The sequence below is a fragment of the Streptomyces sp. NRRL F-5727 genome (assembly GCF_000719555.1).
In the GTDB taxonomy this organism is placed as follows: domain Bacteria; phylum Actinomycetota; class Actinomycetes; order Streptomycetales; family Streptomycetaceae; genus Streptomyces.
The window spans coordinates 1-43,644 of sequence record NZ_JOGX01000056.1 but is presented as its reverse complement, the minus strand read 5'-3'; the positions used below and the strand labels follow the sequence as shown (position 1 = coordinate 43,644).

The window sequence follows — 43,644 nt, the reverse complement described above, 5'->3', positions numbered from 1 at the left end:
AGCCCCGGCCCCCGCCCCCTCTCCTCCCCCGCGGGCATCACCCAACGACTCGCGTCCACCGGCCAGTTGCGCGCCATGGGCGTGCCCGCCGCGGAGGTCGCCGGACGGGTCGGGGCCGGCGGCGACTGGCAGCAGCTGCTGCCGGGCGTCTTCCTGCTCCGCCCCGGGGCGCCGACCAGCGACGACCGGCTGCGGGCCGCGCTGCTGTACGCCCGCCGGGACGGCGAGGCTCCGCTGCACGGCCCGGGCGCGATGATCACCGGGCTCGCCGCGCTCGCCCTGCACGGCTTCTCCTCCGCTCCCCCGCTGACCGCCCTGGACCGGATCGACGTCCTGGTGGGCCGCACCCGGCGGCTGCGCTCGACCGGTTTCGTGCGCGTGGTGCGGGCGCCGGAGTCGCCGGAGCCGGTGGAGCTGACCGGGCTGCCGGTGGCGCCGGTCGCGCGGGCGGTCACCGACGCCGTCTCGGGGCTGCACGACGCCGACACCGTCCGCCGGCTGCTGACCGAGGCGGTCCGCGGCGGCCACTGCGAACCCCCGGTGCTGGTCCGGGAGTTGAGCCGGGCTCGGCTGCTGACCCGGCCGCACGTGGTGGACGCGGTGGACTCGCTCCTGGTGGAGGGGCGGGCGCTGTCGGAGGAGCGGCTGTACGAGATGGTGCGGGACTTCGCGCTGCCGGACCCGCTGTGGAACGTGGACCTGCGGCTGCCGGGCGGCCCGCACCTGGGCGGGGTGGACGCCTACTGGCCGGACCAGGCGGTGGCGGTGGAGCTGGACACCCGGGCGCCGCGGCAGGACGAGGACGCGATGTGGTCCGAGTACACCCGCAAGCGGGAGCACCTGGAGCGGCTGGGCATCACGGTGCTCCATCTGACCCCGCGCAAGCTGCGGGAGTCGATGGAGCAGCAGGCCACCGTGGTCCGTACGGCGCTGATGGCCGCGTCGGACCGGCAGCCCGCCGCCTATGTCGTCGTCCTGCCGCGGTGAGCGCTACTTCTTCGGCGGGACCGTGCCGCAGAACTCGGCTTCGATGATCGCCTGGGTGTCGCCGGTCCAGTCGGCGTTGACGTTGGCGGCGAGGGTGTGCCGGCCGTCGCGGGTGGTGTACGCCTCCGACAGGGAGCCGTGGATGCCGCCGCCGTGGCCCCAGACCTCGGTGCCGCAGCTCAGCTTCTGCCAGGAGATGCCGAGGCCGTAGCGGTAGTCGGGGTACTGGGGGGAGACGGGCTCGGTGGTGGTGAGCTCGCGCATCTCGGCCTTCGGCAGGAGCCGGCCCTTGAGGAGGGCGCGGTAGAAGGTCTGGAGGTCGGCCGAGTCGGAGATCATCTCGCCGGCGGCGTGGGCGAGGGAGGGGTTGAGCGTGGTGACGTCGTGGACGGGGGCGGTCTTCGCGGGGTCGAGGGTGGAGTAGGCGGGGCTGCTCGGGCTCGGCATGTTCACCCGGGTGCCGGGGACGCTGGTGGCGCGGAGCTTGAGGGGCTTGATGATCCGGTTCTCGACGGCCTTGCCGTAGGGGCGGCCGGTGACCTTCTCGATGACCAGCCCGGCGAGGACGAAGTTGGTGTTGGAGTAGCGCCAGGAGGTGCCGGGGGCGAACTCGGGGGCGTGGCTCGTGGCGACGGCGACCAGGTCGCGCGGGTTCCAGGTGTCGTAGCGGTGCTCCAGGAAGCCGGCGCCGAAGACCTTCTGCTGGAAGTCGGGGTCCTCGGTGTAGCTGTAGACGCCGCTGGTGTGGTTGAGGAGCTGGCGGACGGTGATCTTCCGTCCGTCGTGGCCGTTGCCGCGGACGAGGCCGGGGAGCCACTTCTCGACCGGGTCGTCGAGGTCGATCCGGCCCTCGGCCTGGAGCTGGAGGAGGACGGTGGCGACGAAGGTCTTGGTGATGGAGCCGACGCGGTAGCGGTCGTCGCCGCCGCGCTCGCCGGCGGTGCCGGTCCAGGAGCGGCCGTCCACCCGGGCCTGGGCGACGGCGCCGGGCACGCCCGCGTCGACGTTGGCCTGGAGCGCGGCCCGGGTGGCGGCGTGGTCCTTCTTCGCGGGGGCCGCGGGTCCGGCGGCGAGGGCGGGGGCGGCGAGGGCGGTGACGGTGAGGCCGGCGGCGAGCGCCGCGGCGACGACGGTACGGGCGGTGCGGGTGCTGGTCATGTGGGTCCCCTGTGTCCCTGGTCCGGTACTGCGGTCGGCGGGGAGGACCGGGGGCGGGACGGGAGGGTTGAGCGGGGTGGTGACGGTTGAGCGCTTTTCGGCCGTTCCCCTCGGCCCGGTCGCGGCCTAGTTGCGGCGCGGGTCGCTGAGGGCGGAGCGGCCGAGGGGCGGGCGGCTGCGCCAGAGGTCGAGGCCGACGTCGACGAGGTGGACCCGGGGCAGGTCGGGCACGGCGTCGAGGGGGTGCCAGGCGGCGAGGTCGGTGGAGCCGCCGGTCTCGGGCCGGAGGGCGCCGCCGGCGATCCGGGCCTCATAGAGGAGACGGAGCCCGTGCCAGGAACCGCCGGCGCCGATCCGGGGCAGCCGGTCGCGGGTGACCGAGTCGACGCCGAGGAGGGCGAGCGGCTCGGAGACGTATCCGGTCTCCTCCTCGACCTCGCGGACGACGGTCGCGACGGGGTCCTCGCCGTGGTCCATGCCGCCGCCGGGCAGGGTCCAGCGTCTGGTTCCGTCCTTGGCGACCCAGCGGGCGAGGAGGACCTCGCCGTCACGGACGCACACGGCGTAGGCCGCCACCCTCAACTCCTGCTTCATGAGGCGAGGTTAGGCGATCGGGGTGACGGCCGGACCGGTCAGAACCAGTAGACGGGGTAGCGGCGGCGGGTGGCGCGGGCGGCGAGCAGACCGACCGCGACGAGCAGCGCGCAGGAGGCGAGCAGCAGCCCGGTGAAGGTCCAGAAGGGCGGGGAGCCGAGCGCGACGATCACCGCGGTGGCGGCGGCCGGGGAGTGCGGGGCGCGGGCGAGCGCCATCACGCCGAGGGCGAGTCCGCCGGCGACGGCGGCGCTCCACAGGCCCGGGCCGGCCACCGCGAGGACGGCGAAGCCGGCGAGGGCGGAGACGAGCTGTCCGCCGACGACCGAGCGGGGCTGGGAGAGCGGCAGGTCCGGGGAGGCGGCGACCAGCGCCATGCTCGCGGCCAGCGGCGGTATGAGCAGCGGGTGGTGCAGGACGGTGCCGAGGGCGACGAGCAGGAGCAGGGCGGCGGTGCTGACGGCGGTGGCGGTCAGCACCGCCGTCGGTCGCGGGCGGGGCGGCGGGCCGGGGCGTACGGGGGCGGGGACAGGGGCGGGGACGGGGGTGGGCGCGGACGGCGCGGGCACGGTGGCCTCGGGAGCCTGGGTGCTGGTGGTCACGGGTTCCTCGGGAACGTGGATCGGGAGTCCGCGTGCGGGCGGCAGGGGTGCGGTTCAGGGGGTGGTCGGGTTGGCCGGTGAGTACTCGGGCGCAGACCAGCGCAGGGGGCTGGCGGCCGGGGTCTCGACGACGCTGTCGACCCGGAAGCGGACGAACCGCTCATCGAAACGGTATACCGTTTCGGCCCGGCCGCTGAGCTGGAGGGTGGTGCCGTTCTCCCAGTCCAGGAAGAGGAGACCGGCCCTGTCGTCGGTCTCCAGGTTTCCGAGTGTGAGGAACATCGCGTTGCCCGGGTAGTCCCGCCAGACCAGTTCGCGGGGGCCCTCGGCGCGGACGAAGCCGGGGTTGCCGCCGCGGTGGCTGGCGTCGGCGCCGTCCGGTCCGACGGTGGCGACGAAGAAGGTGTCGGCCGCCCGGACGGCGGCCAGCTGGGCCTCGGTGAGGGCGTCGCCCCGGCGGACGGGCGGGGCGTCCGGGCCGGCGGGGCCGGAGCCGTACAGCTCGCGCTTCTGGAGGTACTTCGGGCAGTTGGCGAAGACCTGCTCGGCCTCGATCAGCAGGCCGCGGACGCTGGGGCGGGCGGTGCCGTTGAGGCGCATGCGGCGGCGGGTGCGGGGGTCGAGGGCGAGGGTGCCGACGGGGGTCCCGGCCGTCAGGGCCTCGGCGAGCGGGTCGCCGGGGCGGGGCGTGGCCGCGACCGAGACCGTGTGCGGGCCGGTCGCGCGGGCGAAGCCCGGGGTGCCGGTGAGCAGGGTCGCCCAGACGTGGCCGTCCGGGGCCGCCGCGGCGAGGACCAGCATGGGCTGGGCCTCCAGGAACGCGGCGGCGACGGGGCGGATGCCGGGGCGGATGCTGGGGGCGATGTGGGCGGCGGCGTGCTGGACGCCGAGGCGTTTCTGAACGGCGACCGAGCCTTCGTGGTAGGCGGTGGTGCGCATGGGGGCCTCCGGGGTGGGTGCGGGTCTCTGGGGGTGCGGGTGCGACCCCTGGGCGCGGGGGGCGCGTTCGGCGGTGTGCCCACCCGTTCCGCCCCTGGCGGAACGCCTGCCCACACCTTGCGTCTAGAAGAAGCCGCAGGTCGGGGCGGCCGTGTGGGGGGCCGGGGAGGCTTCGGCGCCCTTGGGGACGGAGATCTCGAGACGCGTGCCGTCGGGGTCGTGGAAGAAGATGCCGCCGGAGGCCGCGCCTTCGCGGTGGGCGACGACGCCGTCGTAGGCGAAGGTGACGCCCACCGCCTTGAGGGCCGCCTCGGCCTCGCGGACCCGCTCGATGGACTCGGCCTCGAAGGCCAGGTGGTGCAGGCCGGCCAGGCCCGCGTCGTAACCGCCCGCGGCCTGCTGCCAGAGGGTGAGCACGAGCGTGCCGCCCTGACCCAGGAAGGCGTAGCGGCGGCCGTCGGCGTCGCCGGAGCCGATCACCTCGAAGCCCAGGACGTCGCCGTAGAAGCGGAGCGAGCGGTCCAGGTCGGTGACGTTGATGCCGATGTGCGCCGTGTTCAGTGTGCCGATCGCGGACATGACGGTCCCCTCGTCGTCGGCCGCCCCCTACGGGCTAACCGCTTAATTCGACTTTAAGGGTTAGGCGTGGACGGGCGCAACCTGTCACGTACGCTTGAGGGGTTAGATCGTCCGGGGGGTCGAGGAGGATGCCCGCCATGCCCGTCACCGATCCACGGCCGCACACCGGCGAGCCGGTCTCCCTGGACCTGCTCAACACGCGCTGGATGCGGGAGGGCGAGCGCCAGGACCTCCTCACCGGCACCGAGGGGCTGGCGGTCTGGCTCGCGTCCAACGGGCTCGCCGACCGCTTCACCGCCGACGAGGCCACGCTCCGGCACACCCGCACCGCCCGCGAGGCACTGAAGGCGCTGGTCGACCGGCCGGGCGACCCCGACGCGGTGGCACGGGTCGACGCCGTCCTGGAGCACGGCCGGATCCGCGCGCTGCTCACCGCCGAAGGCCCCGGGGAGCGGGCCGAGTTCGCCGATCCGGCGTGGGGGCCGGGCTGGACCGCCGCCCGCGACTACCTGGACCTGCTGCGCACCGCCCCGGACCGGATCAGGACCTGCGCGCACGAGGCGTGCATCCTGCACTTCTTCGACACCTCACGGAACGGCACCCGGCGCTGGCACTCGATGGCCACCTGCGGCAACCGCGCCAAGGCGTCCCGGCACTACGCGCGCACGAAGGATCAGTGACGGCCGGGAACCACCCGTCGAATCGCCCTCATTGAGGGCGATTCGCGCTCTGTGGCGGAGGACGCGCGGTGGCGGATGTACGCCATGGACACAGCATGCCCTCCAGGAACTCTCCACAAAACCCTGTCACTTGCGAAAGGCTGAGCGGTCATCCGGTACCGGAATCCGGACCCTCTTCTTTCACAAACAGGGATGTAAATGACCACCCCCGAAACCCAGAGCTCCATACCCGGGCGCTCGACCGGGACCGGGCGGGCGGCCAGGATCGCCGCCGCCGCCGGCCTGGTGACCGCGCTCGTCGCGGCCGGTGCAGCACCGGTCCTCGCCGCCGACACCCCGGCGACGAACCCCCCGGTGAAGACCGCGGAGCCCGCCGACAAGCTCGGCGCCATCGACGCGCAGCGCCTCGCCGAGGCCGAGGCCGCCGGCGAGCCGCACGTCACCGTCCTGGTCGCCACCGCGCCCGGCGCGACCGAGCAGGTCGCGGGCCAGCTCGACGCCGTCCCCGGCGGCTCCGTCGGCAACCGCAACGACGAGCTCGGCTACGTCCGCGCGACCCTGCCGACCGGCAAGGCCGAGGCCGCGATCAAGGCCGCCGCCAAGCTCTCCTCCGTCCAGTCGCTCGACCTCCAGGCCGAGATCCAGCTGGACGACCCGCGCCCCGACGCGGGCGTCACGGGCTCCGTCGAGGGCACCACGGTGACCCGGACCTACCCGGCGCCGTCGAAGTACACCCCGGCGAAGAACCCGTACAACCCGTCCCACGAGACGGGCGCGGTCGAGTTCGTCGAGGACCACCCGAAGGCCGACGGCCGCGGGGTGACCATCGGCGTCCTCGACTCGGGCGTCGACCTGGGCCACCCGGCCCTGCAGAAGACCACCACCGGCGAGCGCAAGATCGTCGACTGGGTGACCGCCACCGACCCGCTCACCGAGGGCGACGGCACCTGGCGCGCCCAGATCACCCCGGTCGCGGGCCCGGTCTTCACCGCCGCCTCGCAGTCCTGGAAGGCGCCCGAGGGCTCCTACCAGTGGAGCCGCTTCAGCGAGTCCGTCACGGCGGGCGGCGACCCGGCCGGTGACATCAACCGCGACGGCGACACCACCGACGTCTTCGGCATGCTGTACGACGCCGCCGCCGGCACCGTCCGCGTCGACACCGACCAGGACTTCGACTTCACGGACAACGAGCCGATGAAGCCGTACAAGGACGGGTACCAGATCGGCTACTTCGGTACCGACAACCCGGCCACCGAGGTCGCCGAGCGCACCCCGTTCGTCGTGGAGATCCGCAAGGACGTCCCGATGGACCCGCTGGGCGGCTCCTGGGTCGGCCAGAAGCGCGACTTCGTCAACATCGGCCTCGTCGAGTCCTCGCACGGCACCCACGTCGCCGGCATCACCGCCGCCAAGGGCCTCTTCGGCGGCCGGATGAACGGTGCCGCGCCCGGCGCGAAGATCGTCTCCTCGCGCGCCTGCACCTGGACCGGCGGCTGCACCAACGTCGCCCTCACCGAGGGCATGGTCGACCTCGTCGTCAACCGCGGCGTCGACATCGTCAACATGTCGATCGGCGGCCTGCCCGCGCTCAACGACGGCGACAACGTCCGCGCCCGCCTCTACACCCGTCTCATCGACGAGTACGGCGTGCAGCTGGTCATCTCGGCCGGCAACTCCGGCCCGGGCACCAACACCATCGGCGACCCCGGCCTGGCCGACAAGGTCCTCTCGGTCGGCGCGGCCGTCTCCCGGTCGACCTGGGCGGCCAACTACGGCTCCGCCGTCGAGAAGTCGTACGCCATGTTCCCGTTCTCCTCGCGCGGTCCGCGCGAGGACGGCGGCGCCGCCCCGCTGGTCACCGGCCCGGGCTCGGCCGTGAACACCATCCCGACCTGGCAGGCCGGCGCCGGCGTCGCCGAGTCCGGCTACGCCCTGCCCGCCGGCTACGGCATGCTCAACGGCACCTCGATGTCGTCCCCGCAGGTCGCCGGCGCGAGCGCGCTGCTGCTCTCCGCCGCCAAGCAGCGCGGCATCGAGCTCTCCCCGCTGACCCTGCGCACCGCCCTCACCTCGACCGCCAAGCGGATCCCGGGTGTCGCGGCGCACGAGCAGGGCGCCGGCCTCGTCGACGTCGTCGAGGCGTGGGACTCCATCAAGGACGGGGCCACCGCCCACTCCTACAAGGTCGAGGCCCCGGTCGACACCGTGATCTTCCCGGCCCCGCACACCGGCACCGGTGTGTACGACCGCGAGGGCGGCCTCAAGGTCGGCCAGAAGAAGGTCTACGACGTCACCGTCACCCGCACCAGCGGCCCGGACCGTGCCGTCGAGCACGAGCTGGACCTGAAGTACAACGACGGCACCTTCCGGATCCTCGGCGACGACGAGGTCGACCTGCCGCTGAACAAGCCGGTCACCGTCAAGCTGGAGGCCCGTCCGACCACCGCCGGTGTGCACAGCGTGCTCCTGGAGGCCGACGACGAGCGCACCGAGGGCGTCGACAAGCAGATCATGGCCACCTCGGTCGTCGCGAGCGACCTGGTCGCCCCCGGCTACGGCTTCTCCGCCGCCGGCTCGGTGCAGCGCAACAGCACCAAGTCGTACTTCGTGACCGTGCCGCAGGGCGCGACCTCGCTGGAGGTGCGGATCGGCGGGCTGAAGGAGAAGAGCCAGACCCGGTTCATCGCCATCCACCCGTACGGCGTCCCGGTCGACCCGACCGCGACCACCGGCTGCTACCCGCACTACAACCCGGCGAACACCTGCCGCCCCGACCTGCGCTCGTACGCCGCCCCGCAGGCCGGCGTCTGGGAGATCGAGGTCGAGGCGCGCCGCACCTCGCCGGACCTGGACAACCCGTACAAGCTGGACGTCTCCGTGCTCGGCGCCTCCTTCGACCCGGCCGTCCAGACGGTCGCCGAGGCGAAGGTCGGCACCCCGGCGTCCGTCGAGTGGACCGTCAGCAACGGCTTCGCCGGCATCGACGGCAAGCTGAAGGGCGGCTCGCTCGGCTCGCAGAAGTCCGAGACGCCGACCATCCAGCACCACGAGCAGCAGACGAAGACCGTCACCATCGGTGAGGGCGTCGAGCGCCTCGACATCGCGATCGGCAACACCTCCGACAAGGCCGCCGACCTCGACCTGACCGTGCTGCTCGACGGCAAGCAGGTCGGCCAGTCGGCCGACGGCGACTCGGAGGAGGCCGTCTCCCTCGTCAAGCCGAAGGCCGGCACGTACACCGTCGTCGTCGACGGCTACGCGGTGCACGCCGAGGGCGGCACGACCTACGACTACAAGGACGTGTTCTTCTCCCCGTCGCTCGGCACCGTGAAGGTCGACGAGGCGAAGACCTACCCGCTGGCCAACGGCGCGACCACCAAGGTCGCGGCCGAGGTCGTCGTCGGCGGCGCGGCCCCCGAGGGACGCCAGTTCTTCGGCCAGGTCCAGCTGCTCAACGCGCGCGGCACCGTCGCGGGCACCGGCAGCGTCCTGATCGGCAGCGTCACCCCGTAACACCCGGGCGGTACGAGGAGGGGCGGGCACCCGTGCGGGTGTCCGCCCCTTCCGCGTTCAGCCCCGGCCGGGGCAGTCGCCGACCCCCTCCCGCAGCCCGTTCGTCACCCACGCGCGGCCGTACTCCAGCTCGTCACGGACGGGGCCGACGGGCTCGCCGAGCTCGCCGGGCGGCTCCATGTCCTCCCGGTAGGTGAGCACCCCCTCGTCGGGGAAGCGGGAGACGATCACGAGCATCCTCACGCCGGGCCGGTAGTACGACGGGTCCGCCGCCCAGCCGCGGAAGGCCAGCTCGCCGGAGCCCTCGCCCTCCGGCTTGTACCGGCGTTCGACCCGCAGCACCACGCGGAGCTCCCCCTCCTTCCCGAGCGGCTCGACCCGGGCGACCGTGCCCTCGGCGACGTCCGAGGCGCAGGCCACGATCCCGCCGGCGGAGAGCTTCGCGTCGCCCCCTGCGCTGTCGATGCCGCCGTCGGGGCGGGCGGCCAGCCACGCCCCGCCGGTCCCGAGCACGCCGAGCGCCCCGCAGGCGGCGAGCGCCCAGGCCACGATCCTGCCCCGGCGCCGGGGGCGTACGGCCGGCGCCGCCGGTACGGGCTCCGCCGTCAGGGCGCCCGCGAGGACGCCCAGCTGCTCGCGGATCAGGGCCACGTCCGCGAGGGCGCGGGCGACCTCGGGGTCGTCCCCGGCGCCCGGGGGCGCGTCCTCCGGGAAGAGCGCCGCCGCCAGCGGGTCCCGTGTGTCCTCGCTCACTCACACCACCTCGTCCGTGTGGAGCCGCTCCCGCATGGCGCGGACGGCGGCGTGCAGCCTGCTCTTGACGGTCCCCTCCGGGACGCCCAGCTCCTCGGCGATCCGGGCCACCGGAAGGTCCGCGTAGAAGCGCAGCACCAGGACCTGCCGCTGCCTCTCCGGCAGCGCCTCCAGGCCGTCCGCCACGGTCAGCGCGAGCAGCCGGTCCTCCTCGCCGCCGCCGCCCGGCGGGGCCGGCAGCGCGGTCAGCCGTTCGCCCAGCCGCTCGTCGCGGCGGCGGGCCCGGTGCCAGTCGGCGGCCACCCGGCTGGCGACCACCGCGCACCAGGCGGCCGGGGACCGGGGCGGGTCCCCCTTCGCCCGGGCCTCCAGGAGACGCAGCCCCACCTGCTGGACCCCGTCCTGGAGTTCCGCGTACGGCACCCCGCCCAGCGCCAGGACCGCCCGCACCCGGTCCACGAGCGCCGCGTCCATCTGCTCCACCCCGCCTCCTCCCTGCCGGTGACCCTCCTCCGACGCGCGACCGCCCCGGAACGTTCACCCGCCGGAACGTTCATCCGCCGGACCGCGTCCCGCCCCTCGGACAATGGATTGGACAAGCAGCGGCAGGCGACACGCATGATGGGGAGCGGCAGCACCTGCACACACGTACGGAGGAGTCCCCGTGAAGGTCGGAATCGTCGGAGCCACCGGTCAGGTCGGCACAGTCATGCGCAAGATCCTGGCCGAGCGCAACTTCCCGGTCGACGAGCTGCGGCTCTTCGCCTCCGCCCGGTCCGCCGGCAAGGTCGTCGACGGCGTGACGATCGAGGACGCGGCCACCGCCGACTACACCGGCCTGGACATCGTGCTCTTCTCCGCCGGCGGCGCCACCTCCAAGGCCCTCGCCGAGAAGGTCGCCTCCCAGGGCGCCGTCGTGATCGACAACTCCTCCGCCTGGCGCCGCGACCCCGAGGTCCCCCTCGTCGTCTCCGAGGTCAACCCGCACGCGGTCAAGGACCGCCCCAAGGGGATCATCGCCAACCCGAACTGCACCACGATGGCCGCCATGCCGGTCCTCAAGCCGCTCCACCAGGAGGCCGGCCTCACCGCGCTGATCGCCACCACCTACCAGGCCGTCTCCGGCTCGGGCGTGGCCGGCGTCGCCGAGCTGCGCACCCAGGCGTGCGCCGTGGCCGAGAACGCCGACCAGCTGGCCTTCGACGGGGAGGCCGTCGAGTTCCCGGAGCCCGCCGTCTACAAGCGTCCGATCGCGTTCAACGTGGTCCCGCTGGCCGGCTCGATCGTCGACGACGGCTCCTTCGAGACCGACGAGGAGCAGAAGCTCCGCAACGAGTCCCGCAAGATCCTGGAGATCCCCGAGCTGAAGGTCTCCGGCACCTGTGTCCGCGTGCCGGTCTTCTCGGGCCACTCGCTCCAGGTCAACGCCCGCTTCGAGCGTCCGATCAGCGTCGAGCGCGCCTACGAGCTGCTCAAGGACGCCGAGGGCGTCGTGCTGTCCGAGATCCCGACCCCGCTCCAGGCGGCCGGCAAGGACGCCTCGTACGTGGGCCGCATCCGCGTCGACGAGACCGTCGAGAACGGTCTGGCGCTCTTCCTCTCCAACGACAACCTGCGCAAGGGCGCCGCGCTCAACGCGGTGCAGATCGCGGAGCTGGTGGCGGCCGAGCTCAAGGGCTGAGCCCCCGTCCACACCAAGAACGGCGGTCATCCTTCCGGGTGACCGCCGTTCTTCCGTGTTCGCCCTGGGAAATGCGCGATGCGCTCGCCGAGGGGCCCGTGGAAGGATGGGCCAAACGTCACGAAACCGAGGAGTTGACCGGGTGCCTGGTACGAACCTGACCCGTGAAGAGGCCCAGCAGCGGGCGGCGCTGCTGACCGTGGACGCGTACGAGGTCGAACTGGACCTCACCGGTGCGCAGGAGGGCGGTACCTACCGGTCCGTCACCACCGTCCGCTTCGATTCCGCCGAGGAGGGCGCCGAGACCTTCATCGACCTCGTCGCCCCCGCCGTGCACGAGGCCGTGCTCAACGGGCACTCCCTCGACGTCGCCGCCGTCTTCCGCGACTCGCGGATCGCGCTGCCGCACCTGAAGCAGGGCCGCAACGAGCTGCGGGTGGTCGCGGACTGCGCGTACACCAACACCGGCGAGGGCCTGCACCGCTTCGTCGACCCGGTCGACGGCCAGGCGTACCTCTACACCCAGTTCGAGGTGCCGGACGCCCGCCGGGTCTTCGCCTCCTTCGAGCAGCCGGACCTGAAGGCGACCTTCCAGTTCACCGTGAAGGCGCCGGAGGGCTGGAGCGTCATCTCCAACTCGCCGACCCCGGAGCCGAAGGACGGGGTGTGGGCCTTCGAGCCCACCCCGCGGATCTCCACGTACATCACGGCCCTGATCGTCGGCCCGTACCACTCGGTGCACTCGACGTACGAGGGCCCGGACGGGCAGGTCGTGCCGCTGGGCATCTACTGCCGTCCGTCGCTGGCCGAGTTCCTCGACGCGGACCACATCTTCGACGTGACCCGGCAGGGCTTCGGCTGGTTCCAGGAGAAGTTCGCGTACGCCTACCCGTTCGCCAAGTACGACCAGCTGTTCGTGCCGGAGTTCAACGCCGGCGCGATGGAGAACGCGGGCGCGGTGACCATCCGCGACCAGTACGTCTTCCGCTCGAAGGTGACGGACGCGGCCTACGAGCGGCGTGCCGAGACCATCCTGCACGAGCTGGCCCACATGTGGTTCGGCGACCTCGTGACCATGGAGTGGTGGAACGACCTCTGGCTGAACGAGTCGTTCGCCACCTACACCTCGGTCGCCTGCCAGGCGTCCGTCGCGGGCACCCGCTGGCCGAACGCCTGGACCACCTTCGCCAACGCGGAGAAGACCTGGGCCTACCGCCAGGACCAGCTGCCGTCGACGCACCCGATCATGGCCGAGATCAACGACCTGGAGGACGTGCTCGTCAACTTCGACGGCATCACGTACGCCAAGGGCGCCTCGGTCCTCAAGCAGCTCGTCGCCTACGTCGGCCAGGACGAGTTCTTCAAGGGCGTGCAGGCGTACTTCCAGCGCCACGCCTTCGGCAACACCCGCCTCAGCGACCTGCTCGGCGCGCTGGAGGAGACCTCCGGCCGCGACCTGAAGACGTGGTCGAAGGCGTGGCTGGAGACGGCCGGCATCAACATCCTGCGCCCGGAGATCGAGACCGACGAGAACGGCTCGATCACCTCCTTCGCGGTGCGCCAGGAGGCCCCGGCGCTGCCCGCCGGCGCCAAGGGCGAGGCGGTGCTCCGCCCGCACCGGATCGCGATCGGCTTCTACGACCTCGACGCCGCCGGCAAGCTGGTCCGCACCGAGCGCCTGGAGCTGGACCTGACGGCGACCGACCGCACCGAGGTGCCGGCGCTGGTCGGCAAGTCCCGGCCGGCGGTCGTCCTGCTGAACGACGACGACCTGTCGTACGCCAAGGTCCGCCTCGACGAGGTGTCGCTGCAGAACGTCACCGCGCACCTCGGCGACTTCGCCGAGTCGCTGCCGCGCGCCCTGTGCTGGGCCTCGGCCTGGGACATGACCCGCGACGGCGAGCTGGCCACCCGCGACTACCTGGAGCTGGTGCTCTCGGGCATCGCCAAGGAGTCCGACATCGGCGTGGTGCAGTCGCTCCAGGGCCAGGTGAAGGCGGCCCTCGACCTGTACGCGGCGCCGGAGTGGCGGGACGCGGGCCTGGCCCGCTGGACCGAGGCGGCGCTCACCCACCTCAAGGCGGCCGAGCCGGCGAGCGACCACCAGCTGGCGTGGGCGCGGGCCTTCGCCGCGTCCGCCCGGACGCCGCAGCAGCTCGACCTGCTCGCCGCGCTCCTGGACGGCCGGGAGACCATCGAGGGCCTGGCCGTCGACGCCGAGCTGCGCTGGGCGTTCGTGCAGCGGCTCGCCGCGACCGGCGTCTACGACGAGCCGGAGATCGCGGCGGAGCTGGAGCGGGACCGTACGGCGGCCGGCGAGCGGCACGCGGCGACGGCCCGCGCGGCGCGTCCGACCGAGGCGGCGAAGGCGGAGGCGTGGGCGGCGGTCGTCGAGGACGACAAGCTGGCCAACGCGGTGCAGGAGGCGGTGATCGGCGGCTTCGTCCAGACCGACCAGCGCGAGCTGCTCGCCCCGTACACGGAGAAGTACTTCGCGTCGATCAAGGGCGTCGCGGAGACCCGCAGCCACGAGATCGTCCAGCAGATCGTGGTCGGTCTCTACCCGACGCTCCAGGTCTCGCAGGAGACGCTGGACGCGACGGACGCGTGGATCGCGGCCAACGACCCGGTGCCGGCGCTGCGGCGGCTGGTGACGGAGTCGCGGGCGGGCGTCGAGCGGGCCCTGAAGGCCCGTGCGGCGGACGCGGCGGCCGCGAAGTAGTCCCGTAAGGCGGTACGGAGAAGGGGCGCCCTCCCCGTGGGGGCGCCCCTTCGTCGTGTCCCGGGTGCCTACCGGCTCGCGCGGTCGAAGCGGGCGCGCAGGTCGGCGGCGCCGTCCTCGGTCAGGGAGCCGTGCAGGCGCATGCGGGCGACGCCGCCGTCGGGGAAGGCGTCGAGCCGGACGTGGGTGACGACCGCCCGGGCGGGGAGCCTGAAGCGGTGCGGGGTGTCGGGCTGGAGGCGGGTGCGGGGGATGATCTCGAACCACTCGCCCGTGTCGCCGTTGCGGCCGTGGAGGGCGATCCAGCCGGCCGAGTTGCCCTTGAGGTAGGCGGTGTCGATCTCGACGGCGCGGACGGCGCCCTGGGCGGGGAGGCGGAAGCGGACCCAGTCGTGGGTGCCGCGGACCCGGCGGCGGCGGTTCTCCCAGCCGTCGTCCATCTTGCGCGAGGTGCCGGGCAGGATGATCTGGGTCGGCGAGGAGTAGAACCTGTCGGAGGCGTCCTCGTACGACCCGCCGTTGAGGACGGAGAGCAGGTCGATCGTGCCGAGGAGGTCCAGCCACTCGGGGTCGGGCAGCACCTCGCCGTGGACGCGGAGGCGGGCGATGCCGCCGTCCGGGTGCTGGCAGAGGCGGACGTGGGTCCAGCGGCGGTCGCTGTCGATCGTGAAACCGTTGGCGGCGTGGCCGCGGACGGGGGTCGGCGGGACCAGCTCCTCCCACTTCGCGTCGAGCAGTTCCTCGGGGCTGGGGCTGCCCTCGACGGCCGTGGCCTGGACGCTGACCTTCTGCGGGTAGTTGCCGCGGAAGTGGGCGGTGTCGACGATCAGGCCCCGGATGACGCCGGGGGCGCCGAGGCGGACGATCGCCCAGTCGTGGTCCTCGGGGGCGGGGAAGACGTTCTGGGCGTCGGCGCCGCGCCGGCGGCGGGTCTCCCAGCCGTCCATGATCTTGCCCTTGTGGCCGAAGTGCTCCGGGTCGAAGACGGCCCGCTCGCGGACGAGCAGGTTCTCGCGCTCGGCGAAGAACTCGTCGTTGGCGGCGACGACGCCGGCGCCGAGGCGGCGGTCGGCGAGGTCGACCAGCTCGGTGAAGGGGAAGTCGCCGGTGCGGTAGTCGGCGTACGGGTCGCCACCGGCGTAGGGGGCGGCGTCGTTGGCGTGCGGGTCCTGGGGGTCCTCGATGGCGGTCATGTTCCGACTGTCCCGCCCCGGAGGCCCGGGGTCCATCGAATGTTTTCGACGGTTCTTTTCAGCTCTGCTGAACGGTCTCCCGCTGGACGGCGACCTGCCGCAGGGCGGCGAGCACCCGGGCCACCGCCGGGCCCTCCTCGGCCCCGCGCCGCACCGCGGCCACGACGTGGCGGCGCGGCTGGTCGGCGGAGAGGACCCGCATGACGACGCCGGTGCCGCTCCGGCGGTCGGCGGCGGCCATCCGGGGCACGAGCGCGACGCCGAGTCCGGCCTCGACCATGGCGAGGATCGCGGTCCAGCCGGAGGCGCTGTGGGCCTGCTCGGGCACGAAGCCGGCGGCCTCGCAGGCGGCGGTGGTGATCTCGGACCAGGGGCCGGAGCCGCCGAAGATCCAGGGTTCGGCGGCGAGGTCGGCGAGGCGCAGGCCGGGCGCGTCGGCGAGCGGGTGACCGGCGGGCAGGGCGACGTCGAGGGGGTCGGCGAGCAGCGGCACCCGGCTGAACTGGGGGTCGCGGGCGGTGGGCGCGTGGGCGGCGAGCGAGAGCGCGAGGTCCACCTCGCCGGCCGTGAGCAGCTCGTACGCCTCCCCCGCCTCGGCCTCCCGGATCCGGAGGCCGAGCCCGGGGTGGGCGGTGCGGAGCCGGCGTACGGCGGGGACGAGGAGCGCGGGGACGGAGGTGGAGAAGGCGGCGACGCGCACCTGGCCGGCCTCGCCCCGCAGATAGCCGTCGAGTTCGGCGTCGGCCCGCTCCAGCTGGGCGAAGACCGCCTCGGCGTGGCGCAGGACGAGGTGGGCGGCGTCGGTGAGGCGGACGCGCCGCCCGTGCGCCTCCAGGAGCGGCACGCCGAGCTGCCGGGCGAGGTTGGTGAGCTGCTGGGAGACGGCCGAGGGGGTCATGAGCAGGGTCTCCGCGGTGGCGGTGACGGTGCCCCGGTCGCGCAGGGTGCGCAGGATGTGCAGCTTCTTGATGTCCCACTCGGTCATGGGGCGCAACCTACCGGGCCCGCCCTATCGGGTGGAGCTGAGCGCCACTCCGCCGAGGATGAGCGCCATGCAGGCGCCGCCGGCCAGTCCCGGCCGCTCGCCGAGGAGGGGGTACGAGAGGAGGGCGACGCAGACCGGCTGGAGGTGGTAGACGACTCCGGCGCGGGCCGGGCCGATCAGGGAGACCGCCCTGTTCCAGGCGAGGAAGGCGACGGCGGAGGAGAGGACCCCGAGGTAGAGCAGGGGGCCGACGGTGCCGGGGGTGGCGGGGAAGCCGCCCTGGACGGCGAGGGAGGCGGCGTAGGCGGGGGCGAGCATGAGGGCGCCGAGCAGGAAGGTGGCGAAGAGGAAGGCGAGTCCGTCGATCCGCGGGGGCCGGCGCTTGAGGAGGGCGCTGTACGAGGCGAAGGAGAGGGCGGCGGCGAACATCCAGAGGTCGCCGGGGCCGAGGTCGATCGCGAGGGAGCCCTTGCCGACGAGGAGGAGCACGCCGAGGACGGCGACCGTGAGGCCCAGGAGGCGGCGGGCGCCGAGCCGTTCGCCGGCGAGCCGGGCGAAGCCCGCCATGATCACCGGGGAGGCGGCCATGATCATGCCCATGTTGGTGGCGGAGGTGGTCAGGCCGGCCTGGTGGACGAGGGTGTTGTAGAGGGTGACGCCGAACAGCGCGGCGAGGACGGTGAATCCGAGGTGTCGGCGGATGGCCGCGCGCTGCCGCCAGAAGGGGCGGGCGGCGAACGGGGCGACGGCGACGAGGGCGATGACCCAGCGCCAGAAGACGGCCTGGACGGGCGGGACGGAGTCGGCCAGGTCGCGGGTGGCGACGAAGCTGCCGGACCAGACGACGGTGGCAAGAAGGGCGAGCAGCAGACCGGGACCGGCCCCCTGGGCGGGGGCCGGTCTCCGGGTGGCGGTCTCGGTGGGGGTCTCGGTGAGGGTCGGGGCCTGGTTCGTGGTCGCGGCCTGGTTCGTGGTCTCGGTCGGGTGGCGGGGTGTCGTGAGGCTCATGCCGCCTACCGTCGCACTCCCGAAACTTCCAGGTCCATCGAAACTTCCTGACCGTTCCGTTCAGTGGAACTGAACGATACGGGGCCGGTGGCGGCGGGCTCGGGCCGGGCGTGGGGCTTCGCGGGGGCCAGCTGGCCGGCGAGGGTGGCGCCGAAGGCGATCACCATGCCGAGGACCTGCACCGGGCCGAGCGCCTGCCCCAGGGCCGCCCAGCCGATGACGGCCGCGGTGATCGGGGAGAGCGGGCCGAGGAGGGTGGCGGAGGAGGCGCTCAGCCGCTCGATGCCGCGGAACCAGAGGAAGTACGAGATCGCGGTGTTGCCGAGGGCGAGGTAGGCGTAGCCGGCCAGGTTGGTGCCGGTGAGGGCCGGCGGGGCGCCCTCGACAAGGAAGGCGATCGGGAGGATGACCAGGCCGCCCGCGGTGAGCTGCCAGCCGGTGAGCGCGAGGGCGCCGACACCCTCGGGGCGGCCCCAGCGCTTGGTGAAGACGACACCGGCGGACATCGAGAGCGAGGAGAGCAGTCCGGCGCCGACGCCGATCAGGTCGAACGCGGCGCCCGCCTTGAGGACCACGAGGCTGACGCCGAAGGCGGCGGCGACGGCGGTGAGCAGGGTCCGCGCGGTGGGCCTCTCGCCGAGGAAGAGGGCGGCGAGGCCGACGACGAAGAGCGGGCCGACGGAGCCGACGACGGCGGCGACGCCGCCGGGCAGCCGGTAGGCGGCGAGGAAGAGCAGTGGGAAGAAGGCGCCGATGTTGAGCGCCCCGAGGACCGCGGACTTCCCCCACCAGGCGCCCCGCGGGAGCTTGCGGGTCAGCGCGAGGAGCAGCAGGCCGGCCGGGAGGGCCCGCATGAGGCCGGTGAAGAGGGGTCGGTCGGGCGGCAGGAACTCGGTGGTGACGAAGTAGGTCGAGCCCCAGGAGATCGGGGCGAGGGCGGTGAGCGCGACGACGGCGGCCTTGCGGGACATGGCGGGACTCCCCCTGCAGCGGTGCGGCCCCGGTGGACCGGAGCACGACTGGCTTGGCGGTAATTAACTTAGCACTAAGCTACTTACTTGCAAGTGGCTTTCTTGTCATCGAGTGGGCGGGGACGGAAGAATGGGGTCATGAACACGCAGCCGCCCGCGCACGACGCCGTCGACGCCATCACCGACCAGTGGGCCGCCGTCCGCCCCGATCTGGAGACCCTCCCCATGGCGGTCTTCGGGCGGATCCACCGGCTCTCCGCCGCCGTCCGCAACCAGGTGGACCAGGCGTACAAGCCCTACGGCCTGGCGCTCGGCGAGTTCGACGTGCTGGCGACGCTGCGCCGGTCCGGGGAGCCGTACACGCTCTCGCCGCGCGAGCTGACCGCCACGCTGATGATCACCACCGGCGGGATGACCGGCCGGCTGGACCGACTGGAGAAGGCCGGACTGCTCACCCGCAGCCCCGACCCGAACGACCGGCGCGGGCTGCGCGTCACGCTCACCGAGCGCGGCCGGGAGCTGGTCGACCAGGCCGTCGGCGCGGGCCTGGAGCGGCAGCGGGAGGCGGTGCAGGCGGCGCTCACCGAGGAGGAGGCGCAGCAGCTGGCCGGGCTGCTGCGGAAGCTGCTCGCGACGACCCTCTGAGGGCGGCGGAGGAAACGCGAGGGCGCCGCACGGCCCTGGTGGCCGTGCGGCGCCCTCGGAGACGGGCGGAGGCGGTCGCGCCTCCGGCGGTTACGCCTTCTTGCGGGACTTGTCGAGGACCATCACCAGACCGGCGATGACCAGGAACAGCGCCAGCGGGAGCGCCACGAACAGGCCGAGGGTCTCGACGACCTCCAGCTTGGGGGCCGGATCGTCACCGTCGTCGCGGGTCAGCGCGAGCGCGGGGGACGACATGAGCAGCATCATCAGCGTCGTACCGGCCGCGACGGCGCCGGCGCGCAGGGCGTTCTTCTTGTCCACGGTGCAAAAGTAGCGAACACCTAAACGGCCCGCGCGCCCGGGGGTGCCGTACGGGCTCCGACCCCCTCCGCGACGGTCCGCAGCAGCGTGTGCCCGCGGGGCGAGGCGGCGATCCGCTCCAGGGAGAGCGGCTGCCCGTCGGGCCCCGCCACCGGCAGCCGCCAGTTCGGGTACTCGTCCCAGGTGCCCGGCAGGTTCTGCGGCCGGCGGTCCCCCACCAGGTCCGGCAGCCACACGCCGACCATCCGGGCCGGGGTGCGCGTCAGGAAGCGGTGGACGGCCAGGATCTCGGCCTCCTCGTCGCCCGGGCCCTCCGGGAGCAGCCCGAGCCGCTGGAGGACGGCGCGCCACTCGGCGGTCTCCGCCGCGTCGGCGGCCCGCTCGCGCGTCAGGTCGCCGGTGAGCAGCCCGAGCCGGTGGCGCAGCAGCACGTGGTCGCCGGAGAGCCGGGCGGCGGTGGACGGCAGGTCGTGGGTGGTGGCGGTGGCCACGCAGCCGGCCCGCCACGCCTCCGGCGGCAGCGGGGCGCCGCCGCCGTCCCAGTCCCGCTCGAACCAGAGCACGGAGGTGCCGGACACCCCGCGCGCGGCGAGCGCCTCGCGGACGCCCGGTTCGACCGTGCCCAGGTCCTCGCCGACGACATGGGCGCCGGCCCGGTGCGCCTCCAGGACGAGGACGGCGAGCATCGCCTCGGCGTCGTACCGGACGTAGGTGCCCTCGGTGGGCTCCCGGCCCTCCGGCACCCACCAGAGCCGGAAGAGGCCCATGACGTGGTCGATGCGGAGGGCGCCCGCGTGCCGCAGGAGTTCGCGCAGCAGGCCGCGGTACGGGGCGTACCCGGCGGCGGCGAGGGCGTCGGGCCGCCACGGCGGCAGGCCCCAGTCCTGGCCGCGGGAGTTGAAGGCGTCGGGCGGGGCGCCGACGGACATGCCGGCGGCGAAGTCGCCCTGCCGGGCCCAGACGTCGGAGCCCTCCGGGTGCACCCCGACGGCCAGGTCGTGGACGATCCCGACCGCCATGCCGGCCTCCCGGGCCGCGTCGGCGGCCTCGCCGAGCTGCCGGTCCGTCAGCCAGGCGAGCCGGCAGTGGAAGTCGACGCGGGCGGCGAGGGCAGCGTCGGCGCGGACCGCCGCCGCCGCGCCCTCGGGGGTGCGCAGCCGCTCGGGCCAGGAGCGCCAGCGGTGGCCGTGGCGCTCGGCGAGGGCCTGGTAGGTGGCGTGGTCCTCCAGGGCGCGGCCGCGCTCGGCGAGGAAGTCGTGGAAGTCGGCGCGGCGGCCGGGGCCGAGCTCGACGGTGGCGACCCGTTCCAGTGCGCGGAGCTTGAGCGCCCAGACGGCGTCCCGGTCGACGGCGTTGCCCTTGCCGAGGACGCCCTCGCGCAGTTCGGCGGCGGCGGCGAGGATCCGGTCCAGTTCCTCGCGGGGGCCGGGGGCCAGGTGGGCGTACTCGGGGATCCGCTCGATCCGCAGGTGGACGGGGTCGGGGAAGCGGCGCGAGGAGGGGCGGTACGGGGACGGGTCCGAGGGCGCGCCGGGCACGCCCGCGTGCAGCGGGTTGACCTGGACGAACCCGGCGCCGTGCGCGCGGCCCGCCCAGGAGACGAGTTCGCGCAGGTCGCCGAGGTCGCCCATGCCCCAGGAGTGCTCGGAGAGCAGCGAGTAGAGCTGGACGAGCAGGCCGTACGCGCGCGTGGCCGGGGCCGGGACCCGCGCGGGGGCGACGATCAGGGTGGCGCGGGCGGTGCGGCCGTCGGGCGCCTCGGCGTCCACGGTGTGCACGCCGAGCGGCAGCCGCGCCCAGACGCCGCCGTCCTCGCCGGTGCGGACGGCGCCGCCGGTCTCGGTGGCGCGGGCGGCGCCCGTCTGCGTCGTGTGGACGGCGCCGGTCTCGGTGGTGATCCGGAGCCGGGTCCCGTCGGGCAGCGGCGGGGGCGGGGCGGGCGGCCCGTCGCCGGTGTGCCGGACGAGGGTGGGCGGGAGCAGCCGCTCCCGGTCGGCCCGCTCCGCCGCGCCGAGGGAGGCGGCGACCGCCTCCGGGGTGGTGGCGTCGACCCCGAGGGCGCCGAGCACGGCGACCACGGTGGCCTCGGGCACGGTCCTGGTGACGCCCTCGGACGGGCTGAACTCGGTGGCGACGCCGTGTCGGGCGGCGAGGCGGGCCAGGGTCACTTCACGCTCCGGGGGACTCCGTGCCGCACCGGGTTCCGGGGGCGGCGGGCTCGCTGATGAGGGGGGCCGCGCCGGTGAGGGGCGGCTCGCTGGTGAGGGGCGCGGCGCCGGCCTGCGGCGGCTCGCTGGTCAGCGGCGCGGCGGCCGCCCAGGAGGGCTCGCTGGTCAGCGGCGCGGGACCGGCGGGCGGGGCGTCGCCGGAGGCGGCCTGGCGCGGGATCCGTATCCGTCCGGACAGGGGGCGGGCGGTCGTGGTCACGGGGGTCTCCCGGTTCGTCTCGACGGGTGGCGGCCGGACGGCTGGTGACCGGCGGCCGTGGGTGCGGCGAGTGATAGCCCTACCCACCGCGCCTCCCTTTGCCCCTTTTACCGGGGGAACGGGGCGAAAGGGCGACAGCTCGCCGGAGGTTCACCGGGCAAAGCCGACACTTCGCCCCGTCGCATTGACACCTCCGTGCGACGGGTGGTGGGCTCGTAACCCGCTCGTGACCAACCGGCCGGGCAGGACCCGCCCCTGACGATCCGGCGGGTCCCGGGCCCGGTGAAGGGAGACCCCGTGACCCCCGTGCGTCCGGGCCGTGGGCCGCGTACGGCGACCGCGGTCGCCGCCGCCGTCATCGGCGGGCTCCTCGGCGGTGCCGTGCCCGGCTCGGCGGGCGCGGTCCCGCCGCCCGCCGCGGCGCCCGACCTGGCCGCCCTCCCGACGGCGCCGACGGCCGCCCCCGCGGCCGGTCCCGCCGCCCCGGGCGTCCCCGCGCCGCGGGCCCGTACCGCGCGCGCGGCGGCGCCGGAGCCCTCGGTGTGGCCCCGGCCGCAGTCGCTGACGGCCGCCGGGCCCGCGGTGCGGCTCGGCGAGCGGGTGACCCTGGTGGCGGACGAGGACGCCGATCCGGCGGCCCTGGCGGCCGTGCGGAGGCTGCTCGCCGACGCCGGGGTGCGGACCGTGCACGAGGGGCTGCCGGGCGCGGGCCCGGTGCTGCGCCTGTCGGGGCCGTCCGGCGAGGCGGCGCAGGAGGCGCTGGCCTCCTTCGGGGTGGCCGAGCGGGCCGACCTGCCCCGCGGCGGCTACCGGCTGGCGACCGGCCGGTTCGGCGGGCGGGACACCGTGGTGCTGGACGGCACGGGCGAGGACGGCCTGTTCCACGCCGTGCAGACGCTCCGTCAGCTGCTCGGCGAGGGTCCGGACGGGGTCGGCGGGGTGGTGCCCGGCGTCGTCGTCCGGGACTGGCCCGGCACCGCCGAGCGGGGGATCGCGGAGGGCTTCTACGGCACCCCGTGGACGACGGAACAGCGCCTGGCGATGCTCGACTTCCTGGGCCGCACCAAGCAGAACCGCTATCTGTACGCGCCCGGTGACGACCCGTACCGCGCGGCGCAGTGGCGCGAGCCGTACCCGGAGGCGCAGCGGGCCGGTTTCCGGGCGCTGTCCGAGCGGGCGCTGGCCAACAAGGTGACGCTGGGCTGGGCGGTGGCCCCGGCCCAGTCGATGTGCCTCTCCTCGGACGCGGACGTGGCGGCGCTGACGCGGAAGCTGGACGCCATGCGGGAGCTCGGCTTCCGCTCCTTCCAGCTGCAGTTCCCGGACGCCGGGTACGGCGAGTGGACCTGCGACGAGGACGCCGACGAGTTCGGGCGGGACGCGGCGGGCGCGGCCCGCGCCCACGCGCGCGTGGCGAACGCGGTGGCCAGGCACCTCACCGAGCACCATCCGGACGCGGAGCCGCTGACGGTGCTGCCGACGGAGTACTACCAGGAGGGCACCAGCGAGTACCGGTCGGCGCTCGCGGGGGCGCTGGACGCGCGGGTGCGGGTGGCGTGGACGGGCGTCGGGGTGGTGCCGCGCACCATCACCGGCACCGAACTGGCCGGGGTGCGGGCGGCCCTGGGCCGGCGGCCGCTGGTCACCATGGACAACTACCCGGTGAACGACTACGCGCAGGACCGGCTGTTCCTGGGCCCCGCCACGGGCCGGGAGCCCGCGGTCGCGGCCGGTTCGGCCGCCTATCTGGCGCACGCCATGGAGCAGCCGGCCGCGTCCCGGATCCCGCTGTTCACCACCGCCGACTTCGCCTGGAACCCGCGCGGTTACCGGCCCGCGGAGTCCTGGCGGGCGGCCGTCGCCGACCTGGCCGGACCGGATCCGGCGGCGCGGGCGGCGCTCGGCGCGCTGGCCGGGAACGCGGCCTCGTCGATCCTCGCCCCGGACGCCGAGTCGGCCGGCCTGAAGCCGCTGATCAGCGCCTTCTGGAAGGCCCGGAGCTCTGGCACGGCGGCGGCCCGGGACGCGGCGGGGCGGGAGCTCCGGGCGGCGTTCACGGTGATGCGGGAGGCGCCGGAGCGGCTGGCCGGCACGGCCGGCGGGGCGCTGCGCGCCGAGTCGGGCCCCTGGCTGGAGCAGCTGTCCCGGTACGGGGCGGCGGGCGAGGCGGCCGTCGACATGCTCCTCGCGCAGGCGCGCGGCGACGGTCCGGCGGCCTGGCAGGCGCAGCTGCGTCTGGAGCCGCTGCGGCCGCGGATCGCGGCGAGCGGGGCGACGGTCGGCGACGGGGTCCTCGACCCGTTCCTGGACCGGGCGGTGAAGGAGGCGGCGGCCTGGACCGGCGCCGACCGCGACCCGGAGCGCGAGGTGGACCGGGCCTCCGGCTCGTACACGGTGAAGCTGGACCGGGCGCGGCCGGTGGAGGCGGTGACGGTGCTGGCCGGGAAGGCCGTGCGGGAACCCGCCGGCGACGGGAGGCCGGGCGCGGAACGGGCCCCGCACGCGCGCGTGGAGGCGTATGTGGCGGGCGAGGGCTGGCGGGCGCTGGGGCCGCTGGACGCGTCGGGCTGGACGCAGACCGAGCTGAAGGGGCTGCGCGCCGAGGCGTTGCGGATCGTCTGGGACGGCGAGGGCCCGGCGCCCGACGTGCGGTCGCTGGTGCCGTGGTTCGCGGACGGGCCGCGGGCCGGTCTGGAGCTGGCCCGGACGGAGACGGACCTGGAGGCCGGCGGCGCGGCGGGCCGGGTGGAGCTGAAGCTGACCGGGAACCGGGCGGCCGGGGTGCGGGGCCCGCTGACCGCGAAGGCGCCGAAGGGGGTCACCGTACGGCTGCCGAAGGAGGCGTCGGTGGAGCGCGGCGGCACGACCACGGTGCCGATGGAGGTGTCGGTGGCGCCGGGCACGCCGTCCGGGGAGTACCGGGTGCCGGTGGCCTTCGCGGGCGAGGAGCGGGTGCTGACGGTGCGGGCCTATCCGCGGACCGGCGGCCCGGACCTGGCCCGTACGGCGACGGCCTCCTCGTCCGGCGACGAGACGGCGGACTTCCCGGCCGCGCTGGCGGTGGACGGCGATCCGGCGACCCGCTGGTCCTCGCCGGCGGAGGACGGCGCCTGGTTCCAGCTGGAGCTGGCCGAGCCGGCCCGGATAGGGCAGGTGGTGCTGCACTGGCAGGACGCGCACGCCGCCCGCTACCGGGTGCAGGTCTCCGCAGACGGCCGGATCTGGCGGACCGCGGCGACCGTCACGGACGGGCGGGGCGGCCGGGAGTCGGTGCGGATGGACGCGGCGGACACCCGCTTCCTGCGGGTGCAGGGCGAGAAGCGGGCGACGCCGTACGGCTACTCGCTCTGGTCGGTGGAGACGTACGCGGTGGCCCAGGAGCCGGCCGGGGAGCCGGCCCCGGACCGCGGCGCGCCCCAGCCGGACCCGCCGGTGAAGGACGCGCCGGAGCAGGACGCGCCGGACGGGGACGCGCCGGAGCAGGACGCGCCGGAGGAGGGCGCCGCCCCCTGAACGACGCCCCCGCCCCCGTACGCCCGCCGGACCGGCCCGGGGACGCGAAAGGCCCGGATCTCAGCCGGTCGTCAACGCCCCCGCGGGGGTGTCGGCGACGGAGTCGATCCGGGCCATCGCGTCCTCGGCGCCGTACGGCGTGAGGTAGGGCAGCCACCGTGGGTCCCGGTGGCCGGTGCCGATGATCCGCCAGGCCAGGCCGGTCGGCGGCGCGGGTTGGTGGCGCAGCCGCCAGCCGATCTCCCGCAGGTGCCGGTCCGCCTTGAGGTGGTTGCAGCGGCGGCAGGCCGCCACCACGTTCTCCCAGGCGTGTGTCCCGCCCCGGCTGCGCGGGATGACGTGGTCGACGCTGGTCGCCACTCCCCCGCAGTACATGCAACGCCCGCCGTCGCGAGCGAAGAGGGCCCGTCGGGTCAACGGAACGGGCCCCCGGTAGGGGACCCGCACGAAGCGCTTCAGCCGTACCACGCTGGGCGCGGGGACGACCTGATGCTCGCTGTGCAGGAAGGCGCCGGACTCCTCGATGCAGAGGGCCTTGTTCTCCAGTACGAGGACGAGTGCGCGGCGGAGCGGTACGACGCCCAGGGGCTCGTACGACGCGTTGAGGACCAGGACATGCGGCACGGATGCCTCCTATGACGCCGGCGGCGCGTGGCTCGCGCCGGGACGAACTGCTCTCAGTCTCTCCTCATGCCTGGTCGGAGCGCCACCACGTTCGCGCGATCGCGTGGGACGGGCCGGACGTGTTCTCGACCACATCGGCATGTCTCAGGGGTATGTGCCCGGGTGAGGTCGGTCTCTCCCTCGAACAGGGCGACCGTTCCGCATCCGATGCCCCGTTAGGGTGGATGGCCTGCGTACGCGATGCCTGGAGGTTGTCCCGTGTCCTGGTCCGTGCTGGCGGCCGCCACCGACCCCGAGCCCATCCCGGTGACTCTGGACGAGGCGGCCGAGAAGGCCACCGACGCGGCGAGCTGGGTGGAGGAGAACTGGTCCACCTGGCTGAACACCGGGCTGCGGATCCTGCTGATCCTGGTCGTCGCCCTGCTGCTGCGATGGGCCGTCCGCCGCGCCCTGACGAAGCTGATCGAGCGGATGAACCGCTCCGCCCAGGCGGTGGAGGGGACGGCGCTCGGCGGTCTGCTGGTCAACGCGGAGCGCCGGCGACAGCGGTCCGAGGCGATCGGCTCGGTGCTGCGCTCGGTGGCCTCGTTCCTGATCCTGGGCACGGCCGGGCTGATGGTGCTGGGCGCCTTCGACATCGACCTGGCGCCGCTGCTCGCCTCGGCCGGTGTGGCCGGTGTGGCGATCGGCTTCGGCGCGCGGAACCTGGTGACGGACTTCCTCTCCGGCGTCTTCATGATCCTGGAGGACCAGTACGGCGTCGGCGACTCGGTCGACGCGGGCGTGGCCTCCGGCGAGGTCGTCGAGGTCGGGCTGCGGGTGACGAAGCTGCGCGGGATCGACGGCGAGATCTGGTACGTGCGCAACGGCGAGATCAAGCGGATAGGAAATCTCAGCCAGGGCTGGGCGACGGCCTCGGTCGACGTCACGGTCCGGCCGACCGAGGACCTGGACCGGGTGCGGGGCGTGATCACGGCGGCGGGCGAGGCCATGGCGAAGGACGAGCCGTGGAACGAGCGGCTGTGGGGCCCGGTGGAGGTCCTCGGCCTGACCGAGGTGCTGCTCGACTCGATGACCGTCCGGGTCTCCGCGAAGACGATGCCGGGCAAGAAGCTGGGCGTGGAGCGCGAGCTGCGCTGGCGGATCAAGCGGGGTCTGGACGAGGCCGGCATCCGGATCGTCGGCGGGCTGCCCGCGCAGGCGGAGGAGGAGGCGCCGGCCGACCCGACGGCGGGCATGGCGGCCCCCTCGGTCTTCTCCAGCGCGACCTCGCCGCAGTCGGCGGCGGCCACGCCGCTGCCGCGGGCGGACCTCAACAAGCCCTGATCCTCCGCAGGACCTCTCCTCGACACCCCCGCCGGTAACGCTTCGGTTGCCGTCGGGGGTGTCGTGCGTGTGCGGGTATTGACGCCCCGCCGACGCCCGTCCTACCGTCCTCCCCACCGGATAGGAAACTTTCCTAACAGAGCGAAGGCAGGTGCGACCGTCATGGCGGGCATCCAGGGCACCCCCGGCACCCCGCGGGTGCTGCGGGCCATGAACGACCGCGCCGCGCTCGACCTCCTCCTGGAGCACGGCACCCTCTCGCGGACCCGGATCGGCAAGCTCACCGGCCTCTCCAAGCCGACCGCCTCGCAGCTCCTCGCCCGCCTCCAGGCGGCGGGCCTGGTCCGGGTCACCGGCACCACCGAGGGCCGCCCCGGCCCCAGCGCCCAGCTGTACGCGCTCGAACCGAGCGCCGGGTACGCCGCCGGGCTCGACGTGAACCAGCACCGCATCCGCGCCGCCGTCGCCGACATCACCGGGGCCGTCGCCGGCGAGTACGAGCTCCGCACCGAGGGCCGTACCGGCGACGGCGTGGTCCGCCAGGTCACCGACGCCCTCGACGGGGCCGTCAAGGCGGCCGGGCTCACCCGCGCCGACGTCCGCCGGCTCGTCATCGGCACCCCCGGCGCCTTCGACCCGGCGACCGGACGGCTGCGGTACGCCTCGCACCTGCCCGGCTGGCACTCCCCCACGCTGCTCGAAGAGCTGGCCGCGGTGCTGCCCATGCCCTTCGAGTACGAGAACGACGTCAACCTGGTGGCGATCGCCGAGCGGGCCCTCGGCGCGGCCCGCGGCCACGAGGACTTCGTGCTGCTGTGGAACGAGGAGGGCCTCGGCGCCGCCCTCGTCCTCGGCGGCCGGCTGCACCGCGGTTTCACCGGCGGCGCCGGCGAGGTCGGCTTCCTGCCGGTCCCCGGCACCCCGCTGGTGCGCCAGGTCACCCAGGCCAACTCCGGCGGCTTCCAGGAGCTCGCCGGAGTGCAGTCGGTGCCCCGGATCGCCCGCGCCGCCGGCATCGACACGCCCGAGCAGCCCTACGTGGCCGTGGCGTCCGGGCTGCTCGCCCGGGCCGCCGAGACCCCCGACGACGGCCCGTACGCGGAGCTGCTCGACCGGTACGCCGAGCGGCTCGCCACCGGTCTCGCCTCGCTCGTCGCCGTCCTCGACCCCGAACTCGTCGTGCTGTCCGGAGACGTCCTCGTCGCCGGCGGCGAACCGCTGCGGGCCCGCGTCCAGGCCGAGCTCGCCGACCTCGCGGCCTCCCGGCCGCGCCTCGTCCTCACCGCCGTCCCGCACGAGCCCGTGCTGCGCGGCGCGCTGGAGAGCGCCCTCGCCACCACCCGCGACGAGGTCTTCGACACCTCGCGCTGACCCCCGTCCTTCCCGCTTCCCGTCCCTTCCCCTCCAGAGCCCGCCAAGGGAGACACCGACATGCCCGCACGCGCCCGCAGAGCCGCCGCCGCACTCGCCGCCACCGCCTCGCTCGCCCTCTTCGCCACCGCCTGTACCGGCTCCGCGAGCAACACGGCCGCCGACGACCCGAAGGCCGAGACCACCCTCACCTTCTGGCACGGCTGGTCGGCCCCCTCCGAGGTCAAGGCGATCGAGGAGAACGTCGCCCGCTTCACCAAGGCGCACCCGAACATCAAGGTGAAGGTCGTCGGCAACATCAACGACGACAAGCTCGGCCAGGCGCTCCGCGCGGGCGGCTCCAACGGCCCCGACGTCGTCGCCTCCTTCACCACGGCCAACGTCGGCAAGTTCTGCCACACCGGCGCGCTCGCCGACCTCAAGCCCTTCGTCGAGAAGGACAAGCTGGACCTCGACGCGATCTTCCCGAAGGTCCTCCAGGACTACACCCAGTTCGAGGGCAAGCGCTGCACGCTGCCGCTGCTCTCCGATGCGTACGGGCTCTACTACAACAAGGACGCCTTCCGGCAGGCCGGCCTCGACCCGGAGGCGCCGCCGAAGACCTGGTCCGAGTTCACCGAGGTCGCCAAGAAGCTGACGAAGGCCAAGGGCGACTCGTACGAGCGGCTCGGCTTCATGCCGAACTACCTCGGCTACGAGACGGTCGTCTCGCACTACATGTCGCAGTGGAGCCACGGCGGCTACTTCGGCGAGGACGGCAGGTCGACGGTCGGCACGGACCCGGCGTTCGCCGAGATGATGACGTACCAGAAGTCGCTGGTGGACGCGCTCGGCGGCTTCCAGAAGCTCGACAAGTACCGCACCACCTTCGGTGACGAGTGGGGCGCCAAGCACCCCTTCCAGACCGGCCAGGTCGCCATGCAGCTGGACGGCGAGTGGCGGCTGAACTTCATCAAGGAGGCCAAGGTCCCGTTCGAGGTCGGCGTCGCCCCGCTGCCGGTCGCCGACGACGAGGTGGCCGAGTACGGCAAGGGCTACCTCTCCGGCACGATCATGGGCATCGCGCCGCAGTCGAAGAAGCAGAACGCCGCCTGGGAGCTGGTCAAGTACATGACCACGGACACCGAGGCCGTGGTGAGCTTCGCCAACTCCATCGGCAACGTCCCCTCCACCCTGGACGCCCTGAAGTCCCCGAACCTGAAGTTCGACGCGCGCTTCAAGACCTTCCTCGACATCGCCCGGCACCCGAAGTCCACCACCTCGGACGGCGCGGTGAACGGCTCCGCGTACCAGGACACCCTCCAGAAGTTCGCCCAGCGGTACGAGAAGGGCCAGGTCACCGACCTGAAGAAGGGCCTCGCGGACACCGCCGCGCAGATCGACCGCGACATCGCCGCGGCGAAGTGACGGCCGGACACCGCCCATGAGCACGGACACCCTGCCCGCGACGGAGGCGGCCGCCCCGGCCGCCTCCGCCCCCGGGGCGCGGAACACGCTGCGGGCCAAACGCCGCCGCAACGCGCTCCGCACCCTGGCCTTCATGTCGCCCTGGCTGATCGGCTTCGGCTTCTTCTTCGCCTATCCGCTCGTCTCGACCGTCTACTTCTCGCTGATGAAGTACGACGGGCTCAACCCGCCCGAGTGGCGCGGCCTGGACAACTGGACGTACGTCTTCACGTCGTTCCCGCAGTTCTGGCCCGCCCTCCAGAACACCCTCTGGCTCTGTGTCGTCATGGTGAGCTGCCGGGTCGTCTTCGGCCTCGGCATCGGCCTGCTGATCACGAAGATCAAGACGGGCGCCGGGGTCTTCCGGACCCTCTTCTACCTGCCCTACCTGGCCCCGCCGGTGGCGGCGACCCTCGCCTTCGTCTTCCTGCTCAACCCCGGCACCGGGCCGGTCAACTCGCTCCTGGAGGCCGTCGGCCTGCCCGCCCCCGCCTGGTTCAACGACGCCGCCTGGGCCAAGCCGGCCCTCACCGTCCTCGCCGTGTGGGGCATCGGCGATCTCATGGTCATCTTCATGGCCGCCCTGCTCGACGTCCCCAAGGAGCAGTACGAGGCCGCCGAGCTCGACGGCGCGGGCCCCTGGCAGCGGTTCCGGCACATCACCCTGCCGAACATCTCGCCGATCATCCTCTTCGCCCTGGTCACCGGGGTCATCGGCGCGATGCAGTACTACACGCAGCCGATCGTGGCCTCAAAGGTCGCCTCGGGCGTGATGGGCGGCTCCGGCGTCACCTTCGTCCCCGGCTACCCGGACGACTCCACGCTCACCCTGCCGCAGCTCGTCTACAGCCTCGGCTTCAGCCAGTTCAACTACGGCGCGGCCTGTGTGATCGCGCTCGTGCTCTTCGCCTTCTCCATGGCCTTCACCGCCCTGCTCATGCGGCGGCGCGGCGGCCTGATCGGCTCGGGTGACTGAACCATGACCGTGTCCCTGACCGCGCCCGCCGCCCGGACGGCCCGCCGCAAGGCCCTGCTGCACTGGATCGCCGTGCACTCCCTCGGGATCGCCGCGGCCCTCTTCTTCGTCCTGCCGTTCGTCTTCGTCGTCCTCACCTCGCTGATGAGCGACCAGCAGGCGCTCACCCGCGACCTCACCCCGGACTCCTGGCACTTCGAGAACTACGCCGAGGTCTTCGAGACGCCCGGCTTCCTCACCTGGTGGAGGAACTCGCTGCTGTACGCCGGGCTCGGCACCGTCCTCGTCGTGGTGTCGTCGATCCCCGTCGCCTACGCGCTCGCCAAGTTCCGCTTCCGCGGCCGGCACCTGTCGCTGCTGCTCGTCATCTCGATGATGATGCTGCCGCCGCAGGTCGTGATCATCCCCATGTACCTGTTCTGGGCCAAGCAGATGGACCTCTCCGGGTCGCTCTGGCCGCTGATCATCCCGCTGGCCTTCGGCGACGCCTTCGCCGTCTTCCTGCTGCGCCAGTTCCTCCTCACCATCCCCGACGAGTACGTCGAGGCGGCCCGGATCGACGGCTGCGGCGAACTGCGCACCCTGCTGCGGATCGTGCTGCCGATGGCGAAGCCCGGCATCGCCGCCGTCGCCCTCTTCCAGTTCTTCTCCTGCTGGAACGACTACTTCGGGCCGCAGATCTACGCCTCCGAGAACCCGGCCGCCTGGACGCTCAGTTACGGCCTGGAGTCCTTCAAGGGCGCGCACCACACCGACTGGAACCTGACCATGGCCGCGACCGTCCTGGTCATGGCCCCCGTGATCCTCGTGTTCTTCTTCGCGCAGAAGGCGTTCGTCGAGGGAGTCACCCTGACCGGAGTGAAGGGCTGAGACACTCATGAAGCTCGCTGTCGTGGGGGGCGGTTCGACCTACACCCCCGAACTGATCGACGGATTCGCGCGGCTGCGCGACACCCTGCCCATCACCGAACTCGTCCTCGTCGACCCGGCCGCCGACCGGCTCGACCTGGTCGGCGGGCTCGCCCGCCGGATCTTCGCCAAGCAGGACCACGACGGGACGATCACCACCACCACCGACCTCGACGCCGCCGTCGAGGGCGCCGACGCCGTCCTCCTCCAGCTCCGCGTCGGCGGCCAGGCCGCCCGGAACCAGGACGAGACCTGGCCGCTGGAGTGCGGCTGCGTCGGCCAGGAGACCACCGGCGCCGGCGGCCTCGCCAAGGCGCTGCGCACGGTCCCCGTCGTCCTCGACATCGCCGAGCGGGTCCGGCGCGCCAACCCGGACGCCTGGATCATCGACTTCACCAACCCCGTCGGCATCGTCACCCGCGCGCTGCTGAACGCCGGGCACAAGGCCGTCGGACTCTGCAACGTCGCCATCGGCTTCCAGCGCAAGTTCGCGAAGCTCCTCGACGTGGCCCCGGCCGAGATCCACCTCGACCACATCGGCCTCAACCACCTCACCTGGGAGACCGGCGTCCGGCTCGGCGGCCCGGACGGCGAGGACGTGCTGCCCCGGCTGCTCGCCGAGCACGGCGACACGATCGCCGGCGACCTGCACCTGCCGCGCCTGGTGATGGACCGCTTCGGCGTCGTCCCCTCGTACTACCTGCGCTACTACTACGCGCACGACGAGGTGGTGGAGGAGCTGCGCACCAAGCCGTCGCGGGCCGCCGAGGTCGCCGCGATGGAGAAGGAGCTCCTGGAGATGTACGGGGACCCGGCGCTCGACGAGAAGCCGGCGCTGCTCGGCAAGCGCGGCGGGGCCTTCTACTCGGAGGCCGCCGTGGACCTGGCGGCCTCGCTGCTGGGCGGGGCGGGCTCGCCGTACCAGGTGGTGAACACCCGCAACGGCGGGACGCTGCCGTTCCTGCCGGACGACGCCGTCATCGAGACGCAGGCGGCGGTCGGGCCCGGCGGCCCGGTGCCGCTGCCGGTCGCGCCGGTGGACCCGCTGTACGCCGGTCTGATCGCGAACGTCACGGCCTACGAGGACCTGGCGCTCGACGCGGCCCTGCGCGGCGGCCGGGAGCGGGTCTTCAAGGCGCTGCTCGCCCACCCGCTGGTCGGCCAGTACGCGTACGCCGAGCAGCTCACCGACCGGCTGGTCGCCCACAACCGGGAGCACCTCGCGTGGGCGTGAACGGGGCGCTGCTCGCGGTCGACGCGGGCAACAGCAAGACCGACGTGGCGGTCGTCGCGCCGGACGGGACGGTGCTGGGCTCGGCGCGCGGGGGCGGCTTCCAGCCGCCGGTGGTGGGGGTGGCGACGGCCGTCGACGGGCTGGCGGAGATCGTGGGGCGGGCCTGGGAGGAGGCCGGCGGTGCCGGGGCTCCGGCGTTCGCGCACGTCACGGCCTGTCTCGCCAACGCCGATCTGCCCGTGGAGGAGCTGGAGCTCGAACAGGCCCTGTACGCCCGGCACCTGAGCCGCTCGATCCGGGTCCACAACGACACCTTCGCGATCCTGCGGGCCGGGCTCGACGAGCCGCGCGGGGTGGCCGTGGTCTGCGGGGCCGGGGTGAACTGCGTGGGCATGACGCCGGACGGGCGGACCGCCCGCTTCCCGGCGCTCGGGAAGATCTCCGGGGACTGGGGCGGGGGCGGCGGCCTCTCCGACGAGGCCATGTGGTGCGCGGCCCGGGCCGAGGACGGCCGGGGCGAGCCGACCGAGCTGGCCCGGGCGCTGCCCGCGCACTTCGGCCTGGAGAGCATGTACGCGCTGATCGAGGCCGTGCACCTGGGCCGGATCCCGCACGCGCGGCGGCACGAGCTGACGCCGGTGCTGTTCCGGGTGGCGGCGGAGGGCGACCCGGTGGCGCTGTCCCTGGTGCACCGGATGGCCGAGGAGGTCGTGGCCCTGTCGACGGTGGCGCTGCGGCGGCTCGGACTCCTCGACGAGGAGGCGCCGGTGGTCCTCGGCGGCAGCGTCCTCGCGGCCCGGCATCCGCAGTTGGACGCCCGGATCCTCGAACTCCTCGGGGAGCGGGCGCCGAAGGCGGTCGTCCGGTTCGTGACGGCGCCGCCGGTGCTGGGCGCGGGGCTGCTCGCCCTGGACGAGGCCGGCGCGGTGGCGGGGGCGGCGGCGCGGCTGCGGGCGCACTACGCGGACTGACGCCCGACATGTTCACCTGTTCGAGCGATCCCCCGGGTGGAACCGATCCGGGGGATCCGTCGTATTCAGAGTGAGAGGTGTTCGAGGGAAGTTCGAGGGAAGTTCGAGGGGGGATCGAGGGGAGTTCGGGGAGGCCCGAGGGCGGCCGGCGGGCCGGCGAAGGGGCCTCGCCCGCGGAAGTCCCGGGAGAGTGGGGCACGATAGGCACAAGATCGTGTCATTCCCGGTGTGCGGGCGGGTCGCCTGCGGCCATACTGCTCGCCGGGGTCGATCGACGTCGAGACCGAGGGGGAGGTCACGTGACACACCCGCCGAGCGCGCCCGCCGCGGCGCCGCACCCGGCATCCGCGCCCGCGCGTCCGGCCGTTCCCGGTCAGGTCTCGCGCGCCGCCGCCGTCGGCGCCGCTCCACCGCCCGCAAGGGGTGCGTGGGCGACCGGGCGCGAGGTGATGCGGCAGGCGGCGACGACCGAGCCGGGCCGGCTGCGGATCCTCGGGGCCGTCCTCGCCCTGCTCGTCCTGGCGCTCGGCACGGTCGCCGGACTCGAGGCGGCCGACCGGGCCGGCTCCGCCGAGGACGTCGTCGGGCGCAGCCAGCCGCTGAGCGCCGACGCCGCCGCGATCTACCGCTCCCTGGCCGACGCGGACTCGACCGCCGCGGCCGGCTTCCTCGCCGGGATACGCGAACCGGCCGAGTCCCGCGCCCGCTACGACCGGGACATCACGACCGCCTCCCGGCTCCTGGTGAAGGCCGCGGCGAACACGGACGGTTCGGACGAGTCGGCCCGCGAGATCACCACCCTCAACGAACTGCTGCCCCGCTACACCGGGCTGATCGAGCGCGCCCGGGCCGCCAACCGGCAGGGCCTGCCGCTCGGCGGCGCCTATCTGCGGTACGCGAACCAGGAGATGACGACCCGGCTGCTGCCCGCCGCCGAGCGGCTGTACGCGGCGGAGACCGCCCGGCTGCACCAGGACGACGACGACGCCCGCGCCTGGCCGTACCTGGCGCTCGGCGCCGGCGTGCTCGCCCTCGGGGTGCTGGCGTGGGCGCAGCGGCGCGAGTACCGGCGGACCAACCGGGTCTTCAGCCGGGGGCTGCTCGCCGCCACCGCCGCCTCCGTGGTGGTGCTGCTGTGGCTGGCCGGGGCGCACACGGTGGCCCGGACCGGTCTGGGCTCGGCGCAGTCCGAGGGCCAGCAGTCGCTCCAGCTCCTCAACGAGGCGCGGATCAGCTCCCTCAAGGCCCGCGCCAACGAGAACCTGACGCAGGTCGCCCGGGGCGCGGTGCTGACCGAGGACGGGAAGAACGACAAGTACGAGGCGGAGTACACGACCGGGATGGGCGCGCTCGCCGACGCGCTCGCCCGGGCGACCCGGCTCGCCGACGACGAGGCCGGCCGGGCCCCGCTGGCCGAGGCCACGGCCCGGGTCGAGGAGTGGCGGAAGCGGCACGCCGAGGCGCAGAAGCGCGGCGAGGACGGCGACTACCGCGGCGCCCTCGACCTGATCGTCGGGCCGAAGGGCGAGGCGGAGCCGAAGGAGTCGGCCGGCTGGTCCTTCGACCAGGTCGACGCGGCCCTGGAGCGGGCCCTCACCCACGAGCAGGACGAGTTCACCCGCTCCGCGCGCGGGGCGGTGGACGCGCTGGCCGGGCTGCCGCTGGGGGCTGCGGCGCTCGGCGCGCTGGGCGCGCTGGCCGCGGTGCTCGGCATCAACCGAAGACTGTCGGAGTACCGGTGAGAGGGGGCGGAATGGCACACGACGGCGAGCCGATGGCGCGACGGGCGGCCCGGCGGCTGCGGGGCTGGGGCGGCGTGGCCACGATGGGCGTGGCCTGCGCGCTGACCGCCTCCCTCACTCTGCTGCCGCTGACCCGGGACGTGGGCGGCGCGGTCCCGTCCGGCGGCGCCCACGGGCCGGGCCCCGGCGTGGGCACGGGCCTCCAGGTCAAGGCCGACACCTGCGAGAACCCGCAGGCGTCGCTGCGGCCCTCGGCGGTGGACGGGCCGTCGGTCGCGGCGATCAAGCAGCGGGGGAAGCTGATCGTCGGCGTCGACCAGTCCAGCTACCGCTGGGGCTTCCGGAATCCGGAGACGGGCACCCTGGAGGGCTTCGACATCGCCCTGGCCCGGGCCATCGCCAAGGACCTGCTGGGCGACGAGGAGGCGGTGGTGCTGCGGGCCGTGCCCACCAACCAGCGGATCGCGGCCCTGGACAGCGGCAAGGTGGACCTCGTGGTCCGCACGATGACGATCAACTGCAAGCGGATCAAGCAGGTGGCGTTCTCCACCGCCTACTTCCGGGCCGGGCAGCAGGTGCTGGCGCCCAAGGACTCCCCGATCACCGGCTACGACGCCTCGCTGAAGGGCCGGCGGGTGTGCACCGCCGAGGGGTCCACGGCCTACGAGGCGCTGGAGGAGAAGTCCTTCGGCGCGGTCATCAGGGACGAGGGCGACGGCACCCCCGCCGACCGGAACCTGCTGACCGTCCCCAACCAGCTGGACTGTCTGGCGCGGCTCCAGATGGGCGAGGTCGACGCGGTCGTCACCGACAACGCGCTGGCGGCCGGACAGGCCGCGCAGGACCCGGCGGTGGAGCTGAAGGGCGAGCCGTTCACCGAGGAGTACTACGGGGTGGCGGCGAAGCTGGGCAACGACGACCTGGTGCGCCGCGTCAACAAGGTCCTGGAGGACTACCGGAAGGGCCCCTGGCAGGCGGCGTACCGGACCTGGCTGGAGGCGGGCCTCGGGAAGGCCGAACCGCCCCTCCCGCTGTACAGGTAGAAGGAGATGAGGAGAGCGATGGGCGTCACGGGACCCCCTGGGCCGGTGATGGACCGGGACGAGGTGGACCGTGCGCTGGCGCGCCTCGGCGCGGAGCACAAGGCGGTCGAGGACTCGCTCCTCGCGCTCCAGGACCACGCCGGGCGGCGGCTCCTCGAAGGCGCCGGGCTGACCGGCACCACCCGGGAGCGCTGGGAGTCGACCGAGCGGACCATCACCGTGCTCTGGACCTGCTTCGACGCCTACACGGCGGCGCTGCGGGAGGCCCGGGAGGTCCGGTCGCGGCACAAGTGGCCGAACCGGGAGGAGCTGGCGGAGCTGACCGAGCGGCTGCGCGGCGACTCGGTGCACGTGCCGGGCGGGGCGGGGGAAGAGGCGCTGCTCGCCGAGCGGTTCACCCTCGACGGCCTGGTGCGGCGGATGAACGAGCTGTACGCGGCCTCGCTCGACGTGGTGGTGACGGCGGACGCGGTGTGGTCGGCGCTGCCCGCGCGGATAGACCTGCTCGCCGCCGAGCTGGGCCGGACCCGTTCGCTGGCGCACTCGGTCGGGGTGCGGCCCGGGGAGCATCCGGCCGGGGACGAGCTGGAGTCGATCACCGCCGAGCTGGCCGAGCTGCGGTCCCGGGTGGTGACCGACCCGCTGGCCTTCTGGCGTCCGGCGGCGGGCAGTTCGGCGCCGGGCGGCGGCCGTCCCGACACCACGCGGTACGACCGGGCGGCGCTCGCGCTGGAGGACGTGCGGCGGGAGATCGAGGCCGTCCTCGCGGTGCGGCAGGACTCCGAGGAGCGGCTGCTGCGGCTGCGCGACGTGCTGTCCCGGGCGGACCGGACCCTCGCCGAGGCGCGGGTGGCGCGCGGCGAGGTGCTGGCGAAGATCGCCGCCTCCGAGGTGCCGGCCGTGAGCGGGCCGCCGACGGCGCTCCAGGAGCGGCTCCAGGCCGCCGCCGAGCACCGCAGGCACGCCCGGTGGCACCGGCTCTCCCCCCTGCTCGACGCGCTGGAGCGGGAGGCGGAGGAGGAGCTGCTGCGGGCCCGCGACTCGCTGACGGCGGTGACGGCGCCGCTGGCGGTACGGGCGGAGCTGCGCGGCCGGCTGGACGCGTACCGGGCGAAGGCGGTCCGGCTCGGCGGGGCGGACGACCCGTTCCTGACCGAGCGGTACGACACGGCGCGCCGGATGCTGTGGAGCGCGCCCTGCGACCTGCGGGCGGCGGAGCAGGCCGTGCTGCGCTACCAGCGGGCGGTGGCGGAGCTGCTGTCCGGTCCGCGGGACACGGAAGGACGACAGTGGTGAGCGGTCTGAGAGCGCCGGGGAGCTGCCAGCGGCCCACGTGCGAGGGCGCGTACGAGGACGTCGGCGGCGGCGAGCTGTACTGCGACACCTGCGGGCTCGCGCCGGTGGTGGCGCCCAGCGGGCACCTCCAGGCCAACCCGACCGGGGTCGCGGTGCCGGGGAAGCACGGCGGCACGGGCACGGGCTTCGGCGCGCCGTCCGAGGCGGCGGCCTGGGGCCCCGACTCGGCGTCGGCGCGCAGCGGTTCGCGGGCGTCCTCACGGGCCTCGTCGCGCTCCTCGTCCTCCCGCCGCTCGGTGTCGGGGCGGCTGTCGCGGTCGCTGTCCGGGCGGGCCACCGGCCGTTCGGTGTCGGTGCGCAGCTCCGGCTCCTCCGCCGCGCAGTCGGCACGGAAGCGGCTGGGCGCCGGGCTGGTCGCGATCCCGGAGGTGCCGCGCCCGGACCCGCGCGCGGCGGTGATGGCGCACCCCGAGGTGCCGGAGCGGAAGCGATTCTGCTCGCGTTCCGACTGCGGTGCGCCGGTGGGCCGTGCGCGCGGTGACCGGCCGGGCCGCACCGAGGGCTTCTGCACCTCGTGCGGGCACCCGTACTCCTTCGTGCCGAAGCTGCGGGCCGGGGACGTGGTGCACGGCCAGTACGAGGTGGCGGGGTGCCTCGCGCACGGCGGCCTCGGCTGGATCTACCTCGCCGTCGACCGGGCGGTCTCGAACCGGTGGGTGGTCCTCAAGGGCCTCCTCGACACCGGCGACCAGGACGCCATGGCGGCGGCGATCTCGGAGCGCCGCTTCCTCGCCGAGATCGAGCACTCCAACATCGTCCGGATCTACAACTTCGTCGAACACCTCGACCCGCGCACCGGCTCCCTCGACGGCTACATCGTCATGGAGTACGTGGGCGGCAAGTCGCTCAAGGAGATCGCCAACGACCGGCGGACCCCGGAGGGCCGGCGCGACCCGCTGCCGGTCGAGCAGGCGTGCGCGTACGGCATCGAGGCCCTGGAGGCGCTGGGCCACCTGCACAGCCGCAACCTGCTGTACTGCGACTTCAAGGTGGACAACGCCCTCCAGACCGAGGACCAGCTGAAGCTCATCGACATGGGCGCGGTCCGGCGGATGGACGACGACGAGTCGGCGATCTACGGCACGGTCGGCTACCAGGCGCCCGAGGTGGCGGAGGTCGGCCCGTCGGTCGCCAGCGACCTGTACACGGTGGCCCGCACGCTCGCCGTGCTCACCTTCGACTTCCAGGGCTACACCAACGTCTTCGCGGGCTCGCTGCCGGAGCCACGGCACATCGAGGTCTTCCAGCGGTACGAGTCGTTCTACCGGTTCCTGGTGCGGGCCACCGACCCGGACCCGGCCCGCCGCTTCGCCTCCGCCGAGGAGATGGCGGAGCAGCTGACCGGGGTGCTGCGGGAGGTCGTCGCGCTCCAGTCGGGGCGGCCCCGGCCGGCGCTGTCGACGCTCTTCGGCGCGGAGACCCGGGTCACGGACACCGTGCTCTTCGCCGAGCAGACCGACGACGTGTCGGTGCTGGGGGCGCGCCGCACCGGCCGGGCCCGGCGCTCCGCCGCCCCGGCGGCGGCGGGCGTCCCCGCCGGGCAGCCGCTCGACGCGCTGCTCGCCCCGCTCGACGTGGCGGCCACCGCGCTGGCGCTGCCGGTGCCGCGGGTGGACCCGGCGGACGCCAACGCCGGTTTCCTCGCCGGGCTCCAGGCCGCCGCGCCCGCCGAACTCCTCGGCGCGCTGCGGGCCGCGCCCGCCGACACCCCCGAGCTGCGGCTGCGCGCCCTGCGGGCCCAGCTCGACCTGCGGGACCTGGTCTCCGCCGGGCAGACCCTCGGCGCGCTGGAGCAGTGGGACGCGGACGACTGGCGGGTGGTGTGGCACCGGGGCGTGGCCTCGCTGGTGGGCGGCGACCTGACACACGCGGCGCTCGCCTTCGACGCGGTGTACGACGCCTTCCCCGGCGAGCCGGCGCCCAAGCTGGCGCTCGGCGTCTGCGCCGAGGTGCTGGGCCAGCTCGACAACGCGGCCGAGTACTACCACCTGGTGTGGACGACCGACCCCGGCTTCGTCAGCGCCGCCTTCGGGCTGGCCCGGGTGCGGCTCGCCGCCGGGGACCGTACGGGCGCGGTCGCCGCGCTCGAATCCGTACCGGAGTCCTCCATCCACTACACGGCGGCCCGGGTCGCGGCGGTCCGTGCCCGGCTGCGGCGGCGCCCGCCGCGCGAACCGCTCGGCGCGGACCTGACCGCGGCCGCCGCGCAGGTCTCGGCGCTGGGCGGCTTCGGCCTCGACCCGGTGCGCCGGGAGCGGTTGTCGACGGAGGTGCTCGGTACGGCCCTGGACTGGGTACTCTCCGGGAGTCCCGGTGCCGCGCCGGGCGGCGGGGAGCCGCTGCTCGGCAGCGCACTGGACGAGAGCGGGCTCCGCTTCGGCCTGGAGCGCGCCTACCGGGTGCTGGCCCGGCTCGCCCAGCAGGGCGAGGAGAGGATCGAACTGGTGGAGCGGGCCAACCGCTACCGCCCCAGGACGTGGGTGTGAGGATGTCCCAGAAGCCCCAGCCGCCGGCGCACGGACTCGACGCCTGCCCGGAGTGCGCCGAGCCCGTCGATCCGAGGGACCGCTACTGCGGGGCCTGCGGTCACGACCTGACGGCCGCCGCGGAGCTGCCGGCCGGCGAGGACCGGCCGACCATGCCGATCGCCGCGCCCGTCTGGCCCGAGGCGCCGCCCCGGGACCCCGGCTCGCTGTCGACGATGACCCAGCACCCCGGCGAGCTGCCGGGCACCGACTCGGGCGGCCGGGAGCTGCCGACGGTGCCGGTGCGCACCGACGGGCCGGCGGAGCCGGCCGGGCCGACCGTGCGCGGCGGCGGCGACTTCGAGCTGGCCGCGCCCGACCCGCGGGCCGCCGTCCGGGCGGAGCCCGCCCCCGCGGCCGCGCCCGCGGACGGGGCCGGCGGGGACGTGCCGGACGGGGTCTGCGTGGCCTGCCGGGCCGGGCGGGTCGACGGGGACGGCTACTGCGAGAACTGCGGGCACGCCCAGCCCCGCGAGCGCGACCACATGGAGCGGGAGCTCGGCACGGTCGCGGCCGTCAGCGACCGGGGACTGCGCCACCACCGCAACGAGGACGCGTTCGCGCTCACCGAGACGACGCTGCCCGACGGCCGTCCCGCCGCCGTCGCCGTCGTCTGCGACGGCGTCTCCTCCGCCCACCGCCCCGACGAGGCGTCCGCCGCCGCGGCCCGCGCCGCCGGGGCCGTGCTCGGCGAGGCGCTGCCCCGCGGCACCCACCCGCAGCAGGCCATGCACGAGGCGATCGTCGCCGCCGCCGAGGCCGTCACCGCGCTGGCCCGCACCGCGGGCCCGGACGGCGGGAGCGCCGACTCCCTCCACGGCGGGAACTCGCCCGCCTGCACCATCGTCGGCTCCGTCGTCACCGACGAGCTCCTCGTCGTCGGCTGGGTCGGCGACAGCCGCGCCTACTGGGTGCCCGACGACCGGTCCGCGCCCGCCGCGCGGCTCACCGAGGACGACTCGTGGGCCGCCCAGATGGTCAAGGCCGGGCTGATGAACGAGGAGCAGGCGTACGCGGACGAGCGCGCCCACGCCATCACCGGCTGGCTCGGCGCCGACGCGTACGAACTGGAGCCGCACACCGCCGCGTTCAAGCCGGACCGGCCCGGTGTGGTGGTGGTCTGCACGGACGGTCTGTGGAACTACGCGGAGGCCGCCGAGTCGATGGCCCGGGCGGTGCCCGCCGACGCGGCGGTCCGGCCGCTGCACGCGGCGCGGGTCCTGGTCGGCCACGCCCTCGACGGCGGCGGACACGACAACATCACGGTCGCGCTGACGCCGTTCGCCCCGCCGCCGGCGGGGGCAGGCTCTTCCTGACCCCCCGTCACTTCCGCTGCTGCCAAGGAGTCCACACCAGATGGCGAACTTCGCCAAGCCGTCCGTGCCGCAGTTCTCGGTGGACGTCTACCAGAACGAGTACCTGCCGGTCGGCGGGCGGGACGTCGACGCGATCGTCACCGTCACCGCGACCGGCGGCGGCACCAGCGGCGCGCGCGGGGTCACGTCCGGCGGGCCCGCCGGAGTGGTGATCATGGTCGACTGCTCGGGCTCGATGGACTACCCGCCGGCCAAGATGGAGGGCGCCCGGGCCGCGACCGCCGCCGCGATCGACACCCTCCGGGACGGCACCTCCTTCGCCGTCGTCGCCGGCAACCACCTCGCCGCCCAGGTCTACCCGGACCACGGGCGGCTCGCCGTCGCCGGACCCCGGACCCGCGCCGAGGCGAAGGAGTCGCTGGCCCGGCTCACCGCCGACGGCGGCACCGCGATCGGCACCTGGCTGCGGCTCGCCGACACCCTCCTCGGCGACGAGGACCTGGCCATCCGGCACGCCGTGCTGCTCACCGACGGGCGCAACGAGCACGAGTCCCCCGAGGCGCTGCGGGCCGCGCTCGACGCCTGCGCGGGCCGCTTCACCTGCGACGCGCGGGGCGTCGGCACCGACTGGGAGGTCAAGGAGGTCACCGGGATCGCCTCGGCGCTGCTCGGCTCCGCCGACATCGTCGCCGATCCGGCGGGGCTCGCCGCCGACTTCACGGCCATGATGGAGAACGTCATGGGCAAGGGCGTCGCCGACGTGGCGCTGCGGCTGTGGACACCGGTCGGCGCGGAGCTCGTCTTCGTCAAGCAGGTCGCCCCGACGGTCGTGGACCTCACCGCCCGCCGTACGGACGCCGGTCCGCGCGCCGGGGACTACCCGACGGGCTCCTGGGGCGACGAGTCCCGCGACTACCACGTGCGGGTCCGGGTGCCGGCGAACGCGGTCGGGCAGGAGATGCTCGCCGCCCGGGCCTCCCTGATCGTCCCCGACCCGGCCGGCGGCGACGCCCGGCCGGTGTCCCAAGGACTGATACGGGCGGTGTGGACGCACGACGTGGCGATGACCACGGCCATCGACCCCCAGGTCGCCCACTACACGGGACAGGCGGAGCTCGCGGACGCCATCCAGGCCGGTCTCGACGCCCGCAAATCGGGCGATCAGGACGGAGCGACCGCGAAACTGGGCCGTGCGGTGCAGCTCGCGGCGGCCTCCGGGAACGCGGATACCGCGAAACTCCTTTCGAAGGTGGTGGACGTGGTCGACGCGGCGGCGGGTACTGTGCGGTTGAAGGCGAAGGTCGCGGAGGCGGACGAGATGACACTCGAGACGCGTTCCACCAAGACCGTTCGCGTCACGAGGTAGCCCGGCCGACCGGGCCGGACGACGAGAGGGGGAAGCACCGACATGCCGACCTGCCCGAACGGACACCAGTCGGTCTCCGACGACTGGTGCGAGGTCTGCGGCCATCGCATGGCCGGGGCGGGCGCGCCTGCGGGTGCCGTACCGCCCCCTCCCCCGCCGCCCCCGGGC

The 43,644-nt window shown here is 74.3% G+C and carries 35 protein-coding genes and 1 pseudogene; 21 read left to right on the top strand and 15 right to left on the bottom strand.

The features are described from left to right. On the top strand, window positions 1-987 hold a 987-nt coding region (locus IF73_RS0129195; protein ID WP_031013352.1), incomplete at its 5' end, for a hypothetical protein. A gap of 3 nt (window positions 988-990) precedes the next feature. On the opposite strand, the gene IF73_RS0129190 is transcribed toward IF73_RS0129195, so the two are convergent. The 5 genes from IF73_RS0129190 to IF73_RS0129170 form a co-directional block, all read right to left on the bottom strand. Beyond that, complete coding sequence (locus tag IF73_RS0129190; RefSeq protein WP_037880841.1) at window positions 991-2,145, bottom strand: serine hydrolase domain-containing protein; 1,155 nt, start codon at window positions 2,143-2,145, stop codon at window positions 991-993. A 126-nt stretch (window positions 2,146-2,271) separates the two neighbouring features. After that, the gene (locus IF73_RS0129185; RefSeq protein ID WP_031013348.1) at window positions 2,272-2,739 is read right to left on the bottom strand and encodes an NUDIX hydrolase; all 468 of its coding nucleotides are present in this window, start codon (window positions 2,737-2,739) and stop codon (window positions 2,272-2,274) included. Between the two features lie 38 nt (window positions 2,740-2,777). Next, a complete protein-coding gene (locus tag IF73_RS0129180) occupies window positions 2,778-3,341 on the bottom strand; it encodes an HPP family protein (RefSeq protein WP_199806740.1) in 564 nt (187 codons plus the stop codon). Window positions 3,342-3,395: 54 nt separating this feature from the next. Further along, window positions 3,396-4,280: a pyridoxamine 5'-phosphate oxidase family protein gene (locus IF73_RS0129175; protein ID WP_031013345.1), complete on the bottom strand. Its 885-nt coding sequence runs from the start codon at window positions 4,278-4,280 to the stop codon at window positions 3,396-3,398. A 123-nt stretch (window positions 4,281-4,403) separates the two neighbouring features. Further along, window positions 4,404-4,859: a VOC family protein gene (locus IF73_RS0129170; RefSeq protein ID WP_031013343.1), complete on the bottom strand. Its 456-nt coding sequence runs from the start codon at window positions 4,857-4,859 to the stop codon at window positions 4,404-4,406. Between the two features lie 137 nt (window positions 4,860-4,996). Here IF73_RS0129170 and IF73_RS0129165 point away from each other — a divergent pair, with 137 nt between their 5' ends. Both IF73_RS0129165 and IF73_RS0129160 read left to right on the top strand, forming a co-directional pair. Beyond that, window positions 4,997-5,539, top strand: coding sequence for a CGNR zinc finger domain-containing protein (locus IF73_RS0129165; protein ID WP_031013341.1), 543 nt, complete (start codon window positions 4,997-4,999; stop codon window positions 5,537-5,539). 198 nt (window positions 5,540-5,737) lie between these two features. Beyond that, window positions 5,738-9,052 carry a S8 family serine peptidase gene (locus IF73_RS0129160; protein WP_031013340.1) on the top strand — a complete coding sequence of 1,105 codons (3,315 nt, stop codon included), beginning with the start codon at window positions 5,738-5,740 and terminating at the stop codon, window positions 9,050-9,052. Window positions 9,053-9,109: 57 nt separating this feature from the next. Here the strand turns inward: IF73_RS0129160 and IF73_RS38875 are convergent, their stop codons facing one another. Further along, window positions 9,110-9,805, bottom strand: a complete 696-nt coding sequence (locus IF73_RS38875) for a hypothetical protein (protein ID WP_051717415.1) — start codon at window positions 9,803-9,805, stop codon at window positions 9,110-9,112. Beyond that, window positions 9,806-10,279 carry a sigma-70 family RNA polymerase sigma factor gene (locus tag IF73_RS0129150; protein ID WP_051717417.1) on the bottom strand — a complete coding sequence of 158 codons (474 nt, stop codon included), beginning with the start codon at window positions 10,277-10,279 and terminating at the stop codon, window positions 9,806-9,808. A 190-nt stretch (window positions 10,280-10,469) separates the two neighbouring features. Here IF73_RS0129150 and IF73_RS0129145 point away from each other — a divergent pair, with 190 nt between their 5' ends. Beyond that, window positions 10,470-11,486 carry an aspartate-semialdehyde dehydrogenase gene (locus IF73_RS0129145; RefSeq protein WP_031013335.1) on the top strand — a complete coding sequence of 339 codons (1,017 nt, stop codon included), beginning with the start codon at window positions 10,470-10,472 and terminating at the stop codon, window positions 11,484-11,486. Window positions 11,487-11,628: 142 nt separating this feature from the next. Then, complete coding sequence (pepN, locus tag IF73_RS0129140) at window positions 11,629-14,208, top strand: aminopeptidase N (RefSeq protein WP_031013334.1); 2,580 nt, start codon at window positions 11,629-11,631, stop codon at window positions 14,206-14,208. Window positions 14,209-14,276: 68 nt separating this feature from the next. On the opposite strand, the gene alc is transcribed toward pepN, so the two are convergent. The 4 genes from alc to IF73_RS0129120 are packed head-to-tail and all read right to left on the bottom strand — an operon-like array spanning window position 14,277 to window position 18,365. Then, window positions 14,277-15,401, bottom strand: coding sequence for an allantoicase (gene alc, locus IF73_RS0129135; RefSeq protein ID WP_031013332.1), 1,125 nt, complete (start codon window positions 15,399-15,401; stop codon window positions 14,277-14,279). Window positions 15,402-15,459: 58 nt separating this feature from the next. Continuing rightward, the gene (locus IF73_RS0129130; protein ID WP_031013331.1) at window positions 15,460-16,386 is read right to left on the bottom strand and encodes a LysR family transcriptional regulator; all 927 of its coding nucleotides are present in this window, start codon (window positions 16,384-16,386) and stop codon (window positions 15,460-15,462) included. A 24-nt stretch (window positions 16,387-16,410) separates the two neighbouring features. Next, window positions 16,411-17,394 carry a DMT family transporter gene (locus IF73_RS0129125; RefSeq protein WP_031013330.1) on the bottom strand — a complete coding sequence of 328 codons (984 nt, stop codon included), beginning with the start codon at window positions 17,392-17,394 and terminating at the stop codon, window positions 16,411-16,413. 5 nt (window positions 17,395-17,399) lie between these two features. Beyond that, entirely contained in the window at window positions 17,400-18,365 is a 966-nt protein-coding gene (locus IF73_RS0129120; RefSeq protein ID WP_031013329.1) for an EamA family transporter, read from the bottom strand. A 138-nt stretch (window positions 18,366-18,503) separates the two neighbouring features. Between IF73_RS0129120 and IF73_RS0129115 the strand changes: the two genes are divergently transcribed. Next, window positions 18,504-19,010: a MarR family winged helix-turn-helix transcriptional regulator gene (locus IF73_RS0129115; RefSeq protein WP_031013327.1), complete on the top strand. Its 507-nt coding sequence runs from the start codon at window positions 18,504-18,506 to the stop codon at window positions 19,008-19,010. A gap of 90 nt (window positions 19,011-19,100) precedes the next feature. Here IF73_RS0129115 and IF73_RS0129110 read toward each other — a convergent pair whose 3' ends face one another. From IF73_RS0129110 to IF73_RS0129100, 3 genes are read right to left on the bottom strand one after another with little or no spacing between them, the layout of a single operon-like run. Continuing rightward, the gene (locus IF73_RS0129110; RefSeq protein WP_031013325.1) at window positions 19,101-19,331 is read right to left on the bottom strand and encodes a hypothetical protein; all 231 of its coding nucleotides are present in this window, start codon (window positions 19,329-19,331) and stop codon (window positions 19,101-19,103) included. A gap of 20 nt (window positions 19,332-19,351) precedes the next feature. Then, entirely contained in the window at window positions 19,352-21,499 is a 2,148-nt protein-coding gene (gene malQ, locus IF73_RS0129105) for a 4-alpha-glucanotransferase (protein WP_031013323.1), read from the bottom strand. Window position 21,500: 1 nt separating this feature from the next. Then, window positions 21,501-21,758: a hypothetical protein gene (locus IF73_RS0129100; protein ID WP_037880835.1), complete on the bottom strand. Its 258-nt coding sequence runs from the start codon at window positions 21,756-21,758 to the stop codon at window positions 21,501-21,503. A 306-nt stretch (window positions 21,759-22,064) separates the two neighbouring features. Between IF73_RS0129100 and IF73_RS0129095 the strand changes: the two genes are divergently transcribed. Then, on the top strand, window positions 22,065-25,271 hold the full coding sequence (locus IF73_RS0129095; protein ID WP_078868307.1) for a beta-N-acetylglucosaminidase domain-containing protein: 3,207 nt from the start codon (window positions 22,065-22,067) through the stop codon (window positions 25,269-25,271). A gap of 60 nt (window positions 25,272-25,331) precedes the next feature. Here the strand turns inward: IF73_RS0129095 and IF73_RS0129090 are convergent, their stop codons facing one another. Next, window positions 25,332-25,895, bottom strand: a complete 564-nt coding sequence (locus IF73_RS0129090) for an HNH endonuclease (protein WP_030494032.1) — start codon at window positions 25,893-25,895, stop codon at window positions 25,332-25,334. Between the two features lie 240 nt (window positions 25,896-26,135). Here IF73_RS0129090 and IF73_RS0129085 point away from each other — a divergent pair, with 240 nt between their 5' ends. The 14 genes and pseudogenes from IF73_RS0129085 to IF73_RS42265 all read left to right on the top strand — a co-directional run. Beyond that, window positions 26,136-27,221 (top strand): mechanosensitive ion channel family protein, encoded by a 1,086-nt coding sequence (locus IF73_RS0129085; protein WP_051717413.1) that lies wholly within the window; start codon window positions 26,136-26,138, stop codon window positions 27,219-27,221. A gap of 162 nt (window positions 27,222-27,383) precedes the next feature. Then, a complete protein-coding gene (locus IF73_RS0129080) occupies window positions 27,384-28,592 on the top strand; it encodes an ROK family transcriptional regulator (RefSeq protein WP_031013315.1) in 1,209 nt (402 codons plus the stop codon). A 60-nt stretch (window positions 28,593-28,652) separates the two neighbouring features. Then, window positions 28,653-29,999: an ABC transporter substrate-binding protein gene (locus tag IF73_RS0129075; RefSeq protein ID WP_031013313.1), complete on the top strand. Its 1,347-nt coding sequence runs from the start codon at window positions 28,653-28,655 to the stop codon at window positions 29,997-29,999. 16 nt (window positions 30,000-30,015) lie between these two features. Further along, window positions 30,016-31,014: a carbohydrate ABC transporter permease gene (locus IF73_RS0129070; RefSeq protein ID WP_037880833.1), complete on the top strand. Its 999-nt coding sequence runs from the start codon at window positions 30,016-30,018 to the stop codon at window positions 31,012-31,014. 3 nt (window positions 31,015-31,017) lie between these two features. After that, a complete protein-coding gene (locus IF73_RS0129065) occupies window positions 31,018-31,884 on the top strand; it encodes a carbohydrate ABC transporter permease (protein WP_031013311.1) in 867 nt (288 codons plus the stop codon). Between the two features lie 7 nt (window positions 31,885-31,891). After that, complete coding sequence (locus tag IF73_RS0129060) at window positions 31,892-33,157, top strand: 6-phospho-beta-glucosidase (protein ID WP_031013309.1); 1,266 nt, start codon at window positions 31,892-31,894, stop codon at window positions 33,155-33,157. Then, a complete protein-coding gene (locus IF73_RS0129055) occupies window positions 33,148-34,128 on the top strand; it encodes an N-acetylglucosamine kinase (protein ID WP_031013308.1) in 981 nt (326 codons plus the stop codon). The genes IF73_RS0129060 and IF73_RS0129055 overlap by 10 nt, the downstream gene beginning before the upstream one ends. A 299-nt stretch (window positions 34,129-34,427) precedes the next feature. Continuing rightward, window positions 34,428-35,870, top strand: a complete 1,443-nt coding sequence (locus tag IF73_RS0129050; RefSeq protein ID WP_031013307.1) for a hypothetical protein — start codon at window positions 34,428-34,430, stop codon at window positions 35,868-35,870. A gap of 11 nt (window positions 35,871-35,881) precedes the next feature. After that, window positions 35,882-36,913 (top strand): glutamate ABC transporter substrate-binding protein, encoded by a 1,032-nt coding sequence (locus IF73_RS0129045; protein ID WP_199806739.1) that lies wholly within the window; start codon window positions 35,882-35,884, stop codon window positions 36,911-36,913. An 18-nt stretch (window positions 36,914-36,931) separates the two neighbouring features. After that, window positions 36,932-38,209, top strand: coding sequence for a hypothetical protein (locus tag IF73_RS0129040; RefSeq protein ID WP_031013304.1), 1,278 nt, complete (start codon window positions 36,932-36,934; stop codon window positions 38,207-38,209). Beyond that, window positions 38,206-40,755: a serine/threonine-protein kinase gene (locus tag IF73_RS0129035; RefSeq protein WP_031013302.1), complete on the top strand. Its 2,550-nt coding sequence runs from the start codon at window positions 38,206-38,208 to the stop codon at window positions 40,753-40,755. Before IF73_RS0129040 ends, IF73_RS0129035 begins: the two co-directional genes overlap by 4 nt. Beyond that, on the top strand, window positions 40,752-42,110 hold the full coding sequence (locus IF73_RS0129030; RefSeq protein WP_031013299.1) for a PP2C family serine/threonine-protein phosphatase: 1,359 nt from the start codon (window positions 40,752-40,754) through the stop codon (window positions 42,108-42,110). The genes IF73_RS0129035 and IF73_RS0129030 overlap by 4 nt, the downstream gene beginning before the upstream one ends. Before the next feature lie 40 nt (window positions 42,111-42,150). Beyond that, window positions 42,151-43,476: a vWA domain-containing protein gene (locus tag IF73_RS0129025; protein ID WP_031013297.1), complete on the top strand. Its 1,326-nt coding sequence runs from the start codon at window positions 42,151-42,153 to the stop codon at window positions 43,474-43,476. A gap of 42 nt (window positions 43,477-43,518) precedes the next feature. Further along, a pseudogene (locus IF73_RS42265) lies at window positions 43,519-43,644 on the top strand (forkhead-associated protein); the annotation flags it as partial.

Coding starts and splice junctions, on each gene's coding strand:
- IF73_RS0129045 (WP_199806739.1), top strand. CDS start 35,882: ATGGCACACGACGGCGAGCCGATGGCGCGACGGGCGGCCCGGCGGCTG.
- IF73_RS0129150 (WP_051717417.1), bottom strand. CDS start 10,279: ATGGACGCGGCGCTCGTGGACCGGGTGCGGGCGGTCCTGGCGCTGGGC.
- IF73_RS0129130 (WP_031013331.1), bottom strand. CDS start 16,386: ATGACCGAGTGGGACATCAAGAAGCTGCACATCCTGCGCACCCTGCGC.
- IF73_RS0129125 (WP_031013330.1), bottom strand. CDS start 17,394: ATGAGCCTCACGACACCCCGCCACCCGACCGAGACCACGAACCAGGCC.
- IF73_RS0129190 (WP_037880841.1), bottom strand. CDS start 2,145: ATGACCAGCACCCGCACCGCCCGTACCGTCGTCGCCGCGGCGCTCGCC.
- IF73_RS0129075 (WP_031013313.1), top strand. CDS start 28,653: ATGCCCGCACGCGCCCGCAGAGCCGCCGCCGCACTCGCCGCCACCGCC.
- IF73_RS0129080 (WP_031013315.1), top strand. CDS start 27,384: ATGGCGGGCATCCAGGGCACCCCCGGCACCCCGCGGGTGCTGCGGGCC.
- IF73_RS0129115 (WP_031013327.1), top strand. CDS start 18,504: ATGAACACGCAGCCGCCCGCGCACGACGCCGTCGACGCCATCACCGAC.
- IF73_RS0129025 (WP_031013297.1), top strand. CDS start 42,151: ATGGCGAACTTCGCCAAGCCGTCCGTGCCGCAGTTCTCGGTGGACGTC.
- IF73_RS0129185 (WP_031013348.1), bottom strand. CDS start 2,739: ATGAAGCAGGAGTTGAGGGTGGCGGCCTACGCCGTGTGCGTCCGTGAC.
- alc (WP_031013332.1), bottom strand. CDS start 15,401: ATGACCGCCATCGAGGACCCCCAGGACCCGCACGCCAACGACGCCGCC.
- IF73_RS0129170 (WP_031013343.1), bottom strand. CDS start 4,859: ATGTCCGCGATCGGCACACTGAACACGGCGCACATCGGCATCAACGTC.
- IF73_RS0129175 (WP_031013345.1), bottom strand. CDS start 4,280: ATGCGCACCACCGCCTACCACGAAGGCTCGGTCGCCGTTCAGAAACGC.
- IF73_RS0129120 (WP_031013329.1), bottom strand. CDS start 18,365: ATGTCCCGCAAGGCCGCCGTCGTCGCGCTCACCGCCCTCGCCCCGATC.
- IF73_RS0129085 (WP_051717413.1), top strand. CDS start 26,136: ATGCCTGGAGGTTGTCCCGTGTCCTGGTCCGTGCTGGCGGCCGCCACC.
- IF73_RS0129070 (WP_037880833.1), top strand. CDS start 30,016: ATGAGCACGGACACCCTGCCCGCGACGGAGGCGGCCGCCCCGGCCGCC.
- IF73_RS0129165 (WP_031013341.1), top strand. CDS start 4,997: ATGCCCGTCACCGATCCACGGCCGCACACCGGCGAGCCGGTCTCCCTG.
- IF73_RS0129040 (WP_031013304.1), top strand. CDS start 36,932: ATGGGCGTCACGGGACCCCCTGGGCCGGTGATGGACCGGGACGAGGTG.
- IF73_RS0129060 (WP_031013309.1), top strand. CDS start 31,892: ATGAAGCTCGCTGTCGTGGGGGGCGGTTCGACCTACACCCCCGAACTG.
- IF73_RS0129160 (WP_031013340.1), top strand. CDS start 5,738: ATGACCACCCCCGAAACCCAGAGCTCCATACCCGGGCGCTCGACCGGG.
- IF73_RS0129065 (WP_031013311.1), top strand. CDS start 31,018: ATGACCGTGTCCCTGACCGCGCCCGCCGCCCGGACGGCCCGCCGCAAG.